The organism is Chryseobacterium antibioticum (assembly GCF_012927325.1).
Taxonomy (GTDB): domain Bacteria; phylum Bacteroidota; class Bacteroidia; order Flavobacteriales; family Weeksellaceae; genus Chryseobacterium; species Chryseobacterium antibioticum.
Window position 1 is genome coordinate 1 of sequence record NZ_JABBGI010000018.1, and the last position, 57,109, is coordinate 57,109.

General features: G+C 37.6%; 58 protein-coding genes (1 of these 58 cut by a window edge). 15 read left to right on the forward strand and 43 right to left on the reverse strand.

The window, feature by feature from the left end:
• Positions 1-173 precede the first annotated feature (173 nt).
• From HHL23_RS14360 to tsaD, 3 genes are read right to left on the reverse strand one after another with little or no spacing between them, the layout of a single operon-like run.
• Positions 174-869, reverse strand: coding sequence for an RsmE family RNA methyltransferase (locus HHL23_RS14360; RefSeq protein WP_169235485.1), 696 nt, complete (start codon positions 867-869; stop codon positions 174-176).
• A gap of 46 nt (positions 870-915) precedes the next feature.
• Positions 916-1,326 (reverse strand): hypothetical protein, encoded by a 411-nt coding sequence (locus HHL23_RS14365; protein WP_169235486.1) that lies wholly within the window; start codon positions 1,324-1,326, stop codon positions 916-918.
• A complete protein-coding gene (gene tsaD, locus HHL23_RS14370; RefSeq protein ID WP_169235487.1) occupies positions 1,323-2,339 on the reverse strand; it encodes a tRNA (adenosine(37)-N6)-threonylcarbamoyltransferase complex transferase subunit TsaD in 1,017 nt (338 codons plus the stop codon). The genes HHL23_RS14365 and tsaD overlap by 4 nt, the downstream gene beginning before the upstream one ends.
• A 4-nt stretch (positions 2,340-2,343) precedes the next feature.
• Between tsaD and HHL23_RS14375 the strand changes: the two genes are divergently transcribed.
• The 3 genes from HHL23_RS14375 to HHL23_RS14385 all read left to right on the forward strand — a co-directional run bounded on the left by HHL23_RS14375 (position 2,344) and on the right by HHL23_RS14385 (position 8,188).
• Positions 2,344-7,134 carry a translocation/assembly module TamB domain-containing protein gene (locus tag HHL23_RS14375; protein WP_169235488.1) on the forward strand — a complete coding sequence of 1,597 codons (4,791 nt, stop codon included), beginning with the start codon at positions 2,344-2,346 and terminating at the stop codon, positions 7,132-7,134.
• A gap of 134 nt (positions 7,135-7,268) precedes the next feature.
• The gene (locus HHL23_RS14380) at positions 7,269-7,739 is read left to right on the forward strand and encodes an Lrp/AsnC family transcriptional regulator (RefSeq protein WP_034703315.1); all 471 of its coding nucleotides are present in this window, start codon (positions 7,269-7,271) and stop codon (positions 7,737-7,739) included.
• 71 nt (positions 7,740-7,810) lie between these two features.
• A complete protein-coding gene (locus tag HHL23_RS14385; RefSeq protein ID WP_169235489.1) occupies positions 7,811-8,188 on the forward strand; it encodes a hypothetical protein in 378 nt (125 codons plus the stop codon).
• A gap of 17 nt (positions 8,189-8,205) precedes the next feature.
• On the opposite strand, the gene gwsS is transcribed toward HHL23_RS14385, so the two are convergent.
• The 9 genes from gwsS to HHL23_RS14430 all read right to left on the reverse strand — a co-directional run bounded on the left by gwsS (position 8,206) and on the right by HHL23_RS14430 (position 14,000).
• Positions 8,206-9,285: a grasp-with-spasm system SPASM domain peptide maturase gene (gene gwsS / locus HHL23_RS14390; RefSeq protein ID WP_169235490.1), complete on the reverse strand. Its 1,080-nt coding sequence runs from the start codon at positions 9,283-9,285 to the stop codon at positions 8,206-8,208.
• Positions 9,282-9,464, reverse strand: a complete 183-nt coding sequence (locus HHL23_RS14395; RefSeq protein ID WP_169235491.1) for a hypothetical protein — start codon at positions 9,462-9,464, stop codon at positions 9,282-9,284. Before HHL23_RS14395 ends, gwsS begins: the two co-directional genes overlap by 4 nt.
• Entirely contained in the window at positions 9,461-10,363 is a 903-nt protein-coding gene (gene gwsG / locus HHL23_RS14400) for a grasp-with-spasm system ATP-grasp peptide maturase (RefSeq protein ID WP_169235492.1), read from the reverse strand. Before gwsG (HHL23_RS14400) ends, HHL23_RS14395 begins: the two co-directional genes overlap by 4 nt.
• 7 nt (positions 10,364-10,370) lie before the next feature.
• Entirely contained in the window at positions 10,371-11,264 is an 894-nt protein-coding gene (locus HHL23_RS14405; protein ID WP_228464771.1) for a hypothetical protein, read from the reverse strand.
• Between the two features lie 50 nt (positions 11,265-11,314).
• A complete protein-coding gene (locus HHL23_RS14410) occupies positions 11,315-11,521 on the reverse strand; it encodes a hypothetical protein (RefSeq protein ID WP_169235494.1) in 207 nt (68 codons plus the stop codon).
• Positions 11,522-11,557: 36 nt separating this feature from the next.
• Positions 11,558-11,740 carry a hypothetical protein gene (locus HHL23_RS14415; RefSeq protein ID WP_169235495.1) on the reverse strand — a complete coding sequence of 61 codons (183 nt, stop codon included), beginning with the start codon at positions 11,738-11,740 and terminating at the stop codon, positions 11,558-11,560.
• Between the two features lie 22 nt (positions 11,741-11,762).
• Positions 11,763-12,665 carry a grasp-with-spasm system ATP-grasp peptide maturase gene (gwsG, locus tag HHL23_RS14420; RefSeq protein WP_169235496.1) on the reverse strand — a complete coding sequence of 301 codons (903 nt, stop codon included), beginning with the start codon at positions 12,663-12,665 and terminating at the stop codon, positions 11,763-11,765.
• A 134-nt stretch (positions 12,666-12,799) separates the two neighbouring features.
• Positions 12,800-13,708 carry a hypothetical protein gene (locus HHL23_RS14425; protein WP_169235497.1) on the reverse strand — a complete coding sequence of 303 codons (909 nt, stop codon included), beginning with the start codon at positions 13,706-13,708 and terminating at the stop codon, positions 12,800-12,802.
• Between the two features lie 61 nt (positions 13,709-13,769).
• Positions 13,770-14,000, reverse strand: a complete 231-nt coding sequence (locus HHL23_RS14430; protein WP_169235498.1) for a grasp-with-spasm system A modified peptide — start codon at positions 13,998-14,000, stop codon at positions 13,770-13,772.
• 481 nt (positions 14,001-14,481) lie between these two features.
• On the opposite strand from HHL23_RS14430, the gene HHL23_RS14435 reads away from it, so the two are divergent.
• Genes HHL23_RS14435 through HHL23_RS14445 form a run of 3 tightly spaced genes read left to right on the forward strand, consistent with a single transcriptional unit; the run spans position 14,482 to position 16,045 of the window.
• Complete coding sequence (locus tag HHL23_RS14435; RefSeq protein ID WP_169235499.1) at positions 14,482-15,036, forward strand: hypothetical protein; 555 nt, start codon at positions 14,482-14,484, stop codon at positions 15,034-15,036.
• Positions 15,037-15,071: 35 nt separating this feature from the next.
• On the forward strand, positions 15,072-15,536 hold the full coding sequence (locus tag HHL23_RS14440; RefSeq protein WP_169235500.1) for a hypothetical protein: 465 nt from the start codon (positions 15,072-15,074) through the stop codon (positions 15,534-15,536).
• Positions 15,533-16,045, forward strand: a complete 513-nt coding sequence (locus HHL23_RS14445) for a hypothetical protein (RefSeq protein WP_228464773.1) — start codon at positions 15,533-15,535, stop codon at positions 16,043-16,045. The genes HHL23_RS14440 and HHL23_RS14445 overlap by 4 nt, the downstream gene beginning before the upstream one ends.
• Positions 16,046-16,237: 192 nt before the next feature.
• Here HHL23_RS14445 and HHL23_RS14450 read toward each other — a convergent pair whose 3' ends face one another.
• From HHL23_RS14450 to HHL23_RS14535, 18 genes are all read right to left on the reverse strand, one after another.
• Complete coding sequence (locus tag HHL23_RS14450) at positions 16,238-17,185, reverse strand: transketolase family protein (protein WP_073333401.1); 948 nt, start codon at positions 17,183-17,185, stop codon at positions 16,238-16,240.
• A gap of 87 nt (positions 17,186-17,272) precedes the next feature.
• Positions 17,273-18,127, reverse strand: a complete 855-nt coding sequence (locus HHL23_RS14455; protein ID WP_259828379.1) for a transketolase — start codon at positions 18,125-18,127, stop codon at positions 17,273-17,275.
• Between the two features lie 106 nt (positions 18,128-18,233).
• On the reverse strand, positions 18,234-18,752 hold the full coding sequence (locus HHL23_RS14460) for a hypothetical protein (protein ID WP_169235502.1): 519 nt from the start codon (positions 18,750-18,752) through the stop codon (positions 18,234-18,236).
• Between the two features lie 51 nt (positions 18,753-18,803).
• Positions 18,804-19,493, reverse strand: coding sequence for an SGNH/GDSL hydrolase family protein (locus tag HHL23_RS14465; RefSeq protein ID WP_169235503.1), 690 nt, complete (start codon positions 19,491-19,493; stop codon positions 18,804-18,806).
• A 96-nt stretch (positions 19,494-19,589) separates the two neighbouring features.
• Positions 19,590-21,149, reverse strand: a complete 1,560-nt coding sequence (locus tag HHL23_RS14470) for a sodium:solute symporter (RefSeq protein WP_169235504.1) — start codon at positions 21,147-21,149, stop codon at positions 19,590-19,592.
• 113 nt (positions 21,150-21,262) lie between these two features.
• A complete protein-coding gene (locus HHL23_RS14475) occupies positions 21,263-21,550 on the reverse strand; it encodes a GNAT family N-acetyltransferase (RefSeq protein WP_169235505.1) in 288 nt (95 codons plus the stop codon).
• Position 21,551: 1 nt separating this feature from the next.
• The gene (locus HHL23_RS14480) at positions 21,552-21,947 is read right to left on the reverse strand and encodes an OsmC family protein (protein ID WP_169235506.1); all 396 of its coding nucleotides are present in this window, start codon (positions 21,945-21,947) and stop codon (positions 21,552-21,554) included.
• On the reverse strand, positions 21,947-22,165 hold the full coding sequence (locus HHL23_RS14485; protein WP_169235507.1) for a (4Fe-4S)-binding protein: 219 nt from the start codon (positions 22,163-22,165) through the stop codon (positions 21,947-21,949). The genes HHL23_RS14480 and HHL23_RS14485 overlap by 1 nt, the downstream gene beginning before the upstream one ends.
• A 1-nt stretch (position 22,166) precedes the next feature.
• On the reverse strand, positions 22,167-22,745 hold the full coding sequence (locus HHL23_RS14490) for a TMEM175 family protein (protein ID WP_169235508.1): 579 nt from the start codon (positions 22,743-22,745) through the stop codon (positions 22,167-22,169).
• Positions 22,738-23,277, reverse strand: coding sequence for an NADPH-dependent FMN reductase (locus tag HHL23_RS14495; protein WP_169235509.1), 540 nt, complete (start codon positions 23,275-23,277; stop codon positions 22,738-22,740). Before HHL23_RS14495 ends, HHL23_RS14490 begins: the two co-directional genes overlap by 8 nt.
• A gap of 23 nt (positions 23,278-23,300) precedes the next feature.
• Complete coding sequence (locus HHL23_RS14500; RefSeq protein ID WP_169235510.1) at positions 23,301-24,200, reverse strand: pirin family protein; 900 nt, start codon at positions 24,198-24,200, stop codon at positions 23,301-23,303.
• A gap of 58 nt (positions 24,201-24,258) precedes the next feature.
• Complete coding sequence (locus HHL23_RS14505) at positions 24,259-24,570, reverse strand: GNAT family N-acetyltransferase (protein ID WP_169235511.1); 312 nt, start codon at positions 24,568-24,570, stop codon at positions 24,259-24,261.
• A gap of 138 nt (positions 24,571-24,708) precedes the next feature.
• Complete coding sequence (locus tag HHL23_RS14510) at positions 24,709-25,584, reverse strand: pirin family protein (RefSeq protein WP_169235512.1); 876 nt, start codon at positions 25,582-25,584, stop codon at positions 24,709-24,711.
• A gap of 103 nt (positions 25,585-25,687) precedes the next feature.
• On the reverse strand, positions 25,688-27,091 hold the full coding sequence (locus HHL23_RS14515) for an MFS transporter (protein WP_169235513.1): 1,404 nt from the start codon (positions 27,089-27,091) through the stop codon (positions 25,688-25,690).
• 141 nt (positions 27,092-27,232) lie between these two features.
• The gene (locus tag HHL23_RS14520; protein ID WP_169235514.1) at positions 27,233-28,045 is read right to left on the reverse strand and encodes a hypothetical protein; all 813 of its coding nucleotides are present in this window, start codon (positions 28,043-28,045) and stop codon (positions 27,233-27,235) included.
• 233 nt (positions 28,046-28,278) lie between these two features.
• Complete coding sequence (asnB, locus tag HHL23_RS14525) at positions 28,279-29,958, reverse strand: asparagine synthase B (RefSeq protein WP_169235515.1); 1,680 nt, start codon at positions 29,956-29,958, stop codon at positions 28,279-28,281.
• A 320-nt stretch (positions 29,959-30,278) separates the two neighbouring features.
• Complete coding sequence (locus HHL23_RS14530; RefSeq protein ID WP_169235516.1) at positions 30,279-31,946, reverse strand: GLPGLI family protein; 1,668 nt, start codon at positions 31,944-31,946, stop codon at positions 30,279-30,281.
• 187 nt (positions 31,947-32,133) lie between these two features.
• Positions 32,134-33,339, reverse strand: coding sequence for an RsmB/NOP family class I SAM-dependent RNA methyltransferase (locus HHL23_RS14535; RefSeq protein WP_169235517.1), 1,206 nt, complete (start codon positions 33,337-33,339; stop codon positions 32,134-32,136).
• Between the two features lie 402 nt (positions 33,340-33,741).
• Between HHL23_RS14535 and HHL23_RS14540 the strand changes: the two genes are divergently transcribed.
• Positions 33,742-34,086, forward strand: coding sequence for a zinc ribbon domain-containing protein YjdM (locus HHL23_RS14540; RefSeq protein ID WP_169235518.1), 345 nt, complete (start codon positions 33,742-33,744; stop codon positions 34,084-34,086).
• A gap of 326 nt (positions 34,087-34,412) precedes the next feature.
• Here HHL23_RS14540 and HHL23_RS14545 read toward each other — a convergent pair whose 3' ends face one another.
• Positions 34,413-35,348, reverse strand: coding sequence for a sulfate/molybdate ABC transporter ATP-binding protein (locus HHL23_RS14545; RefSeq protein WP_169235519.1), 936 nt, complete (start codon positions 35,346-35,348; stop codon positions 34,413-34,415).
• Between the two features lie 75 nt (positions 35,349-35,423).
• Between HHL23_RS14545 and HHL23_RS14550 the strand changes: the two genes are divergently transcribed.
• Positions 35,424-36,083 carry a YceI family protein gene (locus HHL23_RS14550; protein WP_169235520.1) on the forward strand — a complete coding sequence of 220 codons (660 nt, stop codon included), beginning with the start codon at positions 35,424-35,426 and terminating at the stop codon, positions 36,081-36,083.
• A 124-nt stretch (positions 36,084-36,207) separates the two neighbouring features.
• Entirely contained in the window at positions 36,208-37,218 is a 1,011-nt protein-coding gene (pheS, locus tag HHL23_RS14555; protein WP_073333455.1) for a phenylalanine--tRNA ligase subunit alpha, read from the forward strand.
• Positions 37,219-37,524: 306 nt separating this feature from the next.
• Here the strand turns inward: pheS and HHL23_RS14560 are convergent, their stop codons facing one another.
• Entirely contained in the window at positions 37,525-38,295 is a 771-nt protein-coding gene (locus HHL23_RS14560) for a DUF3108 domain-containing protein (protein ID WP_169235521.1), read from the reverse strand.
• Between the two features lie 157 nt (positions 38,296-38,452).
• On the opposite strand from HHL23_RS14560, the gene HHL23_RS14565 reads away from it, so the two are divergent.
• Complete coding sequence (locus HHL23_RS14565; RefSeq protein ID WP_047455067.1) at positions 38,453-39,508, forward strand: NAD(P)/FAD-dependent oxidoreductase; 1,056 nt, start codon at positions 38,453-38,455, stop codon at positions 39,506-39,508.
• 12 nt (positions 39,509-39,520) lie between these two features.
• Positions 39,521-39,850, forward strand: a complete 330-nt coding sequence (locus HHL23_RS14570; RefSeq protein WP_169235522.1) for a 2Fe-2S iron-sulfur cluster-binding family protein — start codon at positions 39,521-39,523, stop codon at positions 39,848-39,850.
• Between the two features lie 107 nt (positions 39,851-39,957).
• On the opposite strand, the gene HHL23_RS14575 is transcribed toward HHL23_RS14570, so the two are convergent.
• The 5 genes from HHL23_RS14575 to HHL23_RS14595 form a co-directional block, all read right to left on the reverse strand.
• Entirely contained in the window at positions 39,958-40,104 is a 147-nt protein-coding gene (locus HHL23_RS14575) for a hypothetical protein (RefSeq protein WP_169235523.1), read from the reverse strand.
• A gap of 18 nt (positions 40,105-40,122) precedes the next feature.
• Positions 40,123-40,704 (reverse strand): LOG family protein, encoded by a 582-nt coding sequence (locus HHL23_RS14580; RefSeq protein WP_169235524.1) that lies wholly within the window; start codon positions 40,702-40,704, stop codon positions 40,123-40,125.
• A gap of 204 nt (positions 40,705-40,908) precedes the next feature.
• Entirely contained in the window at positions 40,909-42,351 is a 1,443-nt protein-coding gene (locus tag HHL23_RS14585) for an aminoacyl-histidine dipeptidase (RefSeq protein ID WP_169235525.1), read from the reverse strand.
• A gap of 109 nt (positions 42,352-42,460) precedes the next feature.
• Positions 42,461-42,952, reverse strand: coding sequence for a hypothetical protein (locus tag HHL23_RS14590; protein ID WP_169235526.1), 492 nt, complete (start codon positions 42,950-42,952; stop codon positions 42,461-42,463).
• Positions 42,953-42,974: 22 nt separating this feature from the next.
• Complete coding sequence (locus tag HHL23_RS14595) at positions 42,975-43,580, reverse strand: LURP-one-related/scramblase family protein (protein ID WP_169235527.1); 606 nt, start codon at positions 43,578-43,580, stop codon at positions 42,975-42,977.
• A gap of 335 nt (positions 43,581-43,915) precedes the next feature.
• On the opposite strand from HHL23_RS14595, the gene recR reads away from it, so the two are divergent.
• Positions 43,916-44,527, forward strand: coding sequence for a recombination mediator RecR (recR, locus tag HHL23_RS14600; RefSeq protein WP_169235528.1), 612 nt, complete (start codon positions 43,916-43,918; stop codon positions 44,525-44,527).
• 2 nt (positions 44,528-44,529) lie between these two features.
• Entirely contained in the window at positions 44,530-45,363 is an 834-nt protein-coding gene (locus HHL23_RS14605) for a glycosyltransferase family 2 protein (protein ID WP_169235529.1), read from the forward strand.
• A gap of 51 nt (positions 45,364-45,414) precedes the next feature.
• Here HHL23_RS14605 and secG read toward each other — a convergent pair whose 3' ends face one another.
• The 3 genes from secG to HHL23_RS14620 all read right to left on the reverse strand — a co-directional run bounded on the left by secG (position 45,415) and on the right by HHL23_RS14620 (position 49,315).
• Positions 45,415-45,771: a preprotein translocase subunit SecG gene (secG, locus tag HHL23_RS14610; RefSeq protein WP_169235530.1), complete on the reverse strand. Its 357-nt coding sequence runs from the start codon at positions 45,769-45,771 to the stop codon at positions 45,415-45,417.
• 131 nt (positions 45,772-45,902) lie between these two features.
• The gene (locus HHL23_RS14615) at positions 45,903-47,948 is read right to left on the reverse strand and encodes a M16 family metallopeptidase (protein WP_169235531.1); all 2,046 of its coding nucleotides are present in this window, start codon (positions 47,946-47,948) and stop codon (positions 45,903-45,905) included.
• 53 nt (positions 47,949-48,001) lie between these two features.
• On the reverse strand, positions 48,002-49,315 hold the full coding sequence (locus HHL23_RS14620; protein ID WP_169235532.1) for a M16 family metallopeptidase: 1,314 nt from the start codon (positions 49,313-49,315) through the stop codon (positions 48,002-48,004).
• Positions 49,316-49,635: 320 nt separating this feature from the next.
• Here HHL23_RS14620 and HHL23_RS14625 point away from each other — a divergent pair, with 320 nt between their 5' ends.
• Together HHL23_RS14625 and HHL23_RS14630 are read left to right on the forward strand one after the other, a co-directional pair.
• Positions 49,636-51,966 carry an ATP-dependent helicase gene (locus HHL23_RS14625; protein WP_169235533.1) on the forward strand — a complete coding sequence of 777 codons (2,331 nt, stop codon included), beginning with the start codon at positions 49,636-49,638 and terminating at the stop codon, positions 51,964-51,966.
• Positions 51,967-52,262: 296 nt separating this feature from the next.
• A complete protein-coding gene (locus HHL23_RS14630) occupies positions 52,263-55,025 on the forward strand; it encodes a TonB-dependent receptor plug domain-containing protein (protein ID WP_169235534.1) in 2,763 nt (920 codons plus the stop codon).
• Between the two features lie 49 nt (positions 55,026-55,074).
• On the opposite strand, the gene tenA is transcribed toward HHL23_RS14630, so the two are convergent.
• The 3 genes in view from tenA to thiE are tightly spaced (each overlapping or abutting the next) and all read right to left on the reverse strand, a layout consistent with a single transcriptional unit that may run on beyond the window.
• Positions 55,075-55,725 carry a thiaminase II gene (tenA, locus tag HHL23_RS14635; protein ID WP_169235535.1) on the reverse strand — a complete coding sequence of 217 codons (651 nt, stop codon included), beginning with the start codon at positions 55,723-55,725 and terminating at the stop codon, positions 55,075-55,077.
• Positions 55,712-56,545 carry a bifunctional hydroxymethylpyrimidine kinase/phosphomethylpyrimidine kinase gene (thiD, locus tag HHL23_RS14640; protein WP_169235536.1) on the reverse strand — a complete coding sequence of 278 codons (834 nt, stop codon included), beginning with the start codon at positions 56,543-56,545 and terminating at the stop codon, positions 55,712-55,714. The genes tenA and thiD overlap by 14 nt, the downstream gene beginning before the upstream one ends.
• Positions 56,542-57,109: the 3' portion of a thiamine phosphate synthase gene (thiE, locus tag HHL23_RS14645; RefSeq protein WP_169235537.1), read on the reverse strand. Its footprint extends 68 nt past the window's final position; only the last 568 of its 636 coding nucleotides appear in the window; the start codon falls outside the window, past its right edge; its stop codon occupies positions 56,542-56,544. The genes thiD and thiE overlap by 4 nt, the downstream gene beginning before the upstream one ends.

Sequence of the window (57,109 nt, forward strand, 5' to 3'; positions counted from 1 at the left end):
CATTTACTTTTTTTCTTCTCGATTTAACTGCTTGATTCACTGTTAAATATACAAAAAACAAACCAAAAAAACAATTAAAATAACTGATAATCAACGTATTAAATCCATAACTTAATGACATTGGGCTTTAGCCCGCTTTTTCTTTTCCGTAAATAAATTGGCTTTAGCCAAACCTATTTTAAGTTCAAATAATTCCAAGACACCACAAAAACACCCGCAGTTTCCGTTCTTAATCGCTGATTTCCAAGAGAAACAGCTTTAATTCCTTTTTCGGCTAAAAGATGAATTTCTTTATCAGAAAAATCTCCTTCAGGACCAATTAAAAACGTAATATTATCTAAATGCGGAATGTTTTTTAACTCCATCCTTTCTAAATTTTCATTACAGTGTGCCACGAAAGTCTTTTCTGGATTAATATTTTTCAGAAAATCAGGAAGTTTAATTAAATCATTAACAACAGGGAAATGAAATCGCAAACTCTGTTTTGAGGCCGCAATTGCTTGTTTTCTAAGTTTGTCTATACTGATGTTTTTACGCTCTGTTTTTTCAGTTTGTAAAATAGTAATCTCAGAAATACCCATTTCCACCGCTTTTTCTACAAAAAACTCAATTCGGTCAATATTTTTAGTCGGAGCAATAGCAATGTGAAGTTTTGGATTAAAATCAAGAGTATTTGTTTTAATTTCCGAAACTTCCAGACTTGCTTTCTTTCCTTCAATCACTAATTTTCCAGAAGCTACATTTCCTTTTCCGTCTGTTACGTGAATTTCTTCACCATCTTTCATACGAAGAACTTTTACAATGTGCTGTTGTTCGTCGTCATTAATTATTGCTTTTCCGTTATTGATTTCTCCAAAAAAAAGTTTCATATATTGATATTTTAGAATACGCCTGACTTTTATTTATAAGTGATTATTAAAAGGAAATTTCATTATCGCTTAAAAATGCTACACCGGTTTTTATCGTGGTATAAATATCACTTTCACAATCTCTATATGAACATGCGTAAATTTCTTCAATCCACTTATTATTCATGAAAATTAAATTCAAATATTCGTTTTTTCTTAAATTATTTTTGATAGATAAATAATCTCCTTCTTTGGGTTCATAAGTAAAACTAAAGACATTTTCTGAATTGATTTTCTCTACGATCTCTTCCTTTATATTTTGAACATATCCAATTTCTGAACTGATCATTAAATAATCTTCGTCTTCAGATTTTTCTGTCACTTCATTTTTTCCTATGATGGTTTCTAAAACCCAGTAATATTTTGAATTTTTTTTAGACTGCGTTCCCAGTACCTTTTCTTCTAAAAGTATTTTCATAAATCATATTTTGCTGTTGCGGACGTTTTCATATCCGTAAATTCTCCTCGCTCATATTTCAGTTGAGCAACCATAGCGATCATCGCCGCGTTATCGGTAGTATATTCAAATTTTGGAATGTAAATATTCCAGCCTGATTTTTCATGATAATCCTGCATCACTTTTCTTAAAGCAGAATTGGCAGAAACTCCACCAGCAATCGCTACTTCTTTTATATTTAACTCTTTGGCCGCTTTTTCAAGTTTAGCCATCAGAATTTCAATAATTGTTCTTTGAACGGAAGCGCACAAATCGTTCAGGTTTTCTTTAATAAAATCCGGATTTTTTCTAACCTCTTTCTGAATAAAATAAAGAACAGAAGTTTTGATACCGCTGAATGAATAGTCATAATTCTCCATTCTTGGTTTGTTGAACGTAAAAGCATCAGGATTTCCTTCCTTGGCCAGTCGGTCTATAATAGGTCCAGCAGGGTAGTCCAGATCAAAGATCTTTCCGATCTTGTCAAAAGCTTCTCCTGCAGCATCGTCAATTGTTTTTCCAATAATTTCCATATCAAAATAATCCTTCACCAATACAATCATAGTATGCCCTCCGCTTACCGTAAGACACAAGAAAGGGAATTGAGGCGGCATAGGATTTGCATCTTCAATGAAATGGGCTAAAATGTGGGCCTGGAGATGGTTTACTTCAATTAACGGAACATTCAAACTCATTGCCAAAGACTTAGCAAATGACGTTCCTACAAGAAGAGATCCTAAAAGTCCGGGGCCGCGTGTAAATCCTATAGCTGAAATAGCATTTTGTTGTATATTTGCTTTAGTAATAGATTTTTCAACAACGGGGATTATATTTTGCTGATGCGCTCGCGATGCCAGTTCCGGGACCACACCTCCATATTCTTTATGGATGGCCTGATTCGCAGCGATGTTCGAAAGAATACAGTTTCCCTTGATGATAGCTGCTGAGGTGTCGTCGCAAGACGATTCAATACCTAAAATTATAGAGTCGCTCATAATAATGGCAAAGTTAGAGAATAATAACGAGAATGAGAATAAAAAATCAGTAGCTGAAAACCTAAGTGATCAGGTACAGAAGACTGTTGGGGATGTAGAAGGTGCTGTGAAGGAGACAGTTAAGGAAGCATCTGAGCTGGCATCAGATGCCATTCATCATCCTGTGGAGACGGCTGAAGAATTTGGCAAGCAGGCGGTGAAAGATGTGACCAGTTATTCCTGGTGGGCCAGACTTCTCCTCATCCTTTTCTGGCTGGGGGTTATTCTTGTTGGCGGTGTATTGACGGCCATTAATCTTCCTGCAACCAAGCAATGGGCAGCAGATCAGGCACTACAGATCGTTAATAAAGATTTTAAAGCAGGAATGTCTACGGAAAGTGTAGAAGTAGATTATTTCGGAGACGTTACTATAAAAGGATTAAAAATCAAAGATTACAAAGGCTTAGAATTCATCAAAGCCAGAGAATTTCGCGCCAATTCCGATTGGATGTCGTTGGCATTCAATGCTATTTCCGGAAACAGCAATTCATTAAGCTTTAATTCCCTTACCCTTGTCAATGCAGATATAAAAGTCATCACTTACAAAGGCGACAGTATTTCCAATTTTATCAGATTTACGCAGCTTTTCGACAGTGATAAAAAAAGAGATCCGAAAAAGCCGGCTTTCCAGTTGGATTCTCGTGTACAGATCATTGATTCAAAAGTTTCTATCGTTAGTCAAAACTCTCCGGGAGAACCCGGGAAATGGCTTACCGCAACAAAATTTAATCTAAAAGCGCCTAATGTAAAGGTGAATGGAGCCAATATTTCAGCGCTGATCAATAATATGTCCTTCGTCACTTCCAGATGGGGGAAATCTCATTTTGTAGATACATTCTCTACAGAACTCTCTTTTACGCATGAATTTCTATCATTAAAAGACCTTACCCTGAATACAGATCATTCATTGCTTCAGGGGAATGTCAAATTTAATCTTCATGATGGGTCATGGTCAGAATTTGCAGACCGTGTCCGTTGGGATATGGAAATTAAGCAGGGAAGTCAGTTAAGTGGTTATGACATCAGCTACTTTGTGACCAACTGGGATAATTTTAAACCATTCAACCTGGCAGGAAAAATGACAGGCCCTTTGAATAAATTTCACTTAGAGAACTTTCTCATCAGAAACCCTGATGTAAATATTGCCACAAAAACCATGAAGATAGACAGGTTGCTGAAAGGAAATTTTTCTATAGAAACCAACGACCTTTCAACAGATTTCACCTACAAAGATCTTAAAGCCATGATGCCTTCATTTATTTCTAAAAAGATGAAGAATTTTGCAGATGACTTCGGAAAACTGAAATATAACGGAGCTGTAAAGGTAAATCCTGACCAGATCTATGTGGCAGGTGGAAATCTGATGACAGGAATAGGACAGGCCAAGATCTCCAAGCTTTATCTTACCGGATATAGCACGGCAATGCCTAAATATTCAGGATATCTCGAAGTCAAAGACCTGAACACTTCTGTCATCACAAAAAACAAAACAGTTGGCCTGATCTCAGGTAAATTTGATCTTAATGGGCAGAGTTTTGACGTCAATACAATGCGTCTAACTACCAAGTCTCAAATCAGCAGCATCGAGATTATGGATAAGCAGATCAGTAACCTGTATCTGGACGGATTATTAGATCATAAAAAATATAACGGACTCATCACCGTGAATGATGAACAAGCTAAAGCCACCATTAAAGGGCTTATTGACTTCAGCACCTCAAGAGTTGCTATGAATGTCAATGCAGATGTGACTTCTCTGAATATCAATTATTTTACCAATAAACCGGGAAGCCAGATCGTGAGCGGCCAGGTAGAAGGTAAAATGTCCATGTCCTCCATTAATGACCTTACTTTAGACGTGGATGCCAATAATCTTCATTTTGCTACAGCTACCCAAAAATATATTATTCCTAATGCGAAACTGAAAACCTTTGTGGAAGGAGGCGGACGTGTCATCGATATGGATGCACCAGGTGCGGCAAGCGGTAAGATCTCAGGGAAATATAACCTGGCGGATCTGGCAGGAATGGTGGAAAACGGTATTGGAAGAATACTGGTAGGCCCTCCACCTAGAAAATTGTACAGAGGACAGAACTTTAAAATGAATTTTGATGTTCAACAGGGTGTTGTGAATTATTTTCTTCCTGACCTGAAACTTCCACAAGGTGCTTTGGTAGAAGGAGAGTACAACGGAGATTCCAATGATCTGATCCTGAATCTGGATGCCGCTTCTCTGAAATACATCATGACGAAGAAGGAAGAGATTACGGATGCAGACAAAGCTTTAGCAGCCGCTAATCCTGAATACAAGATCAATGACCGGACTAATATTTCCAGAGACAGTGCGATGATTGACAGTGTTATGATAAGGGTGAATACAGCAAATCTTGATCAGCAGATTTATGCAAGGGTCAGCAAACTATTGTATAATAAAAATGTCATTAAGGATTTTGAACTTAAAGGTACAAATGAAAATAATACAGCCCTTCATCTGGCCACTACATTTAAGCATGGTAGTCCGGAAGATGAGCTGGATGACAATCTTAAAGCTTATGCCATTAATGTTGACCAGTCTACGAATGCTGCGGGAGATTATGTTTTCAGGTTTGAACCTACAGAAGTGAAATTCAACGAGGTTACCTGGGCAATAGATACAAGTCCCGAACTGGATCACTCCATTACGTACAGAAAAAATACCGGGGATTTCGACATCCGGAATCTTCGTATATATTCAGAGAAAAGTGCCCTGTTTATCAAAGAAGCACAATTTAAATCGGCTAAAGATTTTTATCTAGATGCGGATATCGAAGAATTTGCGGTAGAAAAACTTCTTGAAATGCAGTCCGGCGGAAATCCTATGGGCATAAAAGGGCTTGCGAACGGAAGTGTGAAGATCAAAATGGATAAAAGCACTTTGCAGCCATTGGTAGATCTTACCGTAGATAATATTATGATGAACGGAAATGAAATGGGCGACCTTACGATTTCCGCGACAAACGGTTTCTCCCTGAATGTGTATGATGTTGACGTCAAAGTGGCTTCTGCCGGCGTTCTTGGAAATAATAACCTTCATCTGACAGGAACAGTAAATAATAACACAGCTTCTCCAACGATTGATCTGACAGCGGAGATGCGTGATTTTGACCTTGCCTTTACCCAGCAGTTTGTTCAGACTGTTTTTGGAAACATACGAGGAAAAGCAACGGGAGATCTTAAAATCAATGGTAAGCTAAGTAATCTTGATTATAGTGGAGATATTGCCATGAAAGGTTTTGGTCTGAAACTTCTCTTTACAGGAGTGGATTATTCATTTGACGACACCGTAATTCCTCTTTCCAAAGGACTTGCGATTCTTAATAATATTGAAGTGCATGACGGAAGATCTAATTCTAAAGGAACCATTTCGGGTGCGATTCAGTTTGAAACCATTTCTTCAATGGGGGTCAACCTGATAATGAGAGCAGATAATCTTATGGTGCTGAATACCTCGCAGAAAGATCTTGACCTTTTCTGGGGAAGAGTTTACGGACAGGGAGATTTGTACGTAGACGGACCTGTTTCGGGATTGAGTATTTCTACTCCTAATATGAAGGCGTTGAATGGAAGTACTTTTACGTTTAATTCCAGTTCAACATCCAATGTCGAAGAGTTTAAAATGCTGAGGTTCCTGAAAGAAGGAAAAGACGGACTGATCACTCTGGAAGAAAAGAAAAAGACCGGAGCTAATATGAATATCGATTTCAGTCTGGATGTAGACAAAGGAACTACAGTTAATGTACTGGTAGGTGATGATGTAGGAAATATTACCGTAAAAGGAACGGCAGAAAGGCTGAGGTTCCAGATGGGAAGACGTGGAGGAATTGCCATGAACGGTACTTATAAGGTAGACAACGGAACATTTGTTTCCAAAGCGATTCTGAATAAAACCTTCCAGATAGAAAAGAACAGCAGTATCAGATGGGATGGTGATGCCATGAAGCCGGCGCTGGATATTACAGCCAATTATGTAAGAATGGTTTCGAATGCCGGTGAATATTTAAGTATGGGGAAATTGCAGCCGATCAGCGTATTGCTGCAGGCCAATATTACTCAATCACTGATCAATCCGAAGATAGACCTGAATGTGACCGCACTGGATGTGTCCAGCCAGGTAAAAGAGACATTGGCGGCTAAGATGAGCCAGGACGGAGAAAAAGTTCTTCAGTTCGGTTCTGTACTGTTGCTGAGCACCTTTAATGTATCCAATAGTGGAGGAGTGGACTTTGACGTAGCCGGAGTGGCAGAATCTTCAGGATACAATATACTGCTGAAACAGCTTGGATCTGTACTTAATACTATGAGTAATGAGTTCCAGATTGATTTGAATTATGTAAAAGGTGATCAGAATTCCAATACTGGTGACCGGGCCAATGCAGGGGTAAGTGTAGCGCTTTCACCGAGAGTCAATATTAAAACGGGGCTGGGAATTCCACTGACGAAAACTGAAGGTGCCCAGAATAATTATCTTTCCGGGGAAGGATCTATTGAATATGATGTCTCAAAAAAGAATGACGGAAGTCTCGTTTTAAGAGGGTATTCTAAGCCTACCAATATAGGAATGATAAGTACGAATGGTTCTGCAAATCAAGCTTATGGTGGGGGTGTTGTGTGGAGTAAAAGCTTTAATTCTCTATTCAAAAAGAGGAAAAAAGATAAAAAAAACCCAGAAGCTAAAAGTGAAATAAAAACAGATTCTACAAAATCAGGTGCTAAATAATCATGATATTTTAATGATTTTTATCATCTGTGTTAATTATTGTTAATGTTTGATATAATTTTTTTAGTTAAATTATTTTTTATAAATTTGCAATAAATACATGGATTTTTTAAGAAAATTGTAATTTAACTAATATGAACTATCAACTGGACGAAATAGACAAGAAAATTCTTGATTTCTTAGTCGAAAACACAAGAATGCCTTTTACAGAAATTGCAAAGCAGATGGATGTTTCTGCTGGAACAATTCACGTAAGAGTGAAAAAAATGGAGGATGCAGGTATTATTTTGGGATCATCTCTTAATATCGATTATGGCAAGCTGGACTATCACTTTACAGCTTTCATTGGGATCCTTTTGACAAAATCAAACCGCACTCAAGAGGTATTGAAAGAATTATCAGTACTTCCAAACGTAATCGAAGCGAGCGTTATTTCCGGAAAATATAATATTTTCTGTAAAGTAAGAGCTAAGAATACGGAGGACGCGAAAAGAATTATTTATCAGATAGACGACATTCAAGATGTAATGAGAACCGAAAGTATGATCTCCATGGAAGAGTACTTGAGCGACAAAAACAGATTGATCAACGCTATTTCTATATAATTCAAATTCTAAACGAATAAATATACCAAAGAACTTATGAATATATTCATAAGTTCTTTATTTTTGTACCTATGGAAGAATACAGTTACTTTGACGAGGATCCAAAGAAAGGATGGGGCTTTATTTCAGCATTTGCAGCATTGATGCTGTTCACCATTATGGGGCTTGGAATAGATGTAGATGAATATCTTCAGCACGAATATCTTCAGATCCCCAGATGGTACTTTTTCGTGATCTTTTCCATTGATGTTCTGATGATGACCGGACTTGTCCTGATGTTCTTCTACAGAAAAATAGGCATCTTTATGTTCCCGGCACTGTTGGTTCTGCATTTCTTTATGCATAATTATTATCTGTCTACGTTTTTGTATACGGATGTCACCAATCTTTTCCTGTTTACAGGCTTTGGAATGCTTGCCATTATTCCAAAATGGAAATTTTTCAGGTAAGAATGTAATCGGGACATTTACATTTTTAATTGTTGCCGATAAAAATGCACAGCCTTCTGTTTTAACGGGCTTTTACTCCAGGCTTCCCACTTTCCCGTATAGGGATCGTAACCGCATTTTAGGGGCTTGGAAATGTCTAATCCCTGATGGTTTTGGTGGGTGCGCTCTGTATACGCTCTGCAGTCTGTACAAATATATCTGAATTCACAGTCTTTACAGACTTCTATCTTGTCTTTGGTGATGTTCCAGTAGTCTTTAAATCCGGGCTTTATCAAAGCTTCTTCAAGACTGATATCGTGAATATTTCCAAAGTGATCAGCCATTAAAGGACAGTTTTTAATGTTACCGCTGAGGTCTATTCCTATTTTTTTATAAAGACAGGAATTGTGATTGACTGCTTCTGAAACTTTAGAAAAATTAGTGCTGAAATATTTAAGATTTACTTTTCCGCAAGAGGATATGGTAAGGTGATCCCGGCTGAATTGCAAGCTGAATCTGAAAGTGTCTCTGGATCTGAATGGAACTTTTGCACAGCTGTGGAATACTAAACTGTAAACTCTATTTAATGTTTGATTAAGACTGTTAATGAAATTCTCATCCACCTCATCATGGAACGGTGAAAATATCTCTATACCATTTAAAACAGAGTCTTTAAACTGGGAGTCAATATTCTGAAAATCTTTAATCGAAAGTTTTTTGTGACAGTAGATGACAAGGTGTTTGACGCCTAGATTTTCCACGGATTGTTTTATTCTATCCAAAACAGAATGATCATCGATTTCTATGAAAATATTCGAAATTTCATTAGGTTCGTAGAAGGTATAGGAGAGTGCCGGGAAATTCCTGTCCCAGTCTCCATCTGTGATGAAACCGTACTCTTTTTCAAGCAGCAGATCTATATATTCACGGATAAACTGTCTGGATTCTGCCTCATAATCTTTCAGGATATCATTTACAGACTTATTTTTTAATTCTTCTATAACCTCATATAATTCCAAAGGATATAACCCGGAAGTATTTCTCTGAAGGTCAGAGATCAGAATGCGGCTGGCTCCTTTTGTAACCAGAATATTGCTGAATAGATTAAAATAAGTCATAAAAGTCTTGTAAGCTGTTTTAATGGTTTTTCCCTTACATGATGGTCGGTCTGGTATTTTTCAGAGGATGCAAAATAGAGCATGTTGCTGTGGATTTTCCCCACGTTTTTGGTCTTAAATATCTCGAGATATTTGAAAGTAAGAGGTAATTTATTTTTTTCGTTGTAGAGTTTTTTCATAAGTAGTCAGCGATTTTTTGTTCCAGTGAGTAATTGCATGTATTGGACATCCCTGTAAACTGCCCAATCGGGTTAATCTCCAAAAAATAATGTTGATCTCCTTTCTTGATAAAATCAATGGATCCTGAGTTCAGACTTAAAGACATCATCAATTGATGTACCTTTTCTTCAATAGGAGTCGGAAGATTATAAGGAATATTTCTATTAGGTTTTACAGCGTTGTATTTTCTGAAATCTACCTTGGTTTGTTCGTCATTTTGTGAAAATATGGCCATAGACCAGCATTTGCCGTTGAGGTAGAAAGTCCTTATTTCAAAATCTTTTTCAATTTTCTCCTGAAAGAAGGTGATGAAAAAATCTCCGTCTTCATGCTCTTCAACTACAGATGTATACATGAAACCTCCGGAGTCTTTCCTAATTTCATCCAGTATTGCATTCCCGGTGATGGTCTTGATAATGGTATTTCCGATTTTTGTATCACGGGTATTTTCTGCCAGATAATATGGGGGAACATCAAGTCCGATTTCTTTTGCTTTGTCAAGTACAATCAGTTTATTGACGTCACTGTTGCTTTCCCTATTGATATGTTTTTTGGATTCAAGCGTTTTTCTGACATAGTCTTCAAGCCAGTGCTGGGTTTCATTCATATTTAAATGAATGGACCTGTTGGCATATTTCAGTCGCTGAAAGACTAAGCCTCCTCTTCTGTACCAGACACTTTTAATTTCATCAAGGAAGAACCTGCTGCGAGCGCTTTCCAACACAATTCTCTTGTTCAGAGTTTTGATTTCAAAGACTTCATCTTCATGCACACGGATAAATTTTTTATCCATTGCGATCAACTCCTTAATAACTTCTGTAGTCGTGATTTCTTTATTTTGCGATATAATCAGGATCATAATAAATTTAATGATTATTTATTTTCTTTTGGAAGTCTTTCGTCATTTTTGAAGACTGTTTGAACGTAGGAAAACCTACCGCTTGCCGGTTACGGTTTATTCTTACAGAATCTTCAGCATTAAAATTCTTGTCATAATGCGAGTATACGCCGTAAATAGGTTGTAGATGATGAATGTATTGGTATTTGTCTACCATCTCAATATAATCTCTGGGAGTGCATTCACCTGATCTTACATATTCCAGTAATTTTGTCTTGAAATATTCATAATGCTCTGTTCCTGCCATATGATTGAGAAGAGTGCCCATATGCATGAACTGTTCATTGTTTCCATAGAGTCCTATTTTTTGTCTTGATGGGAAACCATAATTTTTGAATGTCCAAATCAAAAGCTCAGCATTTTTTTTGTCGTCTTTTACTACAGTTGGGCCCACGCGGGCATTATATTGGTCCCGGGCGGATGCAATACTGAAAGAATCTATCAGTACTTTATTTAAACTTTTTTTCCACTGAAGAACTTTTCTTTCAACAGCAATACTGTCAATTCCGTATTTTTTATAGAGTTTGAAAAAATCCTGATCTTCTCTTTTGTATTTCCAGTTAGGTGCCGACTGTGCTATAAGTTTGTCCAGACTTTTTATGCCTCCAAACTTTTTATGGAATTTATCTGCATATCTGATGTAGACTTCATACTCTTCCAGCCTTTCATTTTGAGCAGGAGGATATTTCCTGAATAGCTTTTTATATTTCCTGATCGTTGCTAAAGTATCTTTATCAACCCTGTGTGCACTGTCAATGGCATATACTTGATGATAGTAATCAACATAATTCAGTTTTTTACTTTTACAAGAAAGAAAAGCGGTTACAATCAGTAATGCAAAAATGATTTTTATATAGTTCATTGACATTAGCTTTATATGAAAAATAAAGGGGTTCCCCCCCCTTCCAATATTTAGTCAACTGGTATTGTTGCAACTTGTTTTCCATCATTACAAATGGCTGTATCTCCAGTATTTCCAGGCTGACCGTTTGATCCTGTTTCTGAAGTTGTTCTGATATTGGTTTCAGCTCTCCCTGCGGTAATGCTTGACAGATTGCTTAGTTTCTTGTTTCTAACGAAGAAAAATCGTTCTTCATTCCTTGAAGCTTTTTTCATCATTGGTTACAATTACACTACTTAAAAGATTGAAATAATTTAGATTAATCTCACGAGTGGTTTATAAGGTTCTTCTGTCGTTAAAAAATCTGTCTGATATCTTTCAGATCTGACATAATAGGTAATTGAAAAACTTTTACGGGCTGCTTTTTTCCTTTTGATAAATTCTAGATATTTAAAGGTAAGCGGAAGCTTATTCTTTTCATTTATTGTGTTTTTCATAAGAGTAATATATTAAATGGTGTCAAGATAGGAATTCTGCTATTTTCTTATCTAAAAAATAGTTGCAGCAGTTTGATAAATGCATAAACTGACCAACTGGATTTATTTCAAGAAAATAGTATCTTCTGCCACTTTTTATAAAATCAATAGAGCCGCAGTTTAGATCCATGGATTTCATTAGATGATCGATCTTTTTTTCTATAATAGGAGGGAGATTGTAAGGTACATTTCTATTGGGCTTTTTATCATTATATTTCCTGTAATCTACTTCTGTTTGTTTATCATTTTGTGAGAAAATTGACATCGACCAGCATTTTCCATTTAGGTAAAACGTTCTGATCTCAAAATCTTTTTTTATTTTTTTCTGAAAGAATGAAATGAAGAAGTTTTCTTCGTACTCAGTAATAACAGCAGTGTACATGACTCCATCTGAATTTTCTTTAATATTGACCAGGTTAGGGTTTCCTGTAATTGGTTTTACAATTGTTTTTCCAAGTTGCATTCCATCCGTGTTCTCTGATAGATAATAAGGTGGTACTTGTAATCCTGCTTCCTTCGCTTTTTCAAGAACAATAAGTTTGTTAACTTGGCTGTTGAGCTGCTTATTAATATGTTTTTTTGAGTCTAAAGTTTTCAATACATAATCTTCCAGCCAGTGTTGGGTCTCATTCATGTGGAGGTGTACAGATTCATTCATGTAAGTTAAGCGTTTAAATTTTAATCCTCCTCTTCTGTACCATATGCTAGAAATCTCATTCAGAAAAAAAGAGTTTCGTGTACTCTGAAGAAAAATCTTTCTGTCATATATCTTAATTTCAAAATATTCATTCTCATGAACACGGATAAACTTTTTATTCAGCTTTAACAACCATCTAATCACACTTTTGGTATCAGCTTCTTTGTTATTTGATAATATGAGTATCATTTTCCTTAGTTTCAGTGTAATAATCTTTATTAATTAGAGCAGTATGTTTCAAGGTTGGAAGGCGGATGCTTTTCCAATTCCGATTGACCTTAGCCTGAATCTATTGATATTTTAATAATGAAAAATCAATAAAGTCATTCTTTTACATTTTTCAATAACTCCCATATTGGTTTTGAAGAATCTGCTATAATCAAATTCGTGTGCTTTATACTTGGTAAGCCTATACTTTTCCTGTTACGGTTGATCTTTGCAGAATCTTTTGATACGTTTGGATTGAACCTATATATTCCTTCCTTATCCTCCAGAAAAGCTATATTATCAACCATCAAAGTATAATCTCTTGGAACACAATCTCCGGATTTCACATATTCATACAGTTTTGTCTTTATTTGGGGATAATATTCTTTTGCTTCGTTCATATGGGTAAGAAAGGTCGTCATTGCAAAAAATGTATCATTTGGTCCCATAGTTCCCATTTTTCTTGAGGTAGGGTAGCCATATTTCTTAAATGTCCAAAGAAGAAGCTTAGCGTTTTTCATTACATTCCTTTGAGCCATTGCTGTATCCAGCGGTCTTCTTCCTTCCCGGTCCCTTCTCATAGCGACTGTAAAAGAGTCAATGAGTGTCTGGTTCAAATTCTCTTTCCAATCTAAAATCTGTTTTTTGACATCTAAACTGTCTATTCCATATTTTTTTAAAAGAGGATAATATTCTTTGCAGTTGCCACCACGTTCTGCTTTTAAAAGAATCAGCTTTTTCAGGCTTCTTTTCCCTCCAAAATCAATATTGAAACGATCGGCCAAAATAATATAAGTTTCATACTCCCGCAGACGTTCCTGATTTCTGGGTTCATATTCTTCAAAAAGTTTTTTGTATTCCTCTACTGCAAGTTTTGGTTTTCCTGCCATTCTGTAAATACTGTCAATGTCATTAGCCTTCTGATAATAAAGAATGTAGTTGGCTTCTTTCTTTTTACAGCTAGTTAAGGAGAATAAGCATAAAAAGGATATCCATCGGAGGGATTGTAAAAACAAATTATTCATAAGATTATTTTAAAATGGTAAAGAAATTAAGGAGGAAAAATATCCTCCCTAACTTTTTTAATTAGTATTCGCCTGTTGGTGTAACAGGACCTACTGATAATCTGTATTTATATTTCCATTCACCAGGAACGTCATCAGTGTAAAAGTCTGTGTCGCTTACCGTTCCTTCAGGTGTATTATACTGGGATGGTGAATCTCTGTTACTTGAGCTCCCACCGGTGATGGCCTGTAAGTTTTTCAGTTTTTTGTTTTCCAGTGAAGAAAAGTTCTTCATTCCTTGAAGCTTTTTCATAATTGAATAATTTTTAATTAATATTTGTGTTGCCATATGAACCCTGGCATGGGGTTTGTCATTCCGTATTTCACTCCGTACTGTACACATACAGGCGAAATGTAGAATTTCAATCAACGTTGATCATTTCAAAACTATCAATAATTAAATCCCAATTATGTGAATGTGTATGTGATTTTTTTGCGAATTTATAAAGTCTTTATATCGTCTTTATATCGTATTGTACAAGTTTAAATAAATCTTTAAAACCCAATTATTGTAAAATTTTATCAATTATAGATTATAAAATATGAGATTGGGTATTTTAAAACTCACCACGATATGAATATTCTGATCTCTCTATTGTATGAAGGAAATGATGTCTTATGCATACAAAAAAATAGTGTTCAATATGCATCAGATGGTGTTCAAAACATTTATTTTTTCCTCTATTTTTGTATGTTGATCACCATTATCAAAGCCAAAGTGACAAAATCAGCGTATGCAAAACCTTAAAAAGCGCAATATTGAGTTAAAAAATTACCTTGAAGAAATTGAAATACAACTGATTAAAGATATTGTACAACTTCTCAAAGGAGAGAATGTAGATTATCTTGAAGGGAAGACTAAAGTGGATATCCGGGCTTTTTATTTAGAGTATAAGTATGATTATCTGGATATCGTAGCCTGGGCTGTAGATAACAACGGACAAATGATCACAGATACAGTGATACTGCCCATCCAAAGGAAAAAGCAGATGGGTGAAAGCAAAGAATGGAATTCATCTCTTCCTGAAAAGATATGGACTGCAGCCTCAGATTTCCAGAACAGCCATGAGGACGAAGAGGACTTCGATGACCTGTGGGATGAATATAATGAAGAAAAATACAGTTTGTTTGAAGACTGGTTCTGTCAATGCTGGAAAGAAGCTTCGGAGCATACAGAGAAAAGGGTAGACGCTTACTTTTCAGTTCACGATACCTACTTTAGAACTGATCTCAATGCCTTGAAAACGATTAATGACGATGAGATTGCAGAACGCTATGCATCCAAATAAAAATAATTAAACATTAAAATACATCACTATTTATTATGAACACGTATCAATTTTACAAAAAGGATGGAAACCTTTTTATTTTCAAAAACCAGCCCATATTTAGTTCGGTATTGGTTATTCTTATAGGTATTGCTGCAGGGCTTGCTTATAAATATAATTTCCCTTTATTGGGCTTATTCTTCATTGTGGTTGCAGGACTGATCATCGCTAATTTCTTTGCAAAAAAGTTTGTGATTGATCCGCAACAACAGACCATTACCTGTAAACCCAGTGTTTTTGTTTCTACAAAAACCTATGCTTTCCAGGATTTTACAAATTTTGAAGTTTTGACAACGAAATATCTTGGATTCATTACCATGAATGTATTTCTAAATATTCATTTTGAGGTGAATGGAAAAGAACATAAATTTATGATAGGACAGGCTCTTTCCCATAAAGCAATACAAAAAATGGTGAACGAAACCGAAGATCTTATGCGCTTAAATGAAAACATGCGATGAATACTACAGACCGATATAAATTTGAAGACAACGGCAGTGAAATAAGCTTTATGCCCAATTACAACTTCCTGCGTACTTTAAGATGGTGGTTGGCGGCAGGCATTCTTGCTATTCCCGTGATATATTACTTCAGAAATATACTGTCTGAAAATACCTTTACCATTGCTTCTGTTATATGGGGAGTCTATATGGTTTATTTCCTATGGGACCTACTTTTCAAAGTTCCTGTAAAATATATTTTTGATAAAAGGGAGAAGAGCATTTATAGAAAACTATTTCTTACTAAAAAAATCATGAGCTTTGATGAAATGACTTATTTCATTAATGAGGAGAGCGGAGCATACTATTATGTTATCGGGAAAAAAAGAAATCAGTTTGTCAAGAACTACAGGCTCAGCAATTATTTTTCAGGTTCAAAATCATCCAGAGTAAAAGAAGATGAATTTCTGGAAAATATATTATATCCTGTACTGGATGAGCTGGAAATTCCGGTAAACAGACCCCAATAATGATCTTAATTGTAGGAAGACCAGAATTTACTATAAACGTCACAGTAGATACTTCGACTATTCCCTTCGTCCGGAGAAGTGGCAAATCAAAGATTTGACCGGGTGGTTCAAAAAACAACTCGGGGTGGTTAAAAAACAGCTCGGGCTGTTTCAAAGAAACAGCCCGAGTTTAGTTTATAGGATATACTTATCTTATTTATCTAAAATTCTCTTCACCGCTTCTTTTACCGCAGCAGCGTCGATTTTATATTTCTTCATCAATTCAGCAGGGGTAGCAGATTCACCAAAAGTATCGTTTACTGCAACAAATTCTTGTCTTGTTGGTCTCTTTCTCGCAAGCATTCCTGCAACAGATTCTCCTAAACCACCAAGATAGTTGTGTTCTTCAGCCGTAACGATCTTACCTGTTTTTTCAACTGATTTCAGGATAATTTCCTCATCCAGAGGTTTAATGGTGTGGATATTGATCACCTCACAAGAAATACCTTCTTTTTCAAGCTCGTCAGCAGCTACAAGAGATTCCCAAACAAGGTGTCCTGTTGCCACAATCGTTACATCAGTACCTTCCTGAAGCATAATCCCTTTTCCAATCTCGAATGGCATATCTTCCGGAATGAAAACAGGAACTGTAGGTCTTCCGAATCTTAAATATACAGGACCTTCAAAGTCAGCAATAGCAAGCGTAGCTGCTTTCGTCTGATTGTAGTCACAAGGATTAATAACCGTCATGCCAGGAAGCATTTTCATCATACCGATATCTTCCAAAACCTGGTGAGTAGCACCGTCTTCACCTAAAGTAAGACCAGCGTGCGATGCACAGATTTTTACATTTTTTCCTGAATAAGCGATAGACTGACGGATCTGATCATACACTCTTGATGTAGAGAAGTTCGCAAAAGTTCCTGTAAAAGGAATTTTTCCTGTAATGCTCAAACCTGCAGCAATTCCCATCATATTAGCCTCTGCAATACCTATCTGAAAGAATCTTTCCGGTGCTTTTTCAATGAATTTTTCCATTTTCAAAGAACCGATAAGATCTGCACAAAGCGCCACTACATTAGGATTTTTGTCGGCAAGTTCTGCTAATCCAGCTCCAAATCCTGAACGCGTATCTTTTTTTTCTGTATATGTATATTTCATTTTTTTCTTTACTAAAGTTTTTAATACTTGATAGATGATAGGTCTTAAGATTTAAAACGTTCATCATTTATCATCGATCATTTATGATTAATAATCAGCAGGAGCTTCAAGATATAATTGTTTGAATGCGGTGTCAAGCTGCTCATCATTCGGAGCTTTACCATGCCAAGCGTGGCTTCCCATCATATAATCTACCCCATAGCCCATCTCTGTATGAAGAATGATTACTACCGGTTTTCCTTTTCCTGTTTCAGTTTTTGCTTTCTCAAGGATCGCAATCACCGCTTCAAGATCGTTACCGTTTTTCTCTTCCAAAACAGTCCATCCGAATGCTTCAAGTTTAGCATGCAAATTTCCTAAAGTCAATACATCATCTGTATCACCATCAATCTGACGTCCGTTGTAATCAATTGTTGAAATAATATTGTCAACTTTTTTACCTGCAGCATACATCAAAGCTTCCCAAACCTGACCTTCTTGAAGCTCGCCGTCTCCGTGAAGCGTGTAAACAATAGAATCATCTCCATCAAGTTTTTTACCCTGAGCTACACCAAGTGCTACAGAAAGTCCCTGACCAAGAGATCCGGAAGCGATTCTGATCCCCGGAAGACCCTCATGAGTAGTTGGGTGTCCCTGAAGTCTTGAATCCAGTTTTCTGAAAGTTTTCAGTTCCTCTACCGGGAAAAATCCAAATCTCGCTAAAGTAGAATAGTAAACCGGCGAAATGTGTCCGTTTGAAAGATAAAAATGATCTTCATTCTTCCCCTCCATGGTGAAAGGAAGGCTGTAGTTCATTACCTTTCCGTAAAGCGCCGTGAAATATTCTGTACAACCTAAACTTCCGCCCGGGTGCCCTGAATTTACAGCGTGAACCATTCTTAAAATGTCTCTTCTGATCTGCGTAGTAAGAGATTTCAACTCTTCGATACTTTTACTCATTATATCTGATTTATTTGCACGCGAATTTACAATTTTTTAACGGCTTACGGAAATGCAAAAATCCGGACTTAGGATCCGGATTTAGAATTATTTCTTCGAAATACTGATTTTAACAGCCTTCGTTAAGGTATACTGAAATTTCTGTAATAATGTTATTAACAAATTTAAAAGAAAGCTGCGTTCCGGCATCAAGATCTTCTAAAGTGAAATATCCCGTATCTTTAAGACGCTTTTCACCCTTTTCATCCCATGCAGGATGTACGGTAAAACTAGGATAATTTCTATAGGCATTAATCAGATCATCTTTGGTATTTCCAACTCCGATTCCGCTTTTGGTTTTAAATTTTTTGCTCGTGGTTGTCAATCCCATAATGCTTACCACATTAGGTTTTGCTTCGCTGATATAGTTCTCGTAGAGATCAATCAGGATCAGCTCTCCATTATATTTAATATTGTTTTTGATCTGTCCGTCCCTTATTTTCAATTTTGTACCGGCTATTTTTTCGGCTTCTGCTTTTTCCATAAAGACTTTGTAAGGTCCCATCCTTAAAGTAGAAACTTCAAAATTCTGAGCATGCATAAAGCTGAATGTTAGTACGAATACGAAAAGCGAAATAATTTTTTTCATGGTTTATAATATGGGGTTATTATTAAGATCTTTGGAGGAATACAAGAACCTTTACTTTTTTCCTAATGCTTTATTAATAGCTTTTTTAATAATAGGTTCCATGATGGTATAACCAGCTAGATTAGGATGGATTCCGTCTTTTGAAAGCCCTTCACGCAAACCACCTTTTTCATCGCGCATAGCTGTGTTATAATCAATGAAAGTAAGTTTACTGTTGTGTGAATATTGTTTTAACCTATTGTTTAAGGCATCCACTTTCTGTGTGACATCCGTTATTTCCTTACGCCATGGAAAGGCAGCTGCAGGGAGTACAGAGGCAATGATGACTTTAATTCCGTTACTTTGGGCAATGTCAGCCATCGCTTTAATATTATTGAACGTAAAATCCTGGTCATAAACGCCCGTGTTTTGAGCAATATCGTTAGTGCCTGCATTAATGATCACCAGCTTTGGTTTTAAAGCTATCACATCATTTTGAAACCGCAGCAGCATTTGTGAAGAGGTTTGCCCACTGATTCCCCTGCCTGCATAGTTATTCTCAGAAAAAAATTCCGGATGGTTTTTTACCCATCCTTCAGTAATGGAATTACCCATAAAGACCACATCCACTTTTTTCTTCGCATTCACAATGGCTGTATTGTCATCTTTGTATCTGGCAAGATTAGCAAAATCAACGGCACTTTGAGCGTTTACAAATTCGCCTAAAAGTAAGCCTATAGCTAAGAAGATTGATGATTTCATACAGTTTTTTTTTAGTTATCAGACGATAGAACAGAGCCAGTGAAAATTTAAATGATCATCAAAGGCTTTGGTTAAAATTTAAAATGATCTTTCTGATCAGACTACTTTTAAATACTGTTTGTTCTTTACCAGCCATAGACCAATAAAAGTAAGCAAACCATTAAGAATAATCAGTTCCACACCAATTCTGTAATCCGTGTAAGTGGTAATGGATAAATTGATTAAATAGGTCATCAACGGAGCTAAAAGGGTTACCGCAAGAATTGAATACTTTCTTGAAATCTGAAATTTGGTAAAAATTCCGAAAGCAAACAGTCCTAAAAGCGGTCCATAGGTATATCCGGCTATTTCCATGATCAGATAGACGATTGATTTATCATTCATGGCTTTAAAAACCATAATCAGCATGAAGAAAACGACGGTGAAAGTTAAATGTACTTTCATACGAAGATGTTTTTTTTGCTTTTCTGTTCTGGTTTTATCCTCATTAAGGCTGAGTAAATCAACACAATAGGAACTTGTTACTGCGGTCAGAGCACCATCAGCAGAAGGGAATAATGCTGAAATCAGCCCAATAATAAAAATAACGGAAATGAACATCGGAAAATGTCCCTGAAGCGATAAAGCTGGGAAGAGGTCGTCTCCCATAATATTTTTTATATTTCCCGCAGCATCTTTAAAACCGAAAATGTTGGTTACCGTTTCAGATTTTGCCAATCCATATTCTGCCCCGTTCTGCAAAGCAAAAAGATAGAGCAGGCCTCCTAAAAACAGGAAGGCAAGATTAACAAAAAGAAGAGTTCCAGCAAAGGTCAGCATGTTCTTTTTTGAATTCTGAAGATTATCAACAGAAATATTTTTTTGCATCATTTCCTGATCCAACCCGGTCATGGCGATGGTAATGAAAATTCCCCCTAAAATGGTTTTAAGGAAGAATGTTTTGGAATTGGGGTCAAAATTGATAAAATGAGTATAGTTTTTCTGTCCTAAAATGGTGTATGCCTCAACAAAAGAAAGATTCAGATTCGATAAAATATAAACAATACAGGCTACTAAACTGATGATCATGAAAGAGGTCTGTAATGTATCGGTAATCACAATCGTTTTCACACCGCCTTCAAAAGTATATAAAAGCACCATCAGCAAAAGGACAAGAGCGGTAACCCAAAACGGAACACCCAAACCTTCAAGCAAAAAGATCTGTAAAACATTAACCACCAGATATAACCTTGCCGTAGCACCGATTGCTCTGGAAATGATAAAAAAGATGGAACCTATTTTATGAGCTTCTACATTAAATCTTTTCCCTAAATAGGTGTAAATAGACGTCAGATTCATCTTATAATACAGCGGAAGCAAGATGGCAGCAACGATAAAATACCCTATGAAAAAGCCAATTACCATCATATAGTACTCAAAGCCTCCGAAAATATATTCACTACCAGTCATTTTTCCGACCGTTCCCGGAACAGAAATAAAGGTAACGCCGCTTAAGCTGGTTCCTATCATCCCGAATGCCACAAGCCACCATTTACTTTTTTTATTCCCAATAAAAAATGACTGATTATCTGAATTTCGGCTGGTGAAATAGGAAATCACCAAAAGGCCGATAAAATAGATAAATACAAATAGCAAAAGGATGGTTCCTGAATTCATACTGAATTTTTAAATTTTAGCAAATATAGTTTTTTTCTATTCTGTTAAAAAAAGAAAAAGCCTTTCAGATGTTAAACTCTGAAAGGCCTGTATTTTAAGGGCAGAAATTAGGATTAGTTCACTAAAACATCCTGCAGCTCCTCACTTTTCTGAAAACTTGCTTTGGCAAACGGACAGAGAGGAATAATTTTTTTGCTGTTTTTCCTGGCAAAATCTACCGCAGCCAGAAGCATTTCTTTGCCTACCCCTTTTCCGTTGTATGCTTCTTCCACCTCTGTGTGGTCAATGATGAATCTTCCTTCTCCGGCCCAGGTATAAGTCATTACTCCTGCGCGTTTTCCGTCTATGAAAGCCTCAAAACTTCCGTGTTTCTCGTCGTTGTTTTGTTTTACTTCGGTCATATTATGAGAATTTGGTTAGTATTTCTATATCGTTGGTTAATATTTTGTGAACAGGGCAGGCATCGGCAATGGTATACAGTCTTTTCAGCTGTTCATCATCCAGAATGCCTTCAAAGTTGATGTCTCTTTTGAAAACAGTTCTTTTGGTTAAAGGAAAATTTTCGAGTTCTACTTCTACGTTGATGTTTTCCACGTCCCATTCCTTTCTTTCGATGTACATTCTTAAAGTAGCGGCAGTACAGCTTGCCAGAGAGGTTGCTAAGATTTCCATTGGATTGAAACCTTTATTCTGGCCACCTTTATCTATAGGTTCATCGGTAATGATCTGGTTTTCGCCGGCCGTTACTTCAGTATAATATTTTGTTTTTCCTAAACTCGCTTTTACGGTTACCGCCATTATTGTTGTGTATTGAATTTATAACTTAATGCGCCTGAAGGGCATTGGTCTATCTGGTTTTTAAGTTCTTCCGGACTTGCATTTTCAGCTTTTATCCAGGGTCTGTCTTTAGGATTGTAGACTTTGGGAAGCATTTTTACGCAAACAGCCGAGTGGATGCACTTCTGGGGCTGCCAGATGACAGTGATACTGCCGTTAGGATATTCGTGAGTTTCCATATCAATTTTCTTTTAGTGATTTTTCGATTCTTCGGTCCGGAATCAGCCATATCAGAGCCACGATATAATAAAAACCTATGGCAATATAGGGATAAAAAAATGAAACGGCGATCCCGAGGACGTAAAATATAATCGAGATATATTCTTTAGACTTTGAATGTATGGCTTCTTTTAATCTGGAGTTTTCACCTTCACCCTTGATAATCAGGTTCTCTAAAATAGTATAGGCTACGGCCGACATAATCAGACAAATTCCATAGGTCGCTACCGGATTCTCTGCAAAATGCGTAGTACCAATCCATTCTGTAGCAATTGGCATCAGCGAAAGCCAAAAGAGAAGATGAAGGTTGGCCCAAAGAATACTACCATTGACTTTTTTTACAGCCTGAAAGAGATGATGGTGATTATTCCAGTAGATGCCTACATAAATAAAACTGAAAATATAAGCGAGAATTCTAGGTAGAAGAGGCTTTAGACTGGCCCAGCTGCTCCCTTCCGGAACCTTTAGTTCCAGGACCATGATGGTAATGATAATTGCTAAAACACCATCACTGAAAGCTTCAAGTCTTCCCTTAGTCATTGGTTTTAACCGTATTTTTAAAATTCTCTATCTTGTCTTTAAGTTCCTTCAGCATATCAGGGTTAATGACGCCGCTTTCCAGATCAAAATTTTCATAAAACTTGGGAAGTGAGAACGTATCCTTGATATCTGCTGCAAACTGCGGAAAAAATGTCTTTGCCGTATTCATCACATTGCCGCCACCGTAACCTCCGGGAGAAGTACTCATCAGAAGCATCGGTTTGTTTTGAAATACCTTGACATTGATCCTTGAAGACCAGTCGAAGACATTTTTAAAGGCTGCACTGTACGATCTGTTGTGTTCCGCAAGCGAGCAAATGATTACGTCACATTCTTCAATCTCTTTTAAAAAATGGTGAGCCTCGTCCGGAAATCCTTTCTTTTCAAGGTCTACAGAGAAAAGAGGCATGGTAAAATCATTAAGATCGATCAGATTGATTTCCTCATTCTGAAAATCTTTCAAAACAAATTTTACAAGTTCCCTGTTGATCGAAGTAGAAGACGTGCTTCCTGCAAATGCTAATATTTTCATGGTTGATGTATCTGTACTGGTCGTTATTTTCGGTTTAAAATCGACTTAGGAAGCGGAACGTATTCTTTTTCGTCACCGGGAACCAAAGGAAATGCGTCATGATTCTGATCGTTCCAGTTTACCTTGGCCTGATCCAGCAATTCTTTATCTGAATTCACAAAATTCCAGAATATAAAACGTTCTTCATCAAAAGGTTCGCCACCGAAAAGGTATACCGTGCCGTTTTCACTCATTTCGAATTCACACAATTTAGTGTCTTTAGCAATCATCAGCTGTTTTGAACCATAAGTGTTTCCTTCTGTGGAAACCGTTCCGTCCAGTACATACATGGCTGCTTCACCGTAAAGATCCTTTCCGATGCTTATTTTTTTTGCTTCTTTGGTTTTGATCTCGATGAAAAATAATTTGCTGTGAACCGGAACTGTAGACTTTCTTCCAAATGCTTCGCCGGCAATCAGTTTATACTGAATTCCGTCTTCTTCCCATACCGGAATCTCATCCGCTTCAATATGATAGAAAGTGGGTTCTGTCTGTTCCAGATGTTTCGGAAGACCTACCCAGATCTGGAATCCGTGAAGTCTTTTATCGGTGTGTCTTAAATATTCAGGGGTTCTCTCGGAATGCACCACACCTTTTCCGGCAGTCATCCAGTTTACAGCTCCCGGTTTTATTTCAACTGCACTTCCAATGCTGTCTCTGTGAAAAATAGATCCTTCCAAAAGGTAAGTTAAGGTAGATAGACCGATATGAGGATGTGGAGGAACATCAAGGTTCTGATAATCCTTCAGCTCGGAAGGTCCCATATGATCGATGAAGACAAAAGGTCCAACCGCTCTTTTTTCACGGAAAGGAAGAAGTCTTCCCACCAGAAAATTTCCTATATCTGCTGCTTTTTCTTCTATGATAAGTCCAATATTTGACATAATAAAGTAATGTTTTTGAATGCTGTTAAGTTAATGGAATAGATCTTTGGGTGTATGATTACAGTTTGTTGTATCCTTCAAATCTTTCATCAACAATGCGTTTCCATTCCGGATGCTTTTTGATGTAGGCAAAAACATAAGGGCAGAACGGAAGAAGTTTTTTGTTATTTTCTTCAATATAAGCCAATGTTTTTTCTACAACAGCCACAGCGGCACCCGTTCCTGCCAGTTCAGGCTCTGCTTCTGTGTGTATCAAAGCTATCTGGTGGCCCATTTCACGGTAATCGATAAATGCGAAATGTCCGTTGATTTCTATTTCGAATCTTTTTCCTGCTTTTACAAGAGGTATATTTTCAAATTCTGGTTTCATAAATTTTGTATTGTAAGTCGCTTGGCGGATCACAAAGACGTAAAATGGTTTGAAACGTACGTCTTTGTGGTTCACCAAACAGAAGTATATAAAGTTAATAAAAAAGGGATAATGTAAGATTAAGATAAATTTAATTCTTTAATCTTCCAGATAACCGAACTTTCCGGTGTTGAAGTCTTCAAAAGCCTGCATAATTTCTTCTCTTGAATTCATCACGAAAGGCCCGTGTGGATAGATGGGTTCATTAATAGGTTCTCCACTGATGATAAGAACTATTGAATCTTCATGAGCTTCAATGCTGAACGTTTCGCCTTCATTTTTAAATAACACAAGATGATCTGAGGCTGCTTTTTCTTCTCCGTTTACCATAATGCTTCCTTCAATGACCAGTGCTGCTGTATTAAAATGGGCAGGAAAACTGAACTCAGCTTTTCCACCTGCTTTTAATTTAGCATTCATCATATTCAAAGGAGTGAAAGTTTCTGCGGGACCTCTGTGTCCGTTATATTCTCCGGCGATGATTTCCACAAGACCGTTTTCACCCAAATCAACACGCTCCATAGAACCATTTTCTATAGCCTGGTATTTCGGACAGCTCATTTTATCTTTTGCTGGCAGATTCACCCATAGCTGGACCATCTGGAAAATACCGCCTTTTTTAGACCATTCGGTTTCATGGTATTCTTTGTGAAGGACTCCTTTTGCTGCGGTCATCCACTGTACGTCGCCTTCGCCTATAATTCCGCCTCCTCCGGCGCTGTCATGATGCTCTACTTTGCCCTGATACGCTATGGTTACGGTTTCAAAACCTCTGTGAGGATGAACACCCACGCCTCTTGGCCTTTCTGAGCCGTTGAAATGGAATTTTGAATTATAATCTAGCATGATAAACGGGTCCATCCTTTTCATATCTAATCCTTGTACTCCCGGTATAAAATTATGAACCCTAAAACCATCTCCTACAAAATGGGCTGGTTTTGGCGCTACTACGATTTCTACTTTTTTCGCTGTCATAATATTGTGAATTTTATATAACAAAAGTACGGTAGAGAAGAGTCAGATGCATTGATCTGTGTTAAGTTCGTAAAAGGGAAAAATGGCGAAAGAAGATTCCGTCTTAATCTTCCTTAGATTTCATGTTCTTACCATCCGAAATATGAAGTCTTCTGAAAACAAAACCTGAGATAATGGTTAATATTCCTACGGTGAGGAAGGTGTAGCGGAAGGCATTATGAATTTCACCTTCGATCATATTGGAATTTTCAAATAATTTTAAAACAATAAGCCCGAAAGCAATTCCGAAACCGATCGCCAATTGTTGGTTAACTGAGATCAGTGAATTCCCGCTGCTGGTTTGGAAGTTTCTCAGATCTGCAATGGAAATCGTATTCATCGAAGTAAACTGGATAGAGTTGAAAAAGCCCAGTATGGCAATAATTGGGACGAACCAGTATAAAGAGGTATGAATATTGGGAATGGCAAGAAGGCAGATCAGGGTTCCAATGATGAAGGTATTCACCATTAAGGTCTGTCGGTAACCATATCTATCTAAAATTTTAATAACGGATGACTTCCCGAATATAGCGGTGAGAGCCATGGGAGCAATGATCCATCCGGAAGTCACTGCCGACTGTTTGTAAGCAATCTGGATCATTAATGGAAGCAATAGGGGAACAGAGCTGATTCCTAATCTGGTGGCCAGGTTTCCAACGATGCCTACACGGAAAGTTCTTACCTGAAAAAGATCTAACGGGAAAATAGGATTTCCTCCTCTTTTTGCATGCTTATAATAATAGTAAAGGAATAAAAAACCAAGAATAAATACAAAAAGGACCGGGCTAATGTTCTGCATATCTCCGAAAAGCTCCAGTGAAATGGAGAGCAGAAGTGATGCGGCTGCAAAAATTAAAAATCCTTTTAAATCGAAATCAACATCGGTGGATTTGTAATCGGGCATATATTTAAATCCTAAAATAATTCCTAAAACTCCGATCGGAATATTGATGAGGAAAATCCAGTGCCATGAAAGATAATCTACCATATAACCGCCGACCAGCGGACCGAGTACGGGTCCAATCAGTGCCGGGATAATGGCGAAGTTCATCGCTTTCAGTAATTCACTTTTGTCAAAAGTCTTGATCAATGCAAGTTTTCCAACAGGAGTCATCAAACTTCCTCCGACGCCCTGAATGACTCTGGAAATAACCAGGTGGGTAAGATTCTGCGACATGGAACAGAACAGTGAGCCTAAACTGAAAAGGAGCAGTGCAAAAATGAATACTTTTTTCGTCCCAAACCGGTCTGCCAGAAAACCGCTTGCAGGCATGAAGACGGCCAGGGTCAGAACATAGCTGATGATGGCATTCTGCATATTGAGCGGAGATTCATGAAGGTCTCTGGCAATAGAGGGCAGGGAAGTATTCAGGATCGTGGAATCCAGCATCTGCATAAAAATAGCTGTGGCCAGAATTAATGGAAGTATTTTTTTTACAGAGGTTTGTTGCGGGCTTGTTTCTATCATTCGTTGTAGACTGGAAATCCAATGATTTTCAGATTTATTTATAGGGTAAGAAATTCCTGTTTTTTAAACAGTCTGATTCTTAGATAAAGAATTTCATATAAAATTAAAAAAGTCCTGTGAATTTTCACAGGACTTTTCAATTTATTTTCTAGGTTTTTCTACTCCCTTCCATTCGTTGCCGGCTTTTCTGTACTGGCTTAAGATGAACGTTTTGAAATCTTTTGTTTTGTACTCGATGTTATCAGTGTTCTGTTCGAATGGCATGATGTAATAATAATCAACATCCGTTTTGTCTGATTTGTTCCCTTTTTTCACCGTCGGAACATATTTAGAAAACTTATAGCTTGGAAGATACTGTTTTAACCTTACGTAAAAATCTTTGTCTTCTTTTTCGTTAGGAATGATGTCTATAATATTTAAATCGTCTTTTTTCTTGTTGATCCATAAATAATAGGTTTTTTCTTCTCCTAAATTTCTGTTTAAAGAATTGAAGGCGAATAATTCCTTAGGAACCAGCTCCTTGATCTTTTCAGGATCTACTTTTGTATAGAACTGTCCTTTGGATGGATCCACATAGGTTTCAAGATTGTACATTAAAACCGAATTGTTTTCGAATTTTTTATTCTTAAAATATTGATTTAAAGATAATTCTGCCGTTGCTCTAAGTTCTTTTCCTCTGTCATCCAATTTTTTGGTAGGATTCTGAGGATTTACTTTTTTCACGAACTCATATAAAACAATAGGTTTTACATCTTTAAGGTGAGGATACGTTTTAAGCTGCTCCGCTTTTACCAGCCAGTAGAACTGCTGATAATAGTCGTCCTTATCCTGATCTTTTACAGTCTTATAAGATAAAGCAAGCTTTTTTGAATTTAAGTATTTGCCATATTTTCCCTGTCCGAAAGCAAAACTGAAGGATAGTAAGGCAAATAAAACAGTAAGATTTCTTCTCATTTTTTTATAATTGATATTTTCGTTGTCCAAATATAATTATTTCTTGGATATTATTTTTGATTGTCAGTTAAATTATATTATATTATTAACGTTTATTCAAAAGAAAATCCTGTATGGCTACAGGATTGATAAAATTTTCAGTGTCGGAAACTAAAGATCAGAAGATAGAGGCGAGAAATTACAGAGTAAATTTCAGAATGGATATTCTTCACTCATCACTTTTCACTTATCATTTATGCTTCACTTCCATATGATGTTTCATGCACTTTCACCGCTCTTCCACTTGGGTCGTTCATTTTTTTGAAAGCTTCATCCCATTCTAGGGCGATAGGCGTGGAGCAGGCTACAGAAGGTACCGAAGGAACTGTTGCTGCTGCAGTTTCACTTGGGAAATGCGTTTCAAAAATTGTTCTGTAACGGTATTCTTCTTTGTTTTGAGGAGTGTTCAACGGGAATCTGAATCTTGCGTTCGTCATCATTTCATCAGTCACTTCTTTTTCAGCAACTTCTTTTAAGGTATCGATCCATGAATATCCCACACCGTCTGAAAACTGTTCCTTCTGTCTCCAGACAATAGATTCCGGAAGAACATCTTCAAATGCTTTTCTTAATACCCATTTTTCTATTTTTCCTTCTGCAACGTTGATCATTTTGTCTTTTGGGTTCACATTCATGGCAATGTCCATGAATTCTTTATCCAGGAAAGGGACTCTTCCTTCTATTCCCCAGCTCATCAATGCTTTATTGGCCCTTAAACAGTCATATAAATGAAGCTTGCCTAATTTTCTTACCGTCTCATTGTGGAATTCTTTCGCGTTCGGAGCCTTATGGAAATACAGGTATCCTCCGAACAGCTCATCTGCACCTTCTCCTGAAAGAACCATTTTGATTCCCATGGATTTGATCACTCTTGCCAAAAGATACATTGGCGTAGAAGCTCTGATGGTTGTTACATCGTAAGTTTCCAGATGATAGATCACGTCACGTACAGCATCCAGTCCTTCCTGAACGGTAAAATTAACTTCATGATGAACGGATCCGATATGGTCTGCTGCTTTTCTTGCTGCGGACAGGTCAGGAGATCCTACCAGTCCTACCGCGAAACTGTGAAGTCTCGGGTACCAGGCTTCCTGGGTATCTCCGCTTTCAACTCTCTGTCTTGCAAATTTTGCAGTCACTGCTGAGATGACAGATGAATCCAATCCCCCGGAAAGGAGAACGCCATAAGGAACGTCGCTCATCAGTTGTCTGTGAACTGCGTCTTCAAGACCTTTTCTTATTTGGGCAATATCGGTTTCGTTGTCTTTTACATTGTCAAAGCTTTCCCAATCTCTTTTATACCACTGTTGAAGTTCCGGTCCATCCGGACTGTATAAAAGATGTCCCGGAAGGAATGTTTCAATCGTTTTGCAAATGCCTTCCAATGCTTTTAATTCAGAAGCAACGTAGAAGTTTCCGTTCTTATCCCATCCCTGATAAAGAGGGCAGATTCCCATATGGTCACGGGTGATAAGATAAATTCCTTTTTCTATATCGTAAAGGGCAAATGCGAAAATTCCGTTCAGTTTTTCAATGAAATCTTTTCCGTATTTTCCGTACAGCGCCAGGATCACTTCGCAATCTGATTGAGTTTGAAATTCAAAATCAGGAAATTCTTCTTTTAGTTCTTTATGGTTATAGATCTCTCCGTTCACGGCAAGAACTACTTTTTCGTCCTTGGTGAATAAAGGCTGTTTTCCTGAAGTAGGATCTACGATAGCCAACCTTTCATGAGAAAATACTACTTTGTCATCCTGAAATACACCGCTCCAGTCGGGACCACGGTGACGGATTTTTTTTGACATTTCTAAGACCTGAGGTCTTAATATTTCAGTCTTTTGTTTGGCGTCAAACAAACATACTATTCCACACATATTGTTACTTATTTGAAGCAAAATTAGCTTTGATGTTTAAAAATAACAATAAAAAATCAATAAAAATTAATATTTTTAATTTAATAATTTATTTTAATGAATAAAATTAACTATTCGAGCCAATTATTGCGTATTTAATTGATTTTTTTCGCCGGGCCATACAGGTGTTTATTATTCTATACAAAATTAAAATGAAATAATACTTAATATATGGTAATTTATTATCTGAATTTTAGCCCTTACTTTGTGGCTCGAAATAATTTTTTTTCATCATTTGTGTTTTTACCTTCTTGCAATTCTCTTTGCAAGAAGGTTTTGTTTTATTGGGAGCCTAACAGAACACCTGAAACATTCCATGAACTGAAACTTGTGCCTTCCGAAGCCCCCTGAGGGATCTTTATCTGTATGGTGTGTTTTCCGGCTTTCAGATCTCCGAGAGGAATGAAGTTAGGGTTTGTAACAGTCCCGGGACACCAGTTTGATCTGCTGAGGTCTGATGAAGAAAGCCCGTCCGGAAAATTCCCCGATGCAGGGTTGTAAAGTCGGTATGAGCCACAATCTGATCTCCATGGAACGAAAGAATAGGCTATCTTTCCATCAAGGAATATAGAATTGGTTTTAGGAACAAATTCATCCCCGTTTTCCCAGCCTCCGTGTCCGGTGGTGATGTATCTCAGTTGAGCATTTTTCAGATCCATTTTTAACGTAAACTCTACAAAAAGACCTTTATCATGATTGAACATGGTTGAATAATCCTGACCGGCCATTTCCATAATATTTAAAGTATTGAAAAGAGGAATAGCCGTATTGTTTTTGTAAACAGTCTGGTCACTTTTATGAATGGTGATCTCAAGGCTCACTTTATGGCCGCCTTTGTCGTAATTTCCGATGAAAGCTCCAACCCAAAGTTCCTTTTCAGAAAGAGAAGGTTTTAGTTCTGTAATATCCTGACGGTAGGGGCTAATGGTCTGCCAGTCTTTTCCTTTCAATTGGATATGATTGAATTTCTGAATTCCGAAAGCGGTAAAAAAGCGTATCATTTCTACAGCAGGACTGTAATTTTCAGTAGCTGTTACCCCGTAATATTGCTTTCCGTTTCCGTTGTGATAAACAGGAAGTGTTTTAGCACCTTTTTCAAGTCCGTCAAAAAAAGAAGAAGCTTTATCCTGAGGAATAAAGAATACGGTTCCCGTTCTATCGTAGGCATCACCATTGGATTGTTGTTTAACTTCAACAAAAATATTTACGCCTTCTTTAATTGCAGGGAATTTTATTTTTTTTAGGATAATGGTTCCATTAGCAAACTTTTTAACGGTCTCAGTTGATTTTGATTCCTCTGAAAAATTGATCGTTTCATTTTCGAAAACCTTCAAAGTGGTAAAACGGCTTTTCCAAAGAAGATCTTTGTAGCCCAACAGGTCGGTAGATGATACGGAACCTTTTATAATCTGATCAATCTCTGTTTTTTTAACCTTTTTGATTGAGCTGGCTGTGATCAGTGAATTTTTATTTCTTTCAATTTCTAAAACAAATCCTAAATTTTGCCCCAAAACAGAAGGTCCGCCATTAATCTTTAAATCATTGGTATACCAAACCTCTATCGTATTAGAATTGATTTTAGTGACTGCTTTTTTACAATGGTAGCCTAATATTTTTTTTGTTTCGTTAGTTAATTCAAAGCTCTGCTTTCCTATGGATTCTGTATCTGAAGAAGAAATGACTTCTCCCGGCTTGAGAAAAGCATAAGAAACAATTGTATTAGAAGGCTTTTCAACTTTGGTGATCTCAAACGGATAATCACTTTTCTGTTCCCGGATTGTATTATTCAGAATAAAATTTTCTTTGCCATCTGCCCAGACAAGAGTAGGAGACTGCTCAGTAAGAACTTTTCCATTGGAGGAACTGGTGTATTGAACTTCATAGGTTTGTGCATATGAGAGACAGCATACAAATAAGGCAAGGAAGTTGAATAGAGTTTTTTTATACATAGGTACAGGTTTTCTGCAAAGATAATATCTGTGATCAGTTTATATAGATTTTAATATAAGTAGGGATTAGTAATAAAGATGTTACATACAATCTTATAATATTAAAAAATTATATTGGGTTACCATTTTTTAACAAAAAAAGCTGCCCTAAGATAGGGCAGCTGTATATTTTTATGTCGATGTCTGATTAAGAAACTCTTTCGATCAAAGCCATATAGAATCCATCGTAACCCTGGCTTGGCATTACTTTGTCATCTTTAACTAACTTAAAGCCTTCGTTGTTTTTCAGGAATTCTTCCACTTGTAAATTGTTTTCAGATGGTAAGATAGAACAGGTAGCATAGACCAATTTTCCACCTACTTTCACCATTTTGGAATAATCCTGAAGAATTTGTTGTTGTTCTTTTTTGATTCTGTCGATGAAATCCTGGTCAATTTTCCATTTACTGTCCGGATTTCTTTTTAAAACACCAAGTCCTGAACAAGGTGCGTCAATCAGAAGTCGGTCCGCTTTATCATAAAGACGTTTGATTACTTTGTTGTCAGAAATCATTCGGGGCTCAATATTGTGCGCTCCCGCTCTTTTTGCACGACGCTTCAGCTCAGCAAGTTTCCATTCGAAGATATCTAAAGCTATGATTTGTCCTTTATTTCCCATCAATGCAGCCAAGTGAAGTGTTTTTCCACCTGCTCCTGCACATGCATCTACCACTCTTTGTCCTTCTTTTACATCAAGGAAATATCCTATTTTCTGTGAAGAACCATCCTGAACTTCAAATAAACCTTCTTTAAAAGCTGTGGTAAGAAAAACGTTCTTCTTTTCCTCAAGCTGTACAGCATCCGGATAGTCTCTCACAGTATAAGCTACTACACCCTCATCAGAAAGATCAGAAATAAGTTCTTTTGGACTTGTTTTCAGTCTGTTTGCTCTTAGAACAGTTGGAGCCTGCTCATTTAAAGCACGCATTTCTTTTTCCCAACCTGGACCTAGTTCTTTTTCTAAAGTTTCAGCCAGCCACTCAGGAATAGAATGTTCAATAGCCTTTGTAGGAACTGTATTCTTTTTAAGCTTGGTAAGAATATCAGCGATTTTAATTCCGTCGAATTCTTCAAACTTTTTATAATTGGTCTTGCTCCAAAGCAAATAGGCGATGATTAGTTTGTAAATATTGGTAGGTTTTACCCCTTCACCCATATAGTACTCAAGACGTTTTTTCCAGCGGATAATATTATAGAAAATCTCAGAAACAACGGCTCTGTCCTGGCTTCCCCATTTTCTGTGGGCTTTTAAAAGTCTTTCGATTACCTTATCGGCATATTTGTTTTTCTCGAAAAATGTTTCCTGTAAAGCATCGTGAATTCCGATCGCTAAGTTTCTGTGAATAAGTTCCATAAATTTGCTTCGCTGTTTGAATCTGCAAAAGTACGAATTATAGTTGAGAGTTGAGAAGGGATTCGAGTTTCGGGGTTTGAGTGTTTCAGGATGCGAGATCGTAGAGTTTGAGAGTACTAGAGTTTTAGAGTGAATGAGTTCAGCGTTAATTATGAATGTTTTCTACTCCAAATAGTTAGTAATTATTGAATCAATATACTAAAAGTCTCAAATCTCATGTCTGAAATCTGATGTCTAATATCTGGCCTTTAAAAATCTTGATTCTTGGTTCTTGATTCTAGTCTCACCTTTCACTTGCGAAGCAAAATTTACCATTGACGTTTCCAATTTCAATCTTAGTAAGTCTCGTGTCTGAAATCTGACATCTAAAACAAAAATCCTACCTTTGCAAAAATCAAAAATATGAGTGATACTGTACTTTGTCCGAAATGCAGCTCTGAGTTTACTTACCCGAGCGACGATATGATGACCTGTTCTCAATGTTTCTATGAATGGAGTCCTGAAGAAACGGCTGCTGAAACGTCTAATGAAGGGAAAATCCTGGATTCAAACGGGAATGAGCTTTTGGATGGGGATTCTGTGGTTGTTATTAAGGATCTTCCTGTAAAAGGTGCTCCAAAACCGGTAAAAGCGGGGACTAAAGTTAAAAACATCCGTCTGAGACCAGACAGTGATCATAATATTGACTGTAAAATTGATGGTTTCGGTTCTATGGCCTTGAAATCAGAATTTGTAAAGAAGGCTTAATCGCTTTTGGCAATCGGCTTAGAAATGCTGGTAGTGCTTACAGTAAAAAAATAAAAAAAAGGAAAAGATTGGACAGTGTAATCTTTCAAAGACTTAATTGCAGGGAAGTGCTAATGTCCGTCTCAGGGCAGAAAGAGAATTAACCAAAAATTTCCTTATGCTGTGGAAGTACAAATGTAAGTAAAAGTTTTAAACGGCTTCTTAGATTTGTGCTTTTTTTTATCCACATATTAACAATAAGTATAAGGAAATGTAGGAGTTATGATAAGTGTCGGAAGAGAGATTCACTGAAGTAGGTGAATGATGGTAAAGAAAGTTGCTGTTGTTTAAACAAACGAAATCTTAATATTTCCTTCCACTTTTTCATCTGTATAGACAATAATCTCTTTATTCAGAATCTTGATTTTATTCCAGTAATGGTTTCCGGCAAACCTGCTTTCGAGAAGTTCGGCTTCAATACCATCATTTGAAATTTTTATTTCTTTAGGATAGTATGAAAATTTGGAAAGCTGAAATTCCGCTTTTTCGTCTTCACTGAAAATATTAACTTCCCCGAAAAGTTTGGCTACATAAAAATTATAAGGCCGTCTGTAAGTTTCCTCGGGACTGTCGTTCTGAATCAGTCTTCCATCCTTCAAAATAACGATCTGGTCAAGCCATGGCATGATATCCTGAAGTTCATGGGTAGAAATGATCAGGGAAATCTGATGTTGTTTCACATACCTGAACAGTCTTTCACGAAGTTCTATTTTTCTTGGAAAATCCAGATTACTGAAAGGTTCGTCTAAAATAAGCAGTTTAGGCAGTACAGAAAGGGCCCTGGCAATGGCAACCCGCTGCTGCTGGCCTCCGCTTAAATATTTAGGAAGAATATGGGCAAATTCCTGAAGTCCTACCACTTCCAGAAGCTCCATGACAGTTTCTTTTTTTTGAGCCAAATTGATATTGGAAATAAATTTCCCTACATTTTCGGCAACGGTGGCGTAAGGCATCAGATCAAAATTCTGGGCCACCAGTTTCATCTCAGCTTCTCCGGGAACAATATTTCCTTTGGGCCCCAAAAGCTTTTTTCCGTTAAAAACAATTTCACCACTTTCCCAGTCCAAAAGCCCATAAATCAGGTTAAGCATTGTAGATTTTCCACATCCGCTTTCTCCTGCCAGTGCAATGATTCTGCCTTCCTCAAAACCCAGATTAAGGTTCTGAAACAGGGAGTTATCTTTGGTATGGGAAAAATATAAATTGTTTATTTCTAAAAGCATAATACAAATGTAAGGTTTTTATGAAAAAATAAAATTTTTTATTATATTAGCAGAAGTAATAAAAATATATCAAAAATGAGAAAAAAACTGTTTTCTTTAGCTATTCCTGCTTTATTTGTGGCAGCGGTAGTGGTTTCTTGTAAAAAAGACAAACCTGTTACCAGCGAAAGCAATGAAGTAGTAACTACAAAAGATGGGAACCAGTATACACTGGATACGCTGAACAGTAAAGTGGAGTGGAAAGGATATAAAGTATTCAAGTCTGAAAGCACAAGCCATTTCGGAACCATTAAGTTTGAAAGTGGTGATGTAACGGTAAAAGAAGGAAAGCTTGAAAGCGGAAAATTTGTTGCGGACATGAGTTCTTTGACGTCTGTAGATCTAAAGGATGATGCGGATCAGTTAGGAAAACTGAATGGCCATCTTAAGAGCGGTGATTTCTTTGAAGTGGAAAAATTTCCTACAGCTTCGTTTGAAATTACAAAGGTAACACCAGCTATAGAAGGAGATTATAATACCCTTCTTGATGGTAATTTAACGATCAAAGGGATTTCAAAACCAGTTCAGTTTAAGGCTAATGTTTCTGTAAAAGACGGAGAAGTAAGTGTAGCTACTGAGCCCAAAGATATTAAAAGAGAAGAGTTTGGTGTGAAGTTCCAGGCTCCTGCTGAAAACGGGGTAATCAAGGATGAGGTAACTCTTCAGATCAACGTTAAAGCTTTAGAAAAGAAATAATTTTTTTATTTAAGTGAAATAAGTGATTGAAGTCTGCCTCCCAAAGGGGCAGATTTTTTTATCACAGATTCATTATTAAACTTAAAAAACGTATTTTTGCAAAACATTTTGAAAGGGTAAAACAATGATAGAAAAGATAGAAGAACTACTTACCGAAGTAAACAGCTTCAATGCTACGTCTAAAGAGGAAATTGAAAACTTCCGAATTAAGTATAATGGTAAAAAAGGTGTTCTGAACGATTTTTTTGAAAAATTTAAAGAAGTTCCAAACGACCAGAAAAAAGAATTCGGACAGAAGATCAATTCTTTGAAGCAAGCCGTTGCGGGAAAACTGGAGAATCTTAAAGACTCTTCCCAGTCTGCTATTATCACCGAAAAAGAAGATCTTACAAGACCGGCTTTTCCATTGGATCTGGGGTCAAGACACCCGATCAATCTGGTGAAAAACAGGATCATTGAAATTTTCAAATCAATTGGTTTTGCAGTAGCCGATGGTCCGGAAATAGAGGATGACTGGCACAACTTTACGGCTCTTAATCTTCCTGAGTACCACCCGGCAAGAGATATGCAGGATACATTCTTTATTGAACAGAACCCTGATATCCTTTTAAGAACACACACTTCTTCTGTACAGATCCGTTATATGGAAGAAAATCAGCCGCCGATCAGAATTCTTTCTCCGGGAAGAGTATTCCGAAATGAGGCTATTTCTTCACGTTCACACTGTATATTCCATCAGATTGAAGGTTTGTATATTGATGAAAATGTAAGTTTTGCAGATCTTAAGCAGACGATTCAGTTCTTTACAACGGAACTTTTCGGAAAATCCAAGATCAGAATGAGACCTTCTTATTTCCCTTTTACAGAGCCTAGTGCTGAAATTGATGTATACTGGGGACTGAACTCTGAAACCGACTACAGAATCACAAAAGGAACGGGATGGCTGGAGATCATGGGTTGTGGAATGGTAGATCCTGCCGTTTTGAAAAATGTGAATATCGATGCTGAGAAATATTCAGGATACGCTTTCGGAATGGGTATTGAAAGAATCACAATGCTTCTTTACCAGATGAGCGACATCAGAATGTTCTTCGAAAATGATATCAGAACTTTAGAACAGTTTAAATCACTATAAAAATTAAACCTCCGGAATTTCCGGAGGTTTTTGTTTTTAATTACTGACCTAAGAAACAAAACGTAATTAAAAACGATTCTATTGAAAAATTACAACGTGTATTGTCTTATTGATAGCGCAGTACATCATAAATACTGATCATGTCACGCTGAGCGGAGTCGAAGCGTTTACAACCTTTATCAGTCTTTATGCCTGCTGTTATAATTAAGACAATCAGTAATGACAATGTATTACATCCGGAACTAAAAAAATGGCGGCAAAAATTTTTGCTGCCATTTTTTTTAAGCTAAAAAGACTGATCGCTTTTTACTTAATATATTTTAAAGGGTATTTTACATTTTTAAGATCTTCGATACTCGCTTTCAATGAACCTACGGCTAATTCAGCCTGTAAAAGCATAGGAATATGATTGGCATCATTGGTTACCCACATCGTTACTCCTTCTTTTTCCTTAAAAACCCTTCCGCTTTTTACAGACGGGATAATTTTCAGACAGTTGATGGTACCGAATTTGGTTTTCAGATCTTCTGTTCCTGTTACTTTCAGCTGAAAGGGGAACATTTCATCGTCGATCCATACGTTCATATTGATCACGGTTCCTACTTTCAGTTCGCTGGTACTTTTACTTCTCAAGTAATAGAAGCAGGAAAGCATATCCTGCACTCCTTTTACCGATTTGATCACCTTTGAACCGTTGGCGGGCGTTTTTTTATCGGTTAAGATCAGTGTGTGGTTATCGTGATTGAAAACGGTCTCAAAATGCTGGCGATAGCTTCCTTCACGTACATTTCGAACGTAAAAGCTTGGCAGGCCGGTTCCTGTATTGATGAAGCTTTCATATAAATCTTCTACTTTAAAGAAGGCTTTGACTGCGCCTGTAGTTTTTCCTGTCCCTTTCACATACAGGTGGGGAGCACCCATATAAGTGGTTTTTTTGGTAGTAAGATTGGCGGTTCCGGCATTCAGGATTCCATAGTGGATTCTGAATGTAATAGATTCACCATCAGCAATATTATCGATCTGAGCGTAACTCAGCAGGAACGTAAATATTGCAAAAAAGCTTAAAATTTTCTTCATGATATGACATTTAACAAAAACACTGCCAAATTTAAGATTCGTATGTATTGACCAGGATTTGATAAATCTCAGGTTTTTATTTAGAATCAATTAAATATGCTTCGCATTAAAATTAGTAAATTTGCAGTTACATGTATAATTAAATTATCTTTTTATTATGATAACCACTGATATATTGATCATAGGAGCCGGACCTACCGGGCTTTTTGCTGTTTTTGAAGCAGGTTTATTAAAAATGAAGTGTCACATTATTGATGCACTTCCACAGCCAGGAGGACAGCTAGCGGAGCTTTATCCTAAAAAACCTATTTTCGATATTCCAGGATATCCTTCTGTGAATGCAGGAGAATTAGTAGATAATTTGATGGAGCAGATCAAACAGTTCCAGCCGGGATTCACTTTGGGAGAAACAGCAGTTTCTTATACCAAGGTAGATGATGAATGGTTTGAAGTGATCACCAACAAAGGGACTGTTCACAGATGTAAAGCTATTGCGATTGCGGGCGGATTGGGTACTTTTGAACCTAGAAAACCTACTTTCGAAAATGTAGCTGATTACGAGGAAAAAGGTCTTGAATATTTCGTTAAAGAACCTGAGCATTTCAGAAATAAAAAAGTAGTAATCGCTGGAGGAGGGGATTCTGCGCTGGACTGGAGTGTTTTCCTTTCCAATGTTGCCAGTGAAGTAACTTTGATCCACAGAAGAAACGAATTCAGAGGAGCTTTGGATTCAGTGGAAAAAGTTCAGGATCTTAAAAACCAGGGGAAAATTAAATTAATTACACCCGCTGAAGTTACCGGAATCAAAGGTGACGGAAAGGTTGAAGCGATCACTGTAGAAATTGAAGGCCAGGAAGCTTTCGATATTGAAACAGATTATTTCATTCCTTTATTCGGACTGACTCCAAAATTGGGTGAGATCGGGAACTGGGGATTGAATATCGAGAAAAATGCCATCGTAGTCAACAATGCGCTTGATTATCAAACGAACATCGACGGAATCTATGCTATTGGAGATATCAATACCTATCCGGGGAAATTGAAGCTGATCCTTTGTGGTTTCCACGAAGCAACTTTGATGTGTCAAAGTGTTTACAACAGACTGAATCCGGGTAAGAAATTTGTACTTAAATATACGACAGTAAGCGGTGTAGACGGATTTGACGGTAGCCGTAAAGAAGCAGAAAAGGCAGTTGTGAAAAAAATTGACTAATTTTGCATTATTATGTCAGATATTAATATAAAGATCACCGATCGGGAAGGGGTAACCCATGATGTTGTAGCGCCTACAGATATGTCTATGAACCTGATGGAGATCATCCGTTCTTATGAATTGGCAGAAGAGGGAACCATTGGAGTATGTGGAGGAATGGCGATGTGCGCCTCATGTCAGGTATATGTGATCAATGATCCGGGCCTGGAGCCTATGGGAGATGAAGAAGATGCGATGCTGGCGGAAGCTTTTCATGTAAAAGAGAACAGCAGACTGGGATGCCAGCTGCATATCATGGATGCTATGGAAGGTCTTGAAGTGGCCATTGCTCCTTATCCTTAGGATATATTTAATTTAAGTTAATATAAAAACCGTCTGGAAATTTCCGGACGGTTTTGTTATTGAATAAGGTAATCAGTACCATTTGTGAACAATTACAGTATCCTCTTTTATAATTTTAAGATATAAATCACCTTCATTTTTATATAAACCCCACCAGCTGTTATTGGTTTTAAAAATAGTGATGCCACAATAAAAAGTCCTACAAATACGGCTGTACCTCCTGTCATTTCCTTATTAACGTTGTAGTTATTCATATGAAAACTATAAAAGTCTTAAATTTTATCCTTCGAAATCCATTTCCCCACACTTGGTGCCTGATAGTTCCTCATTTTTTCCAAAAGCTCATCAACGCTGCCACTTATCAAAAGCATATCACGATTCACTTGCTTTAAAAATCCTTTATTAACCATAGTTTGAACTAATCTTATTAAATCATCATAAAATCCGTCAATATTCAGAATCCCAATTGGTTTTTTATGAAGTCCCAGCTGTGCCCAGGTGATCATTTCAAAAAACTCTTCAAGGGTTCCGTAGCCGCCGGGAAGAACGATTACGCCGTCGCAGAGATCATTCATCTTTGTTTTTCTCTCGTGCATCGTTTCTACGATGATAAGCTCGGTGAGATTTTTATGGGCAATTTCTTTGGATTGCAGGAAGTGGGGCAGCACGCCCGTGGCCTTTCCTCCTTCGCTTAAAGCTCCGTCTGCAACTGCTCCCATCAAACCAGCATCTGCACCGCCGTAAATCAATTGTATGCGCTGTTGGGCTAATGTTTGTCCAAGTAGGAAAGCCTGCTCTTTAAAAATGTCATCTGTACCGAAACTGGAGCCGCAGAAAACTGTTATACTTTTCATGATTGTAAATCTTATTAAATAATTTTTTAACCATTGAGGCCAATGAAGTTATTAAGGAAAGTTAAGTAAAATATCAAAGATATTTTTAAGCCTAATATCTGTAAATTCTTAATGATCTTAACGACTTAAAAAATCTTAATGATTCAAATTAAAAATATCCAAAATCATACGACTTTGGATATTCAATATAACAATTTTATCTTCTTATTTTAAAGGAATATTCGCTAAAATATCTTTAGTGAAACTCCAGAACTTCTGAGCAGAAGGGATATTCGCTTTCTCATCCGGAGAGTGCGCTCCTCTAATCGTAGGTCCGAAACTTACCATTTCCATTTCCGGATAGTTCGCTCCGATGATTCCACATTCTAAACCTGCGTGACAAGCAACCACGTGAGGTTTTTCACCAAACTTTTCAGTGTAAATTTTCTCCATCAGCTGTACGATTTCAGAACCAGGTTTTGGTTTCCATCCTGGATAAGAACCACTGAATTCAACATTCATTCCGGCTAATTCTGCCACAGATTTTAACTGTTCTGCCACAGAATACTTAGATGAATCTACTGATGATCTTGTCAGGTTTAAAATTTTAAGCTCTCCGTCTTTTAATTCTACTCTCGCAACATTATTAGAGGCTTCTACAAGATCTTTTACGTCCGGACTCATTCTGTAAACCCCATTGTGAAGAGATTTTAAAGTAAGAATAATCTTCTTTGAGTCTTCCTCGGAAATAGCTTGATCAGAGGTTGTAGAGTTTTCAATATTAATATGGAGACCCGGTTCAACGGTAGCAAATTCTTCTAAAATATCTTTTTTAAGAGCTGTAGCCGCTTCAATAAATTCCTGAGCATTTCTTACAGAAACCAACGCTGAACCTTCTCTTGGAATAGCATTTCTTAATCCACCTCCGTCAACAGAGATCAGTTGGATATTCTGCTTGTCTAAACCGCTGTAAAGAAGTCTTCCTAAGATAATATTAGAGTTTCCGAAACCTTTGTGGATGTCCATTCCTGAATGTCCCCCCTGAAGTCCTTTCACTTCAATTTTTACCGTTTGTCCTTTCGCGGCTTCTGTTCCATAATTTTGAGTAATGGTCACATCTACACCTCCTGCACAACCGATGTCGATCTCGTCATCTTCTTCCGTATCAAGGTTTAATAGGATTTCTCCTGTCAACTGTCCAGGCTTTAAACCTAAAGCACCCGTCATCCCTGTTTCTTCATCGATGGTGAAAAGCGCTTCAAGAGCAGGGTGCGGAATATCTGAACTTTCAAGGATAGACATGATGGTTGCTACTCCCAAACCGTTGTCGGCACCTAAAGTAGTTCCTTTTGCTTTTACCCAGTCTCCATCAACCTCCATTTTGATCCCTTCAGTTTCGAAATCAAAATGAGTATCGCTGTTTTTCTGGCATACCATATCCAGATGCGACTGAAGAACGATAGACTTACGGTTTTCCATACCTGCAGTAGCCGGTTTTCTGATGATCACATTTCCTACTTCATCTACGGTGGTTTCCAACCCTAAATCTTCACCAAATCCTTTGATGAAAGCAATCACTCTTTCTTCTTTTTTAGACGGTCTTGGAACTGCATTTAATTTGGAGAAATTCTTCCAGATAATCTGCGGTTCTATATTAGATAATTCCATGAACTTTTATTTTGATCAAAATTACAAAATAAAAAATGCTTCCGTGAATCCGGAAGCATTTTTTATAGATCGTATGGAGACAAAAAGGTAAAATCATCCTTTTGTTTTTCTAGCATCCACATTCACCGTAAATAGGCAGTGTTTCTACAGTACCGTCCGGTTTTTCAATCGTCAGGGTACCTTCAAATAATAAAGCTTCTTCGTGTTTTATTTTTTTACCTTTTACAGAGATTTTGTAGTTGTCGCTTTCAATCTCTTTGCTCAGTTCTTCATCCACTTCCATATCGCTTGATGAAATCAGGTTCATGGCCTGTCTTTTACCGTCAAGTTTCATGTAGGCAGTTTTTCCGGCATCGTCAGCATAGATATATTTCTCTGCTTCAAATTCTGCTTTGTTTCTCGCAAAATAGCATGAACATTCTTTGATCTCTTTTGGAAACGGAATGATGTCTACCAGTACTTTTCCTGATGTTGCTCCTGTTTTTGCAGAATCTTTAACCAGGTTTAAAGAATCTGTAGGAGTAGAACTTTGAACGGTTTCTTTATCTTTTTTACAGGCGATCAAGAGAAACGCTGAAAAGAAAATGATTAGATATTTCATTGTCTGCTGTTTTTTATTTTTTTTAGCCTCTTGCTCTTTCCAGAAGAACCATCATTAATAATGATAAGATGACCAAACTTTCGTCTTCGTCATTAATATCGATCATTCTGTCAAGCTGGAATCTTCTTCCAAAGAAAGACGGCATTTTTTTAAGTTTAAAATATTCTTTTCCGTCGATACCTCTTACAGTATAAGCCGGGTTAAGAAAATATCCTGTGAACATCCCTATAATTGGAATCTCACTCACCATTCCATCAAAGAACTTTGTCCATGCATTATCCTCTGCAACCGTGAATTTGGGCTGGTCGTTTGAATCCAGGATGTCATACGTAGATTTCCAGAGAGAACGCATTCCTTTTCTTGCCAGTCTCCCGTAGTTTTTGTTGTCGGTAAGATCACTTAGAGAATAAGAAGAATTGAAATCGATCCATTGGTTGGCCTTGATTCTGAAAAGCTCCTTAGATTTGCTTTCGTCATTGAAAACAACGACATCTTCTTTCAGTTTAAACATTTTCTGACGTACATAGGCTACATAGCTTCCGTTTTTGTCAGTAATATTGAAGTCACTTGCCAGTGTTGAGATTTTGAATTTGAAATCTAGTGGATAGTTTAGATTTTTAAGTACCATTTAGTTTATTTTTTTCATATTAGAACCCCAAAGATAGAGGTTTTTTTAGAATGATGAGGTAAAAATGGGAATCAAGAGCCAAGAATCAAGAGTCAAGATTTTTAGATGTCAGACATGAGTATTGGTGGCTTCTAGTGCCTCAATCACCAGATATTTGTCCTTCATTCAATATTTCCGGATTCGCAGCCTCTCACTCCCAACCTATATTTCACTCTATAACCTTCAAATTCGTACCACAGTATGCCGAAATTTATAACTCCCCAACGCTAAAACTCTCCGACTCTCCAACTCATAAACCCCTTCAACTCTCAACAATATTCCTTATTTTTGTACTTATGGATTATCCTAGTAAAGTTTTAGCAAAAGCCGTAGACGAAATTTCGGGACTGCCCGGGATCGGTAGAAAAACAGCTTTAAGATTAGCATTACATCTGTTAAAACAACCCAGTTCCAGAGCGGTAAGTCTAGGGAACTCATTAATCAACCTTGTCAACGAAATAAAATACTGCAAAGAATGTCATAACTTTTCAGATTTTGAGGTGTGTGAGATCTGCAGTAATGAAAAAAGAAACAGCGAGGTGATCTGCATCGTGGAAGACGTACGTGATGTGATTGCTATCGAGAATACAGGAAAGTTTACGGGTAAATATCTGATCTTAGGAGGAAAGATTTCACCAATGGAAGGCGTGGGACCGAACCAGCTGAATATTCCAAGTATTGAAAGAAAAGTGAATCAGGGTGGCGTAAAGGAATTTATTTTTGCATTGAGTGCTACGATGGAAGGAGATACAACGGCCTATTATATTTATAAAAAATTTAAAAACTTCAGTGTGAGTTTTTCAAGTATTGCCAGAGGAATTTCAGTAGGAGATGAGTTGGAATATGCAGATGAAGTATCTTTGGGCAGATCTATTATGAACCGGTTACCATACAATGAAAAGGATTAAATATGAAGCTGTCGGTAATTATTGTGAATTATAATGTGACCAAGCTGTTGAGAAACTGCCTTTTGTCTATCCGGAAATATACGGAAGGGGAGGATTATGAAGTGATTGTTATAGATAATGCATCTACGGATGCTTCCTGGGGCGATCTTATTCCGGAATTCCCTAAAGTACATTTTATAGCCTCTGAGCATAATGACGGTTTTGCTATTGCCAACAATAAAGCTATCAAAACGACAACCGGAGAATACGTTCTTCTTCTAAATCCCGATACCGAACTGGAAGGGTTCTATATGAAGGATATTCTGGATTTTGCCGATTCCAAACCGGATTTCGGATGCCTGGGCGTAAGGATGCATGATGCTGAAGGCGTTTTTCTTCCGGAAAGTAAACGTTCTGTACCGGATATGTTCAATTCTTTTGAAAAATTATTTACGAATTTTAAAAGAAGCAATTCAAAATCTTACTACAGGAGTGATATTGATGAAAATGCTGTGGTAGAAGTAGAGGTTGTTACCGGAGCATTTTTATTGGTTAAAAAAGAAATTTATGAGAAGATCGGGGGCCTTGATGAAACGTATTTTATGTATGGGGAAGATATTGATCTGTGCTATACACTGTTGAGAAACGGCTATAAAAATTATTATTACGGTGCTGCTTCCATTCTTCACCATAAAGGTGAAAGTACGATTAAAAATGAGGTATATCTCGATCGGTTTTATGGAGCCATGCAGATCTTTATCGATAAATATTACAGAGAATCTAAACCGGTGCAGTATTCATTTTTAAAAGCGGGATTGAAACTCCGCCATAAGATTGAGAAGATCAAACTAAAATAAAAAAGCAGTTCAATTTGAACTGCTTTTGTTTTATATAAGATAGGTCTGTTATTATTTAGCCGGAGCTGCAGGTACCTGAGCCGGAGCCGTTGTAGTAGCTGCTGGAGCAGATTGCTTAGTAGGAGCCGGAGCTTCTTTCTTTACTGGCTGCTGTGCCGGAGCTGTTGTTGTAGGCTTACCAGTGATGACAACGCTTATAAGAATAAGAACGATGATTACTGCGCCTAGAGTCCATGTTGCTTTTTCCATGAAATCATTGGTTCTCTGTACCCCAAACTGTGCAGGTGATGCACCTCCGAAAGTACTGGAAAGGCCTCCTCCTTTAGGATTTTGAGCCATAACGATGATTACCAATAAGATGCTGGCGATCATAACAAGAACCATCAATAGTATAAATATAGTATCCATTAATTTTGATATCTTTTTGAATGGGCAAATTTAATCTTTTTTTACCGAATGACAAAGAAGATCATGGTAAATGTTATTAAAAATAAAAACGGCAGCAAGTGCTACCGTTTTTTCTGTAAAAAACAGTATTCTTATTTAAAATCAGAATCTTTAACCTGATTCACGTCGTATGATTTTACATTCATCGTCATGTCCATCCCCATTTGATTGATTGAGATGGTAAATGGCATTTTCACCCCATTGACATCTTTATAATTAGAGAACGTTGTAGGCACTGTGATTTCTTGTCCCTGTGCTTTTACCGTTTTCGTTTCTCCTGTTTTTAATCCTGTGCTTACGCTGTAATAATAGGTAGTGTCTTTCCCTTTAATGACGTAAGAATCCTCACCACCGATTTTTTCAATTCCGGCCACTTTATAATCCTGAGATTTTGCAAAACCAAGTTCTTCAAAAAGTTCAGTATTTTTAAGTTTTTCAGCGATCTGCTCTGGTTTCATCTCAACTTTCTGACCCATTTGCTCAGAATATCCTTGTTTACCGTCAAAAATCTGTTTCTGAACCACCTGTCCCATTGCCGTTACTGTTGTAGCCTCTTTACCACCTTGAGCCTTAGCGATTTTAAAATCAATATTCTGACCCTGCATAGACATAGAAGCATTCATGACAAAAGATGAAATTTTAGCAACATTCGCTTTTCCTCCGATGGCATTGATGTATTTATCAGCAATAGATGCTACATTCACGGCAGCATCTACTTTTTGTGCAGTTGGTTTGGCTACCGGATTGGCTTCCTTATCGAAATATTTTACAGGGTATCCTAATTTTTCCAGTCCTTCAGAAATATCAGCCGCTTTACCAGCGATGAAAATTCTGCTTTTGTTGGGTAAAATGTTGGCTTTTGCAGCATTGGAAATATCTGCAGCAGTTACTTTATCAATTGATTTTAAGTAATTGGTATAGAAATCAGAAGGTAAATCCTGAACCTTTTGGTTTAAAGCAAATTTTGCAATCGTTTCAGGCTTCTCTAAAGACATGATGAAAGAACCTTTCAGCTTAGCTTTAGCATTTTCCAGTTCTTCAGGTTTTACGGTAGTAATAGCATTAAGTTCATTCATAAATTCCTTAACCGCTTTATCCGTAACCTCATTTCTCACACTTGCACTAGCGGAGAAATCAGAAGAATATTTATCAGCGCTCATGTCGGAGTAAGCTCCGTAAGTGAATCCGTTTTTCTCACGAAGATTCATGAAAAGTCTCGCTTCACCTCCACCACCTAAGATGTAGTTGGCCATGGTAGCTGCGAAGTAGTTCGGATCTTTCATTTTAAGATTGTTCAGGTTGTTCACTGAAACCACAGACTGTACAGCAGAAGGTACATCTACAATGTTAATCTCTGTTGTAGCAACATTAGCAGAAGGTTCTAGAGGAACAATCGGTGTATTGGCCTTTTTCCATCCGCTGAAAGCTTTTTCAACCAATGATTTTACCTGATCGAATTTCACATCTCCCACAATCACTAAATAAGCATTGTCCGGAGCGTAATATTTTTTATAAACGTTTTGTACGTCAGCTAACTGGATCTTGTTGATAGATTCTACCGTCTCGAATTCTCCTCTTGATGTATTTTTACCATACATTAAGGCATTGGAAACCTTTGAAGCAATGGAAGAAGCATTTTTCTCATCAGCCTTTAACCCTTCCAATGCTCTTTCCTTTGAACTTTGGATTTCTTCCGCAGAGAACTTTGGATTAATGATCGCGTCTGCCATTAAACCCAGTACTTCAGGGAAATATTTTGAAAGAGAGTTCGCGAAAGCACCATTGGAAGAAAAACTTAGGTTAGCGCCCAGATAATCTACTTTTTTGTTGAAATCCTCTTTACTTACATTCGTTGTTCCGTTTTCGAACTGTTCAGCCATGATAGAGCTTACTCCCACTACACTTCCTTCGTTGAACGGAGGTCTGTCCATAGAAAGAGTAGTGTTTACTCTTGGTAATTTATTGTTTTCCACAACCATTACCGTAAGACCGTTGCTCAGTTGGAAAGTTTTTGGTTTGGCAATGTTGATCGCAGGAGTAGGTCCCGGTTTCGGCATTGCGTTAAGATCAATTTTTTGTGCTGAAATCGTTCCTGCGAAAAAAAACGCTGCAGCTATATATATTAATTGCTTTTTCATTTGTAAAAATTTAATTTTAATAATCATTTTTTAAACCTGAAAGTTTTAAATGACTACTTTTTTTCAGGAACGTAATTGATGATTACTCTTTGATTGGAATTCAAATACTTTTTAGCCGCGTTCTGCAGATCCTGTCTTGTGATCGATCTGTAGATGTCAATTTCCTTATTGATCAAATTGGTGTTACCCATCAATACGTGGTTGGTTGCCAGTGAAGCTGCAATTCCCTGAATGCTTGAATTCGCATTCACAAACTGATTCTCATACTGGTTTTGAAGTTTCTGATAGTCCTCCTCAGAGATCAGACCTGTCTGTAGCTTTTTGATTTCAGCATCAATGTCAGCCTGTAAAGTCTGTTTTGTGGTCTGTCCCATTGGGATCGCAAAGAATGCGAAAATACTGTAATCTTCAAGACCCTGGTTGAAAGCCTGTACAGCAAGCGCTTTTTTATCCTGATCAACTAATTTTTTGTATAAAACAGAAGATTTTCCATTGCTCAGGTAAGAAGAAAGCATATCAAGAACATAGGCGTCTTTTTCTTTGTTAGCCGGAGTTCTGTACGCGAAAATATATGCCGGAAGCTGAATATTAGGATCCGTAGCCGTTACTTCTTTTTCCTGAGTGATAGGAGCATCTTTCGGGAAATCTTTTGGATAAAGCGTTCCTTTTTGAATTCCTCCGTAATATTCCTGAATCCATTTTTTAGTCTGCTCAGGCTTGATATCTCCCGCCACTACTAATGTAGCGTTGTTCGGAACGTAATATTTTTTATAGAAAGCCTGGAACTCTTCCAGTTTTGCAGAGTTAAGATCTTCCATAGAGCCGATTGTAGGCCAGTTGTATGGGTGATTCGTAAATAGATTTTTCTGAATAGTAGGGAAAAGGTTTCCATAAGGCTGGTTGTCCATTCTTAATCTTTTCTCCTCTTTTACAACCTCTCTCTGAGTATCTACGCCCACCTGGTTGATGACAGCGTGACGCATTCTTTCAGCTTCCATCCAAAGACCAAGCTGCTCATTGTTGGAAGGGAAAGTCTCATAATAATACGTTCGGTCATTCGTTGTGTTAGCGTTATTTTGACCTCCGTTTGAAGAAACTATCTTGAACCATTCACCTCTTTTGATGTTGGGGGTTCCTTCAAATAAAAGGTGTTCGAAGAAGTGGGCAAAACCTGTTCTTCCCTTTACTTCATCCTTTGCACCTACGTGGTACATAACACCCGCAGTCACTACCGGTGCAGAATTATCCTGATGAAGAATTACGTGAAGGCCGTTTGGCAGGTCATACTCTTCGAATTTAATTTGCTGTGCATTCAGGACCATTCCGAAGAAAGATGCTGCTGCCACAGAAAGAAGTCGCTTTTTCATAAAGTAGAAATTGTTTGTATAAATTAGTAGGGCAAACACGGTGTTTGTTACATAATTACTCTACTTTTTTTTAAATTTTTGTTTATTTGTAAAATTATTTAACTCCACTATGAGAATTTCTTATACTTTACTTTTTCTTTTCTCCTTTTTTCTGATGCAGGCACAGGAAAGATGGACGGTTACGAAAAATTTCAATGATTAAACATATTCTGATCCGGCAGAATACAACTCTTAATTTTTTTACTTTCTATAAATTAAACTCATAATTTGAATTGTCCTTTGAATACATTAATTTTGTGTTCCCAAAATTTTTTTGCAGTATGGATTATCTGAAAGGACTCAATGAATCACAATATGAAGCCGTTACCTCTCTACAGGGACCTTTGATGGTACTTGCAGGAGCCGGTTCCGGAAAAACGCGTGTACTTACCATGCGTATTGCCCACCTGATCTACAACGGTGTGGATCCTTTCAATATCCTGGCGCTGACATTTACCAATAAAGCTGCCCGCGAAATGAAAGACCGTATCGCAAAAGTGGTAGGGGACAGCAATGCAAGAAGCTTATGGATGGGGACTTTTCACTCGGTTTTTGCAAGAATCCTGAGAATTGAAGGCCATCATCTGGGCTATCCATCCAATTTTACGATCTATGACATGCAGGATGCCCTGAATGTCATCAGAAAAGTACTCAAAGACATGAATATCGATGCCGATCTTTATAAACCTAAAAAAGTTCAGGCAAGAATTTCAACATATAAAAACAACCTGATCACGGTAAAAGCTTATTTCAACAATCCTGAACTTATGGAAGCTGATGAAAAAGCGAATATGAAATTCATAGGGCAGATTTACCAGAGATATGTAGATGCCTGCTTCAAAAACGGAGCGATGGATTTTGATGATTTGTTGCTAAAAACCAATGAATTGCTGACCCGTTTTCCGGAAGTACTGGCCAAATATCAGGATAGATTCAGATACATCATGGTAGATGAGTACCAGGATACCAACCATTCCCAGTATCTTATTGTAAAAGCGCTGGCTTCAAAGTTTGAAAATATCTGCGTGGTAGGAGACGATGCACAGTCAATCTATTCCTTCCGTGGGGCGAATATTTATAACATCTTAAACTTTAAGAAAGATTATCCTGATGCGATCACGGTTTCTTTGGAACAGAATTACCGTTCGACTCAGAACATTGTGAATGCAGCCAACGTTGTCATTTCGAAAAACCTGCAGCAGTTTAAAAAGAATGTATTCAGTGATAATGAAGAAGGAGATAAGATCAAAATATACCGTTCACTTTCCGATGCTGATGAAGCCAATTTCGTAGCCGGAAATATCTGGGAGCTCAGAAATACCGACCAGAGAAAATACAGTGATTTTGCAATTTTATACAGAACGAACTCACAGACCAGAGCATTTGAAGATGCACTGAGACGTAAAAATATTCCTTACAAAGTTTACGGAGGACTTTCTTTCTACCAGAGAAAAGAAGTAAAAGACCTTATCGGTTATCTGCGTCTTCTGGTCAATGAAAACGACTCCGAGGCATTGATGAGAATCATCAATTATCCTACAAGAGGAATTGGAGAAACTACACAGAATAAGCTGATCGTTTTTGCCGATTCTCATAATGTGACCATTTCGCAGGTACTGAGTAATCTACCGCAATATGCTCCCCAATTGGGCTTAAACAATGGTGTTTTAACCAAACTGAATGATTTCTGGTCCATGATCAAGGCTTTCCAGGTATTACTGAAAACGGATACGGCTTACAGTGTTGCCATGGAAGTGGCCAAACGCACCGGACTGATCAAGTTTTTAAAAGATGACCAGACTCCTGAAGGTATTTCCCGTGTGGAGAATGTTCAGGAATTAATGAACTCTATGCAGGGATTCATTGAAGAGCAGATTCAGCTGGAAGACGGAGATCCGAGCCTTCCGAATTTCCTTGAGAATATTGCTCTTTCTGCAGATACTCAGGATAAAAATTTAGAGGAAGATATGGTTTCGTTAATGACGATTCACTTATCAAAAGGTCTGGAGTTCCCTGTGGTACACCTTGTTGGTCTTGAGGAAAACCTTTTCCCGAGCTTTATGAGTTCCGCGACGAGAGAAGACCTTGAGGAAGAAAGGCGTCTGTTTTATGTGGCCCTGACAAGAGCTGAAAAACAAGTCTTTTTCTCTTATGCTGTTTCCCGTTTCCAGTGGGGAAAGATCACCGATGCAGAACCTTCAAGATTCTTAAGTGAAATTGATGATCAATATATTGAATTCTTAAACCCTGTTCTCGAAAAGAGATTTATCAATAATACCGGGATTAAGTCCAATATTTTTGATGAACATCCTTCTGAACAGAAAGCATTCAGAAGAGTTGAAAAGAAAACCATTGACAAAGGAGACAGTTCAAAACCGGCACCGGAAGTCAGAAAACTAAAACCAGTCAGTACCGCAAAAATTATCAATCCAAGCGGAGCTTCTTCCCAGGATATTGAGGTAGGAGACAAGGTAAGACACGATCGTTTCGGAATTGGAGAGGTTTCTTTTCTGGATGGTACAGATCCACAGAACATCAAGGCTAAAGTAGTTTTCATTCATGAAGGAGAGAAAAACCTCATCCTGAAGTATGCTAAACTGACGAAAATATAATACGACATTTTTTCAGTGGAAAAAGCTGATTATCATATTTTAAAACGGATTCCATTTGGGGGTCTGTTTTTTTATTAAAACACAAATAGCACGAATGTTATGCACGAATAACACGAATGTATTTTGCGCCTTAGTGCCATTTGTGAAAGTATTGGTGTCATTCGTGTTTAAAAACAGCAATAGACCAAAACTATCTTAAATTTTCATAAAATTAAAGTCTATTAATTTTGTAGACTAGTGAATTTGCTTTACATTTGCCACTCAAAAAAACATAAACTATAAATTGATGTAAGGGTATGAAAAATAAAAAGACTATTGTATCAGCTTCCGTACTGTTTTTCCTGGGAACGTATGCTTTCGGACAGGAAAAAGAGAAGGACAGTGTGAAAACCAACACGGTAGAAGAAGTAGTGGTACTGGGCTCAAGAGCTGGGGCAAGATCAAAAATAGACAGCCCGGTTCCTGTGGATGTCTTCAATATAAAAGAATCATCCGTGATTCTTCCACAATCCAGTATAGGACAGATTTTGAATGCAGTAGCACCATCTTTTACTTCAACCATTCAAACCAATTCCGATGGAACAGACCATTTGGATCCTGCTCAGTTGAGAGGATTGGGTCCGGATCAGGTGCTGGTTTTGGTTAATGGAAAAAGAAGACACACTTCAGCATTGGTTAATGTCAATGGAACACCGGGAAGAGGAACGGTAGGAACCGATTTGAACTCGATCCCTTCATTTGCTTTAAACAGAATTGAAGTACTGCGTGACGGTGCTTCGGCTCAATACGGATCCGATGCTATTGCAGGGGTTATCAACCTTGAACTGAAAAAAGATATTGGTAAACTTACAGGTCAGGTAAGTTACGGTGGAAATCTAACCCCGACTGCCAATGACCACACCGGAAATTTCGACGGACAGAATATTCAGGTAGACCTGAACTATGGAAATAAAATAGGGAGTAAAGGTGGTTTCTATAACATCACATGGTCTTCACAGTTCAGAAATCCTACTTCAAGAGCCGGAGCCGAAAGCGGATCGATCTATAACGCCTACAATGCGATTGAAAAACGGGCTCAGAACGATGGCGTAAATCTTTCTTCTCTGTTCAGTAACATTAACAATACCCCGAATTCACAACAGCTCATTGGATACATTCATCAGTATTCGCAAGGAGTAGGGTATTTCAGTGCGCAACAACAGGCTGCGATTCAAAATACTTCGATCATTCAGGATATAAAGGATAACCAAGGGAATGTGATCCAAAAGGGGCTTCAGTCTTTGCTAAATTTCGATGTTACTGATCAGGAACTGGCTTACAGAGGACTGAGCAGAAAAGATTTCAATATGCAGGTAGGACAGTCAAAACTGAACAACCATCAGCTTTTTGCCAATATTGAAGTGCCAATTAATGATGACTGGAAAGTATACTCTTTTGGGGGTTATAGCTTCAGACACGGAACTTCAGGTGGGTTTTACAGAAAACCGAATCAAAGCAGAACGTTTACAGGACTGTATCCGGACGGTTATCTGCCTCAGATCGGAACAGATATTCAGGATCTGTCGCTTTCCGCAGGAATTAAAGGAAACTGGAACGGCTGGAATATTGACTTAAGCAATACATTCGGACAGAATTCATTCAATTATAATATTCAGGACACAGGAAATACCTCATTGCGATTTGCCTCTCCGAATGAGTTTAATGCAGGTGGTTTAAGATTCTCCCAGAACACGATCAATTTAGATTTCTCTAAAAAATATGACGTATGGAGTGGAATTAATGTGGCTTTCGGAGCAGAGCACCGTTACGAAAATTTCAAAATAACACAGGGTGATGAAGCTTCTTACACAACTTATGACGCTGCAGGAAATGTGTGGAATAACAACAGCCCGAGAGCAACGGATTTCTTTGGCAATGCACTTCCCGGAGGATCACAGGTTTTCGGAGGATTTAAGCCAGTGAATGCGATTGATAAAAACAGACAGGCTGTAGCAGCGTATGCAGATGTTGAATTTAATTTCACCAACTGGCTATTGGTAGATGCTGCGGCGAGGTATGAAAATTATTCAGATTTCGGATCTACCTTTAATTATAAACTGGCTTCAAGAATTAAAGTGGCTCCTAATTTTAATGTAAGACTGGCAGGTTCTACAGGATTCAGAGCGCCTTCTATCCACCAGATCTATTATAATGTGACGTCTACTTTGTTTACCAACAGCCAGCTTCTTGAAGTGGGAACCTTTAGTAATGATTCACAAATCGCAGGACTATTGGGAATGCCGAAACTGAAGCAGGAAACTTCTAAATCAGCCAGTGTAGGATTTACCTACAGAATTCCTGCTGCAAGTCTTACTTTTACAGCAGACGGGTATTTTACTAGAATTAATGATCGGATCATTCTTACCGACCAGTTCTTAAGATCGGATGTACCTGTTGAAGCACAGGCCGCTTTTGATGCGCAGGGAGTTAATGGAGCCCAGTTCTTTACCAACGCTATTGATACGGAAACCAGAGGAGTAGACGTGGTCATTTCCCATAATGCAAGATTTTCAGATTTAAAACTGGACAATAATTTTGCGATTAATGTTAGCGAGACCAGAAAAGTAGGAGATACTCACTCTTCAGGACTTTTGCAGTCTCCGAATCTTGAAAAAATCTATTTTTCAGAGAAATCAAGGGTGTATCTGGAAGAAGCTGTGCCAAGGGTAAAAGCAAGTTTATCTCATACGCTTTCATGGAAAAGTGCCACGGTTTATCTTAGAAATACCTATTTCGGAAAAGTGACAGGGGCAGATATCATTGATACTAATGGTGATGGAATCATAGGGTTCAACGAGCACCAGCAGATCGGAGACAAGATTATTACCGATCTTTCATTGGCCTACCAATTTACAAAAAATGTAGGTTTGACTATAGGGGTAAACAATCTTTTTGATATTTATCCTGATAAAAACCTTCCGGCATCTACCAACAATGACCAATTCATTTATTCCCGTTCTACGTCCCAGTTTGGACAAAACGGAAGATATGTATTCTCAAGACTTAATTTTAATTTTTAATTGATATCAGAAGGCGGATTCAAATTTTTGAATCCGCTTTTCTTTTAAGCTATTTCCAGGTTTTTAAATCATAGGCGCCTTCCCAGAAATGAAATTCCATTCTCGTGGACATGATAAAGGCTTCGGTCATTTTTTTTCTTATTTCCTCTGTACTGTTCTCAGCCAATCGGTCACAAATGGCAATTGCATGATCTACTGCAACGGAAAATTCATCTCCTCCGTAAGTTTCAATCCACTTTTGATAAGGATTGTTGATCGTATTTTGATTGCTGTAAATATAATCTCCGACCTCTCTGTAAATCCAGAAGCACGGTAGAACGGCTGCCACAGCAATTTCTACAGATTCTAAAGCTGCGGTACTTCTCAGGAAGTGAATATAATGATGACAGGCAGGTTCTAATGTGCCCTTATCTGTAACTCCAAAATCAATAAAATAAGATTCATGCAATGCATTTTCCACCACAATGGCGTTTTCCGCAAAGCGCATAAAGGCAAGCACATCCTGCAGATCCTGAATTTTGGCAGCAATCAGCGAAAGCGTTCTCCCAAAATGTTCAAGATATAAAGAATCCTGAGCCATATAAAACCGGAATTTCTCCTGGGGTAAAGTCCCGTCTGATAACTCTTTGATAAACGGCATGTCCAGAATAGATTGGTACCGTTCTTCTATAGTTTGCCAGGTGTGTTCAGACCATTTCATTTTTGATGAGTTTTTGAGGATTAAAAAAGTGATTAAGTGGACCGTTTCCGTGTCCTGTTTGTACGTCTTTTCCGTGTTCTATGGCTTGATAAATATAGTCTTGCCCCAAAGAAACAGAATCATATAAAGTCTTACCCTGCGCTAGGCAGGCTGCAATAGCGGATGAAAGTGTGCAGCCGGAGCCGTGGGTGTTGTTGGTGTTAAATTTTACCGTTTCAAAAGAATGAAATTTCTCATTTTCATCATAAAATAAGGAGGTGATCGTTGAGGTTTCCTGATGCCCTCCTTTCAGAAGAATACTTTTGCAGCCCAGTTTTTTTATTTCTTTTCCTGCAGCGTACAGATCTTCAAGAGTCTCTACTTTCATCTTTGCTAAAATAGCTGCTTCATCCATATTAGGCGTAATCACATCAGCAATGGGGAAAAGCTGTTCCGTGATGGCTGCTATCGTGTCCTCTTCAATCAGGCGGTGGCCGCTTGTCGCGACCATGACAGGATCAAATACAAGTGGTATTTTTTTGTATTTGCCTAAAGTTGAAACAATTGTTTCGACCAGCTGTGGAGTATGAACCATCCCGATTTTGATAGCATCAGGAAAAATATCATCCAGAATAGCTTCAATCTGGTCGGCTACGGCTTCCACAGGAATCGGATATATTTTTCTTACGCCTTGTGTATTCTGTACAGGTAAAGCAGTTAATACCGATGTTGAAAAACAGCCTAAAGCAGAAGCCGTTTTAATATCAGCCTGAATACCTGCGCCACCGCTTCCGTCAAATCCGGCGATCGTTAATACCGATGGATAAGTGTATTTTTTCATTTTAAAATTTCATTTTTTAATTGATAGGCTGCTTTTTGAGGGTCTTCGGCACTGCAAATAGCAGAAACTACGGCAAGACAGTCTGCTCCTGCATTCATCACCTCCTTTGCATTTCCTAAATGAATATGACCGATGGCTACCAAAGGTTTTTCAGTAAGCTTTCTGATCATTTTAATTCCTTCCAGTCCCCATTCTGTTATCGTATCCGTTTTGGTATCTGTTCTGAAAACAGGGCTTATTCCAAGGTAATCGGAAACTGCCGTCTGTTCATTCGCAAGCTGGGAAAGATATTCAATCGAATAGCCAATGATTTTTTGACTGAGAAGAGATTGCTGTCTTAGGTAAACAGGCGAAGCGTCGCTGTTCCCAACGTGAATGCCCGCGGCATTTACCTTTTCTGCAACCTCTGTATTATCGTTAATGATGAGTGGAATAGAATATTTATCTGTCAATTCAATAAGCTGTTGAGCTTTTGCAAGAAACGAATCCGTACTGCTGTTTTTCTCTCTCAGCTGGATCACATCGACTCCGCCAAGGATAGCCTGTTCGGCAACCTGAAGAAAA

What these genes read in the sequence shown, in the direction of transcription:
- HHL23_RS14360 (WP_169235485.1), bottom strand. Translation starts at nt 869, where the DNA reads ATGAAACTTTTTTTTGGAGAAATCAATAACGGAAAAGCAATAATTAAT.
- HHL23_RS14365 (WP_169235486.1), bottom strand. Translation starts at nt 1,326, where the DNA reads ATGAAAATACTTTTAGAAGAAAAGGTACTGGGAACGCAGTCTAAAAAA.
- tsaD (WP_169235487.1), bottom strand. Translation starts at nt 2,339, where the DNA reads ATGAGCGACTCTATAATTTTAGGTATTGAATCGTCTTGCGACGACACC.
- HHL23_RS14375 (WP_169235488.1), top strand. Translation starts at nt 2,344, where the DNA reads ATGGCAAAGTTAGAGAATAATAACGAGAATGAGAATAAAAAATCAGTA.
- HHL23_RS14380 (WP_034703315.1), top strand. Translation starts at nt 7,269, where the DNA reads ATGAACTATCAACTGGACGAAATAGACAAGAAAATTCTTGATTTCTTA.
- HHL23_RS14385 (WP_169235489.1), top strand. Translation starts at nt 7,811, where the DNA reads ATGGAAGAATACAGTTACTTTGACGAGGATCCAAAGAAAGGATGGGGC.
- gwsS (WP_169235490.1), bottom strand. Translation starts at nt 9,285, where the DNA reads ATGACTTATTTTAATCTATTCAGCAATATTCTGGTTACAAAAGGAGCC.
- HHL23_RS14395 (WP_169235491.1), bottom strand. Translation starts at nt 9,464, where the DNA reads ATGAAAAAACTCTACAACGAAAAAAATAAATTACCTCTTACTTTCAAA.
- gwsG (WP_169235492.1), bottom strand. Translation starts at nt 10,363, where the DNA reads ATGATCCTGATTATATCGCAAAATAAAGAAATCACGACTACAGAAGTT.
- HHL23_RS14405 (WP_228464771.1), bottom strand. Translation starts at nt 11,264, where the DNA reads ATGAACTATATAAAAATCATTTTTGCATTACTGATTGTAACCGCTTTT.
- HHL23_RS14410 (WP_169235494.1), bottom strand. Translation starts at nt 11,521, where the DNA reads ATGATGAAAAAAGCTTCAAGGAATGAAGAACGATTTTTCTTCGTTAGA.
- HHL23_RS14415 (WP_169235495.1), bottom strand. Translation starts at nt 11,740, where the DNA reads ATGAAAAACACAATAAATGAAAAGAATAAGCTTCCGCTTACCTTTAAA.
- gwsG (WP_169235496.1), bottom strand. Translation starts at nt 12,665, where the DNA reads ATGATACTCATATTATCAAATAACAAAGAAGCTGATACCAAAAGTGTG.
- HHL23_RS14425 (WP_169235497.1), bottom strand. Translation starts at nt 13,708, where the DNA reads ATGAATAATTTGTTTTTACAATCCCTCCGATGGATATCCTTTTTATGC.
- HHL23_RS14430 (WP_169235498.1), bottom strand. Translation starts at nt 14,000, where the DNA reads ATGAAAAAGCTTCAAGGAATGAAGAACTTTTCTTCACTGGAAAACAAA.
- HHL23_RS14435 (WP_169235499.1), top strand. Translation starts at nt 14,482, where the DNA reads ATGCAAAACCTTAAAAAGCGCAATATTGAGTTAAAAAATTACCTTGAA.
- HHL23_RS14440 (WP_169235500.1), top strand. Translation starts at nt 15,072, where the DNA reads ATGAACACGTATCAATTTTACAAAAAGGATGGAAACCTTTTTATTTTC.
- HHL23_RS14445 (WP_228464773.1), top strand. Translation starts at nt 15,533, where the DNA reads ATGAATACTACAGACCGATATAAATTTGAAGACAACGGCAGTGAAATA.
- HHL23_RS14450 (WP_073333401.1), bottom strand. Translation starts at nt 17,185, where the DNA reads ATGAAATATACATATACAGAAAAAAAAGATACGCGTTCAGGATTTGGA.
- HHL23_RS14460 (WP_169235502.1), bottom strand. Translation starts at nt 18,752, where the DNA reads ATGAAAAAAATTATTTCGCTTTTCGTATTCGTACTAACATTCAGCTTT.
- HHL23_RS14465 (WP_169235503.1), bottom strand. Translation starts at nt 19,493, where the DNA reads ATGAAATCATCAATCTTCTTAGCTATAGGCTTACTTTTAGGCGAATTT.
- HHL23_RS14470 (WP_169235504.1), bottom strand. Translation starts at nt 21,149, where the DNA reads ATGAATTCAGGAACCATCCTTTTGCTATTTGTATTTATCTATTTTATC.
- HHL23_RS14475 (WP_169235505.1), bottom strand. Translation starts at nt 21,550, where the DNA reads ATGACCGAAGTAAAACAAAACAACGACGAGAAACACGGAAGTTTTGAG.
- HHL23_RS14480 (WP_169235506.1), bottom strand. Translation starts at nt 21,947, where the DNA reads ATGGCGGTAACCGTAAAAGCGAGTTTAGGAAAAACAAAATATTATACT.
- HHL23_RS14485 (WP_169235507.1), bottom strand. Translation starts at nt 22,165, where the DNA reads ATGGAAACTCACGAATATCCTAACGGCAGTATCACTGTCATCTGGCAG.
- HHL23_RS14490 (WP_169235508.1), bottom strand. Translation starts at nt 22,745, where the DNA reads ATGACTAAGGGAAGACTTGAAGCTTTCAGTGATGGTGTTTTAGCAATT.
- HHL23_RS14495 (WP_169235509.1), bottom strand. Translation starts at nt 23,277, where the DNA reads ATGAAAATATTAGCATTTGCAGGAAGCACGTCTTCTACTTCGATCAAC.
- HHL23_RS14500 (WP_169235510.1), bottom strand. Translation starts at nt 24,200, where the DNA reads ATGTCAAATATTGGACTTATCATAGAAGAAAAAGCAGCAGATATAGGA.
- HHL23_RS14505 (WP_169235511.1), bottom strand. Translation starts at nt 24,570, where the DNA reads ATGAAACCAGAATTTGAAAATATACCTCTTGTAAAAGCAGGAAAAAGA.
- HHL23_RS14510 (WP_169235512.1), bottom strand. Translation starts at nt 25,584, where the DNA reads ATGACAGCGAAAAAAGTAGAAATCGTAGTAGCGCCAAAACCAGCCCAT.
- HHL23_RS14515 (WP_169235513.1), bottom strand. Translation starts at nt 27,091, where the DNA reads ATGATAGAAACAAGCCCGCAACAAACCTCTGTAAAAAAAATACTTCCA.
- HHL23_RS14520 (WP_169235514.1), bottom strand. Translation starts at nt 28,045, where the DNA reads ATGAGAAGAAATCTTACTGTTTTATTTGCCTTACTATCCTTCAGTTTT.
- asnB (WP_169235515.1), bottom strand. Translation starts at nt 29,958, where the DNA reads ATGTGTGGAATAGTATGTTTGTTTGACGCCAAACAAAAGACTGAAATA.
- HHL23_RS14530 (WP_169235516.1), bottom strand. Translation starts at nt 31,946, where the DNA reads ATGTATAAAAAAACTCTATTCAACTTCCTTGCCTTATTTGTATGCTGT.
- HHL23_RS14535 (WP_169235517.1), bottom strand. Translation starts at nt 33,339, where the DNA reads ATGGAACTTATTCACAGAAACTTAGCGATCGGAATTCACGATGCTTTA.
- HHL23_RS14540 (WP_169235518.1), top strand. Translation starts at nt 33,742, where the DNA reads ATGAGTGATACTGTACTTTGTCCGAAATGCAGCTCTGAGTTTACTTAC.
- HHL23_RS14545 (WP_169235519.1), bottom strand. Translation starts at nt 35,348, where the DNA reads ATGCTTTTAGAAATAAACAATTTATATTTTTCCCATACCAAAGATAAC.
- HHL23_RS14550 (WP_169235520.1), top strand. Translation starts at nt 35,424, where the DNA reads ATGAGAAAAAAACTGTTTTCTTTAGCTATTCCTGCTTTATTTGTGGCA.
- pheS (WP_073333455.1), top strand. Translation starts at nt 36,208, where the DNA reads ATGATAGAAAAGATAGAAGAACTACTTACCGAAGTAAACAGCTTCAAT.
- HHL23_RS14560 (WP_169235521.1), bottom strand. Translation starts at nt 38,295, where the DNA reads ATGAAGAAAATTTTAAGCTTTTTTGCAATATTTACGTTCCTGCTGAGT.
- HHL23_RS14565 (WP_047455067.1), top strand. Translation starts at nt 38,453, where the DNA reads ATGATAACCACTGATATATTGATCATAGGAGCCGGACCTACCGGGCTT.
- HHL23_RS14570 (WP_169235522.1), top strand. Translation starts at nt 39,521, where the DNA reads ATGTCAGATATTAATATAAAGATCACCGATCGGGAAGGGGTAACCCAT.
- HHL23_RS14575 (WP_169235523.1), bottom strand. Translation starts at nt 40,104, where the DNA reads ATGAATAACTACAACGTTAATAAGGAAATGACAGGAGGTACAGCCGTA.
- HHL23_RS14580 (WP_169235524.1), bottom strand. Translation starts at nt 40,704, where the DNA reads ATGAAAAGTATAACAGTTTTCTGCGGCTCCAGTTTCGGTACAGATGAC.
- HHL23_RS14585 (WP_169235525.1), bottom strand. Translation starts at nt 42,351, where the DNA reads ATGGAATTATCTAATATAGAACCGCAGATTATCTGGAAGAATTTCTCC.
- HHL23_RS14590 (WP_169235526.1), bottom strand. Translation starts at nt 42,952, where the DNA reads ATGAAATATCTAATCATTTTCTTTTCAGCGTTTCTCTTGATCGCCTGT.
- HHL23_RS14595 (WP_169235527.1), bottom strand. Translation starts at nt 43,580, where the DNA reads ATGGTACTTAAAAATCTAAACTATCCACTAGATTTCAAATTCAAAATC.
- recR (WP_169235528.1), top strand. Translation starts at nt 43,916, where the DNA reads ATGGATTATCCTAGTAAAGTTTTAGCAAAAGCCGTAGACGAAATTTCG.
- HHL23_RS14605 (WP_169235529.1), top strand. Translation starts at nt 44,530, where the DNA reads ATGAAGCTGTCGGTAATTATTGTGAATTATAATGTGACCAAGCTGTTG.
- secG (WP_169235530.1), bottom strand. Translation starts at nt 45,771, where the DNA reads ATGGATACTATATTTATACTATTGATGGTTCTTGTTATGATCGCCAGC.
- HHL23_RS14615 (WP_169235531.1), bottom strand. Translation starts at nt 47,948, where the DNA reads ATGAAAAAGCAATTAATATATATAGCTGCAGCGTTTTTTTTCGCAGGA.
- HHL23_RS14620 (WP_169235532.1), bottom strand. Translation starts at nt 49,315, where the DNA reads ATGAAAAAGCGACTTCTTTCTGTGGCAGCAGCATCTTTCTTCGGAATG.
- HHL23_RS14625 (WP_169235533.1), top strand. Translation starts at nt 49,636, where the DNA reads ATGGATTATCTGAAAGGACTCAATGAATCACAATATGAAGCCGTTACC.
- HHL23_RS14630 (WP_169235534.1), top strand. Translation starts at nt 52,263, where the DNA reads ATGAAAAATAAAAAGACTATTGTATCAGCTTCCGTACTGTTTTTCCTG.
- tenA (WP_169235535.1), bottom strand. Translation starts at nt 55,725, where the DNA reads ATGAAATGGTCTGAACACACCTGGCAAACTATAGAAGAACGGTACCAA.
- thiD (WP_169235536.1), bottom strand. Translation starts at nt 56,545, where the DNA reads ATGAAAAAATACACTTATCCATCGGTATTAACGATCGCCGGATTTGAC.